General features: G+C 51.9%; 38 protein-coding genes, 1 pseudogene and 1 riboswitch (1 of these 40 only partly in view). Of the genes and pseudogenes, 21 read left to right on the top strand and 18 right to left on the bottom strand.

The annotated features are described in order from the left end of the window. Window positions 1–528: 528 nt before the first annotated feature. From AB7038_RS10900 to AB7038_RS10885, 4 genes are read right to left on the bottom strand one after another with little or no spacing between them, the layout of a single operon-like run. Window positions 529–726, bottom strand: a complete 198-nt coding sequence (locus tag AB7038_RS10900) for a hypothetical protein (RefSeq protein WP_369453303.1) — start codon at window positions 724–726, stop codon at window positions 529–531. A gap of 59 nt (window positions 727–785) precedes the next feature. Further along, window positions 786–1,910: an ABC transporter permease gene (locus tag AB7038_RS10895; RefSeq protein ID WP_369453302.1), complete on the bottom strand. Its 1,125-nt coding sequence runs from the start codon at window positions 1,908–1,910 to the stop codon at window positions 786–788. 1 nt (window position 1,911) lies between these two features. Next, window positions 1,912–4,671, bottom strand: a complete 2,760-nt coding sequence (rbbA, locus tag AB7038_RS10890) for a ribosome-associated ATPase/putative transporter RbbA (RefSeq protein WP_368889108.1) — start codon at window positions 4,669–4,671, stop codon at window positions 1,912–1,914. Continuing rightward, window positions 4,668–5,741, bottom strand: coding sequence for an HlyD family secretion protein (locus AB7038_RS10885; protein WP_369453301.1), 1,074 nt, complete (start codon window positions 5,739–5,741; stop codon window positions 4,668–4,670). Before AB7038_RS10885 ends, rbbA begins: the two co-directional genes overlap by 4 nt. A 377-nt stretch (window positions 5,742–6,118) precedes the next feature. Between AB7038_RS10885 and rimO the strand changes: the two genes are divergently transcribed. Both rimO and AB7038_RS10875 read left to right on the top strand, forming a co-directional pair. Then, entirely contained in the window at window positions 6,119–7,459 is a 1,341-nt protein-coding gene (gene rimO, locus AB7038_RS10880) for a 30S ribosomal protein S12 methylthiotransferase RimO (protein WP_004237733.1), read from the top strand. Further along, window positions 7,456–8,442, top strand: coding sequence for a sugar-binding transcriptional regulator (locus AB7038_RS10875; RefSeq protein WP_368898861.1), 987 nt, complete (start codon window positions 7,456–7,458; stop codon window positions 8,440–8,442). Before rimO ends, AB7038_RS10875 begins: the two co-directional genes overlap by 4 nt. Before the next feature lie 53 nt (window positions 8,443–8,495). On the opposite strand, the gene AB7038_RS10870 is transcribed toward AB7038_RS10875, so the two are convergent. From AB7038_RS10870 to mtnK, 4 genes are all read right to left on the bottom strand, one after another. Then, window positions 8,496–8,852, bottom strand: coding sequence for a hypothetical protein (locus tag AB7038_RS10870; RefSeq protein WP_368889105.1), 357 nt, complete (start codon window positions 8,850–8,852; stop codon window positions 8,496–8,498). A 125-nt stretch (window positions 8,853–8,977) separates the two neighbouring features. Next, window positions 8,978–9,625, bottom strand: a complete 648-nt coding sequence (locus AB7038_RS10865; protein ID WP_369453300.1) for an L-fuculose-phosphate aldolase — start codon at window positions 9,623–9,625, stop codon at window positions 8,978–8,980. A 2-nt stretch (window positions 9,626–9,627) separates the two neighbouring features. Then, window positions 9,628–10,737 carry an S-methyl-5-thioribose-1-phosphate isomerase gene (mtnA, locus tag AB7038_RS10860; RefSeq protein WP_368889103.1) on the bottom strand — a complete coding sequence of 370 codons (1,110 nt, stop codon included), beginning with the start codon at window positions 10,735–10,737 and terminating at the stop codon, window positions 9,628–9,630. 26 nt (window positions 10,738–10,763) lie between these two features. Beyond that, window positions 10,764–12,029, bottom strand: coding sequence for an S-methyl-5-thioribose kinase (gene mtnK, locus AB7038_RS10855; RefSeq protein ID WP_368889102.1), 1,266 nt, complete (start codon window positions 12,027–12,029; stop codon window positions 10,764–10,766). Between the two features lie 498 nt (window positions 12,030–12,527). Here mtnK and AB7038_RS10850 point away from each other — a divergent pair, with 498 nt between their 5' ends. From AB7038_RS10850 to tehB, 9 genes and pseudogenes are all read left to right on the top strand, one after another. After that, window positions 12,528–12,746, top strand: a complete 219-nt coding sequence (locus AB7038_RS10850; RefSeq protein WP_004240946.1) for a helix-turn-helix domain-containing protein — start codon at window positions 12,528–12,530, stop codon at window positions 12,744–12,746. A gap of 117 nt (window positions 12,747–12,863) precedes the next feature. Then, window positions 12,864–13,712 (top strand): glycosyltransferase family A protein, encoded by an 849-nt coding sequence (locus AB7038_RS10845; protein WP_369453299.1) that lies wholly within the window; start codon window positions 12,864–12,866, stop codon window positions 13,710–13,712. A 622-nt stretch (window positions 13,713–14,334) separates the two neighbouring features. Continuing rightward, a pseudogene (locus tag AB7038_RS10840) lies at window positions 14,335–14,421 on the top strand (cytochrome b); the annotation flags it as partial. A gap of 39 nt (window positions 14,422–14,460) precedes the next feature. Beyond that, window positions 14,461–15,036 carry a YceI family protein gene (locus AB7038_RS10835; RefSeq protein ID WP_369453329.1) on the top strand — a complete coding sequence of 192 codons (576 nt, stop codon included), beginning with the start codon at window positions 14,461–14,463 and terminating at the stop codon, window positions 15,034–15,036. Window positions 15,037–15,140: 104 nt separating this feature from the next. Further along, the gene (locus tag AB7038_RS10830; protein WP_368889100.1) at window positions 15,141–15,911 is read left to right on the top strand and encodes a hypothetical protein; all 771 of its coding nucleotides are present in this window, start codon (window positions 15,141–15,143) and stop codon (window positions 15,909–15,911) included. A 490-nt stretch (window positions 15,912–16,401) separates the two neighbouring features. Then, on the top strand, window positions 16,402–17,592 hold the full coding sequence (locus AB7038_RS10825) for an EmrA/EmrK family multidrug efflux transporter periplasmic adaptor subunit (protein WP_368889099.1): 1,191 nt from the start codon (window positions 16,402–16,404) through the stop codon (window positions 17,590–17,592). 42 nt (window positions 17,593–17,634) lie between these two features. Beyond that, entirely contained in the window at window positions 17,635–19,128 is a 1,494-nt protein-coding gene (locus tag AB7038_RS10820; protein WP_440590466.1) for a DHA2 family efflux MFS transporter permease subunit, read from the top strand. A 72-nt stretch (window positions 19,129–19,200) separates the two neighbouring features. Continuing rightward, window positions 19,201–20,280 carry a linear amide C-N hydrolase gene (locus AB7038_RS10815; RefSeq protein ID WP_004237752.1) on the top strand — a complete coding sequence of 360 codons (1,080 nt, stop codon included), beginning with the start codon at window positions 19,201–19,203 and terminating at the stop codon, window positions 20,278–20,280. A gap of 69 nt (window positions 20,281–20,349) precedes the next feature. Beyond that, window positions 20,350–21,213: an SAM-dependent methyltransferase TehB gene (tehB, locus tag AB7038_RS10810; RefSeq protein ID WP_108657598.1), complete on the top strand. Its 864-nt coding sequence runs from the start codon at window positions 20,350–20,352 to the stop codon at window positions 21,211–21,213. A gap of 6 nt (window positions 21,214–21,219) precedes the next feature. Here the strand turns inward: tehB and clcA are convergent, their stop codons facing one another. Further along, on the bottom strand, window positions 21,220–22,620 hold the full coding sequence (gene clcA, locus AB7038_RS10805; protein WP_072869862.1) for a H(+)/Cl(-) exchange transporter ClcA: 1,401 nt from the start codon (window positions 22,618–22,620) through the stop codon (window positions 21,220–21,222). Window positions 22,621–22,836: 216 nt separating this feature from the next. Here clcA and AB7038_RS10800 point away from each other — a divergent pair, with 216 nt between their 5' ends. Continuing rightward, window positions 22,837–24,216 carry an alanine/glycine:cation symporter family protein gene (locus AB7038_RS10800; protein ID WP_368889096.1) on the top strand — a complete coding sequence of 460 codons (1,380 nt, stop codon included), beginning with the start codon at window positions 22,837–22,839 and terminating at the stop codon, window positions 24,214–24,216. Between the two features lie 66 nt (window positions 24,217–24,282). Here the strand turns inward: AB7038_RS10800 and AB7038_RS10795 are convergent, their stop codons facing one another. The 4 genes from AB7038_RS10795 to AB7038_RS10780 form a co-directional block, all read right to left on the bottom strand. Continuing rightward, on the bottom strand, window positions 24,283–25,440 hold the full coding sequence (locus tag AB7038_RS10795) for an ABC transporter substrate-binding protein (RefSeq protein ID WP_072869867.1): 1,158 nt from the start codon (window positions 25,438–25,440) through the stop codon (window positions 24,283–24,285). A gap of 14 nt (window positions 25,441–25,454) precedes the next feature. Then, window positions 25,455–27,596, bottom strand: coding sequence for a TonB-dependent receptor family protein (locus tag AB7038_RS10790; protein WP_369453328.1), 2,142 nt, complete (start codon window positions 27,594–27,596; stop codon window positions 25,455–25,457). A gap of 235 nt (window positions 27,597–27,831) precedes the next feature. After that, window positions 27,832–28,242, bottom strand: coding sequence for a hypothetical protein (locus tag AB7038_RS10785; RefSeq protein ID WP_262882226.1), 411 nt, complete (start codon window positions 28,240–28,242; stop codon window positions 27,832–27,834). Continuing rightward, window positions 28,236–28,841, bottom strand: coding sequence for a peptidoglycan recognition protein family protein (locus AB7038_RS10780; RefSeq protein WP_214214016.1), 606 nt, complete (start codon window positions 28,839–28,841; stop codon window positions 28,236–28,238). The genes AB7038_RS10785 and AB7038_RS10780 overlap by 7 nt, the downstream gene beginning before the upstream one ends. Before the next feature lie 256 nt (window positions 28,842–29,097). Between AB7038_RS10780 and hcp the strand changes: the two genes are divergently transcribed. The 4 genes from hcp to AB7038_RS10760 all read left to right on the top strand — a co-directional run bounded on the left by hcp (window position 29,098) and on the right by AB7038_RS10760 (window position 33,738). Further along, complete coding sequence (hcp, locus tag AB7038_RS10775; protein ID WP_369453297.1) at window positions 29,098–30,750, top strand: hydroxylamine reductase; 1,653 nt, start codon at window positions 29,098–29,100, stop codon at window positions 30,748–30,750. Between the two features lie 66 nt (window positions 30,751–30,816). Then, entirely contained in the window at window positions 30,817–31,824 is a 1,008-nt protein-coding gene (hcr, locus tag AB7038_RS10770) for an NADH oxidoreductase (RefSeq protein WP_369453296.1), read from the top strand. 127 nt (window positions 31,825–31,951) lie between these two features. Further along, a complete protein-coding gene (locus AB7038_RS10765; protein WP_025152738.1) occupies window positions 31,952–32,341 on the top strand; it encodes a nuclear transport factor 2 family protein in 390 nt (129 codons plus the stop codon). A gap of 87 nt (window positions 32,342–32,428) precedes the next feature. Continuing rightward, window positions 32,429–32,601: riboswitch (M-box (ykoK) riboswitch) on the top strand. A 75-nt stretch (window positions 32,602–32,676) separates the two neighbouring features. Next, window positions 32,677–33,738: a magnesium transporter gene (locus AB7038_RS10760; RefSeq protein WP_369453295.1), complete on the top strand. Its 1,062-nt coding sequence runs from the start codon at window positions 32,677–32,679 to the stop codon at window positions 33,736–33,738. On the opposite strand, the gene AB7038_RS10755 is transcribed toward AB7038_RS10760, so the two are convergent. Beyond that, window positions 33,719–34,270, bottom strand: a complete 552-nt coding sequence (locus AB7038_RS10755; protein ID WP_369453294.1) for a SprT family zinc-dependent metalloprotease — start codon at window positions 34,268–34,270, stop codon at window positions 33,719–33,721. The two genes, AB7038_RS10760 and AB7038_RS10755, sit on opposite strands and share 20 nt — an antisense overlap. Window positions 34,271–34,379: 109 nt before the next feature. Between AB7038_RS10755 and AB7038_RS10750 the strand changes: the two genes are divergently transcribed. Genes AB7038_RS10750 through AB7038_RS10740 form a run of 3 tightly spaced genes read left to right on the top strand, consistent with a single transcriptional unit; the run spans window position 34,380 to window position 35,544 of the window. Beyond that, complete coding sequence (locus AB7038_RS10750) at window positions 34,380–34,697, top strand: ArsR/SmtB family transcription factor (RefSeq protein ID WP_368889089.1); 318 nt, start codon at window positions 34,380–34,382, stop codon at window positions 34,695–34,697. Window position 34,698: 1 nt separating this feature from the next. Further along, window positions 34,699–35,109 (top strand): YeeE/YedE family protein, encoded by a 411-nt coding sequence (locus AB7038_RS10745; protein ID WP_369453293.1) that lies wholly within the window; start codon window positions 34,699–34,701, stop codon window positions 35,107–35,109. A 9-nt stretch (window positions 35,110–35,118) separates the two neighbouring features. After that, complete coding sequence (locus AB7038_RS10740) at window positions 35,119–35,544, top strand: DUF6691 family protein (protein ID WP_368889087.1); 426 nt, start codon at window positions 35,119–35,121, stop codon at window positions 35,542–35,544. A gap of 72 nt (window positions 35,545–35,616) precedes the next feature. Here AB7038_RS10740 and metK read toward each other — a convergent pair whose 3' ends face one another. After that, on the bottom strand, window positions 35,617–36,771 hold the full coding sequence (metK, locus tag AB7038_RS10735) for a methionine adenosyltransferase (protein ID WP_369453292.1): 1,155 nt from the start codon (window positions 36,769–36,771) through the stop codon (window positions 35,617–35,619). Between the two features lie 667 nt (window positions 36,772–37,438). Between metK and speA the strand changes: the two genes are divergently transcribed. Then, window positions 37,439–39,343 (top strand): biosynthetic arginine decarboxylase, encoded by a 1,905-nt coding sequence (speA, locus tag AB7038_RS10730; protein ID WP_024474825.1) that lies wholly within the window; start codon window positions 37,439–37,441, stop codon window positions 39,341–39,343. 59 nt (window positions 39,344–39,402) lie between these two features. After that, window positions 39,403–40,326: an agmatinase gene (speB, locus tag AB7038_RS10725; RefSeq protein WP_004237772.1), complete on the top strand. Its 924-nt coding sequence runs from the start codon at window positions 39,403–39,405 to the stop codon at window positions 40,324–40,326. Window positions 40,327–40,390: 64 nt separating this feature from the next. On the opposite strand, the gene mglC is transcribed toward speB, so the two are convergent. The 3 genes from mglC to mglB all read right to left on the bottom strand — a co-directional run. After that, window positions 40,391–41,404 (bottom strand): galactose/methyl galactoside ABC transporter permease MglC, encoded by a 1,014-nt coding sequence (gene mglC / locus AB7038_RS10720; RefSeq protein ID WP_004237773.1) that lies wholly within the window; start codon window positions 41,402–41,404, stop codon window positions 40,391–40,393. Window positions 41,405–41,415: 11 nt separating this feature from the next. Beyond that, a complete protein-coding gene (mglA, locus tag AB7038_RS10715; protein ID WP_368889085.1) occupies window positions 41,416–42,924 on the bottom strand; it encodes a galactose/methyl galactoside ABC transporter ATP-binding protein MglA in 1,509 nt (502 codons plus the stop codon). A gap of 73 nt (window positions 42,925–42,997) precedes the next feature. Beyond that, window positions 42,998–43,725: the 3' portion of a galactose/glucose ABC transporter substrate-binding protein MglB gene (gene mglB, locus AB7038_RS10710; protein ID WP_108656428.1), read on the bottom strand. Its footprint extends 268 nt past the window's final position; only the last 728 of its 996 coding nucleotides appear in the window; its start codon lies beyond the right edge, outside the window; its stop codon occupies window positions 42,998–43,000.

The raw sequence follows: 43,725 nt of genomic DNA, 5'->3' as shown, positions 1-43,725 counted from the left end.
GTCCTCACTTCACCGCCTTGCCACAAACGAAATGATTTAGCGAATCTGCGTCATCCTTCCGCCTGTGGCTGTGTTGGTTTCGTTCGTCCACCCCGGTCACATACTGGTGTATGCTCCCGGGGATGTCCTCACTTCACCGCCTTGCCACAAACGAAATGATTTAGCGAATCTGCGTCATCCTTCCGCCTGTGGCTGTGTTGGCTGCACTCAGAAAATCTGTTTTTATTTACGCCAGACTTTATGTACACGGCAGATGCCGTACAGAAGAGCGAAAAGCGTAGAGCGCCAGGGATGGCGCGACCCGAGCGAACAGGGATGTGACAGCGCCTTTTCGTTCTGTGCGGTATCAGCCGAAGCACTGTGGCAAAATAGGTTTCCCGAAATCCTTCCCTTGCCGCCTTACCACAAACCGGATGATTCAGCAGATTCCGCGGACAGGGACGTGTCAGCGGCTTTCCGCTTTGCCGGTTATCCCGCTGCCCGGGTTTGAAAGAAGATGGTTTAGTTGCTTACAGCCTCACGGATTTTTCAGTAACGACAACGCCAAATCCAGTACCGCAGCACTTTGCAGATCCCAAAACATATCCGGGTCGATACAGGCCAGCGGTTTTCCGGCGGCGGCTGCACTTTGCTGACACTCGCGCAGGTGATGGCGGGACTGTGGGGCGAGCAGAGCAGCATCTGCGGGGAAACCCCCGTATCACTCATCAGCAGAATGTTAATCATATCCGTATCCCTGCATTATCCGTTATTAACTGAACTGACAGCCTGTAATGCTACTGCCTCTATGCCATCGCACTGATGGTTTTGCGGAAGCGCAGCAAAGCAGCACCGAAAAACGCCCCGCCGATAATGATCAGGTAAATAAACTGCGGCCAGACGATCAGAAAATCCGCTCCCCGGTAAAGAATCGCCTGTGCCAGACTGACAAAGTGTGTCGTCGGCATCGTCTGCATCACATCCTGCACAAACTGCGGCATACTTTCCCGCGAGGTCATCCCGCCCGACAACATATTCAGCGGCAGCAGTACCATAATCATCAGCAGCCCGAACTGCGGCATCGAACGGGCAAGTGTCCCCATAAAAATCCCGATGGAGGTGGTGGCAAACAGACTCAGCGCCACTCCGCACATAAACAGCGTGATTGAACCCTCTATCGGCACCTGTAACAGAAAGCGGACAATCAGCAGCAGCGAGCCGAGTGAGGCGAGCAGTACCACCAGTCCCATCGACCAGACCTTGGACATCATGATCTCAAACGGCGTCACCGGCATCACCAGCAGATGCTCAATCGTGCCGTGCTCCCGCTCACGGATCAGTGCCGCTCCGGTCAGGACAATCGACAGCATCGTGATATTGTTGATAATCGCCATCACCGACCCGAACCACATCTGATTCAGGTTCGGGTTAAAACGGGCGCGGATATCCAAATCGACCGGCAACACACTGTTTTGCCGGTTTTTAGCCAGAAAAGTATTCACCTCCCCGGTAACAATATTCTGAATATAACTGTTGCCGAGAAACGCCTGGCTCATGCGGGTGGCATCGACGTTCAGCTGAATGGCGGGGCGGCGGCCGGCCAGTACATCACGCTGAAAATTAGGCGGAATATCCATGGTAAAAGTATAGGTGCCGCTGTCCATCAGGCCGTCCATCTGACTGATATCAATATCCGCCGGGGCCAGAAAATAGGGCTCGTAAAAGCTGTTGATAATGCGCTCACTGAGCTGGGAGCGATCCTGATCCGCGATGGCAATCGGTGCCAGATGCAGCGAACCGGAGGTCACTGTTGCTGAGGAATAGATTGATATCGTGAATGCAAACACAATCAGCGCCAGCATCGCTTTATCCCGCATCAGGCTGCGCAACTCTTTCATGCCGAGATAGATAATATTCTTCAGTGTCCGCATGTTATCCCTCCTGCTTTTTCAGGAAAAAGATGCTGCAACCGAGAACAACCGGGATAGTAATCAGCAGCGGAATAAAGGCCTGATACAGATCGATAAGCCCCAGTCCCTTGGAGAAGGTTCCCCGGGTGATGGTCAGGAAATGGGCGGTCGGATAGATGTGTCCTATCCAGTAACCCATACCTTCCAGTGATGAGACCGGGTCAATCATGCCGGAAAATTGGGTGGCCGGGATCAGGGTGATAATTGCGGTCCCGAAAATTGCGGCAATCTGGCTTTTCATAAAGCAGGAGATCAGCAGCCCCATGCTGGTGGCAATGGTGATATAGCAGAATGCAGCAAGTGTCACCGTCAGCAGACTGCCCTTGAACGGCACCCCGAATACCCAGACGGAAAGGGCGCAGAGCAGGAAAAAGTTAAACATCCCCAGCACGATATAAGGCACCTGTTTGCCGATCAGAAACTCTGTTTTGGTCACCGGGGTGACATAGAGATTGATAATCGACCCCAGCTCTTTCTCCCTCACCACACTCAGGGCGCTGAGCATTGCCGGTATCATCATCAGCAGCAGCGGGATCACCGCCGGAACGATAGCAGGCAGGCTTTTCACATCCGGGTTATAACGGTAACGGGTTTCGATATCTATCGCAGAGCGCAGCGGGTTTGCCACCGGCTGTTTTGACGCCATACGGGTCAGCCAGTTGAGATGCATAGCCTGCACATAACCGCGCACTGTTTCTGCCCGGTTCGGCATCGCGCCGTCCACCCAGACCCCCAGTTTCACATCATGGCCTTTGGCGATATCACGGGCAAAATCCGGCGGAATTTCAATCGCCACCGCGATTTCCCCGGCGCGCATCCGGCGCTCCATATCGTCATAATTTTGCAGCGGCGGCTGTTCGATAAAGTAGCGCGAACCGGAGAGATCCTGCACATAGTTCTGGCTGGTGGTGGTCTGGTCGCGGTCGAGTACGGCAAAACGCAGATTTTCCACATCCATACTGATGCCGTACCCCATAATAAACATCAGGATCACGGTGCCGAGCAGGGCCAGTGTCAGCCGCACCGGGTCGCGGCGCAGCTCCAGCCCTTCACGCAGACTGTAACTGAACAGACGGCGCAGACTGAAACGGCGTTTCAGTGCGGTGGCGGCGGCTTCACCGCTGTCGGCAGGCAGCTCCGGTGCTTCCGGCGGAGGGGCATCATCCTCAATCCCCGAGGCTTTTTTCAGATAATCAATAAAGACGGCTTCGAGGGTATCAAATTTGCTGTTGGCGACCAGATGTTCCGGGGTATCCGTCACCAGTACTTTTCCGGCATGCATCAGCGACATGCGGTCACAGCGGGCGGCTTCATTCATAAAGTGAGTGGATATAAAAATCGTCACACCGTCTTTGCGTGATAAATCCACCATCAGATCCCAGAACATATCACGGGCAATCGGGTCAACGCCGGATGTCGGTTCATCGAGGATCAGCATTTCCGGGCGGTGAATAACCGCCACGGCAAGGGAGAGGCGCTGACGGATCCCGAGGGGCAGCCCTTCCGGCATGGCATCAGCGACATCCGTCAGTTTAAAGCGTGTCATCATTTCATCAACACGCTCATCAATTTCGTTTTCCGGTACATGGAACAGCTTGGCGTGCAATACCAGGTTCTGTAAAACCGTCAGTTCACTGTAGAGGGAGAACGCCTGCGACATATAACCGACCCGCATCCGCGTATTCAAATCTTTCGGATCGACCTCCTGACCAAACAGCCACGCTTTGCCTTCCGTGGCCTGCAACAGCCCGGTGAGCATTTTCATGGTGGTGGATTTACCACAGCCGTTGGAGCCGAGGAAACCAAAGATTTCCCCTTTCGGGATACGGAAACTGACGTGGTCAACAGCGGTAAAACTGCCGAAGCGCATGGTCAGATCCTGTGCCTCGATAGCAATCTCTTCATTGTCCTGTGCTTTACGCGGCGGGATCACCACCGCTTTGTGATCTTTGCGTTTTTCTTCCGGCAGCAGGGCGATAAAGGCGGCTTCCAGCTCGTCAGTCTGTGTCTGTGCTTTCAGTTCACGGGCGTGTCCTGTCGCCAGGACTTTGCCGTCGTCCATTGCGACCAGGTGATCAAACCGTTCCGCCTCTTCCATATAGGCCGTCGCCACCAGTACACTCATATTCTGCTGGCGTTCGCGGATGCGGTCGATAAGCTCCCAGAACTGGGCGCGGGAGAGGGGGTCAACGCCGGTGGTCGGTTCGTCGAGGATCAATAGTTCCGGGTCATGGATCAGGGCGCAGCATAATCCGAGTTTCTGCTTCATCCCGCCGGAGAGTTTTCCCGCCGGGCGGTCACGGAACGGGGCGAGTCCGGTGCTGGTAAGGAGATCGTCAATCCGCAGACGGCGCTCTTCCTCAGACTGGCCGAACAGGCGTCCGAAAAAATCCACGTTTTCAAACACCGACAGGGTGTGATAGAGGTTTTTTCCCAGTCCCTGCGGCATATAGGCAATACGAGGGCACACCGCGCGGCGGTGCTCTTCTTCGCGGATATCACCGCCCAGCACAATCACATTACCCTGCTGCACTTTGCGGGCCCCGGCTATCAGGGAAATCAGGGTGGATTTCCCGACACCGTCCGGCCCGATCAGCCCCACCATCTGACGGGCGGGGATGTTCAGCGTGATATCATCAAGGGCGCACACATCACCGTAATGATGCGTAACCTGTTCCAGGGTGACGATTGCGGTGTCAGAATGCTGTTTTGATGATGTCATTGAGGTAATTTCACCTCCAGGTCAGCCGGCCAGTCCTGCTTCGGATCCAGCCGGATATAAGCGCGTCCCGGCAGACCGGTTTTCACATATTCCGGGTATTTTTCCAGCAGTTCGGGGGAAATCCGCGCACGAACGCGGAACATCAGTTTCTGGCGTTCATTATCCGTTTCCACCGTTTTCGGGGTAAACTGCGCGACACTGGCGACATACGAGGTTTTCGCCGGGATCACCAGATCCGGAGCGGCATCAAGAATAATATGCACGTCACTGCCGATGCCCGCCTGTCCGGCCTGTTCGGTCGGCAGGAAGAAAGTCATATAGACATCACTGAGATCGACCATATTCACCACGCGGCCACCGGCACCGAGCACCTCACCCGGTTCGGCAACACGGTACTGAACACGGCCGTTACGCGGTGCTTTCAGCTGACTGTCATCCAGATCCGCTTCAATCCGGTGTTGTGTTGCCAGAGCGGCATCCACTTTAGTCTGTGCCTGGATAATACCGGACTGCGCGGCATCAATCGCCGCAGAAGCCGCGGCCACCTGAGCTTTCGCCGCTTCCACGGCAGCACGGGCACCCTGGACAACGGCCAGGTCATCATCCACCTGCTGAACAGACACGGCATTGGTTCTCACCAGTGCCTGTGAACGCGTCAGACGCTTCTGTGCGGCAGTCAGTTCTGCGGTACGCTGACGTACCATCGCCTCTGCGGCGGCTTTCTCACTTTTCCGCTGAGCCAGTGCCGAGCGTGAGGAAATCACATTACTGTCCGCCTGGCGGTGCTGTGCCTGAGCTTCACTCAGTTGTGCTTCCAGTGTCCGGGTATCCATCTGCGCCAGCACATCCCCGGCGCGGACAAAATCCCCCTCTCTGACATTGATGGTGCTGATGCGCCCGGCAGTTTTGGTTGAGATATCAATTTCCGTTGCCTCGATCCGTCCATTGCTCTGAGCGAAGCCCTCAGGCAGCCCGGGGCTTTGCAGCATGCGGAACAGATAGCCGCCGCCGGCAAGGACAATGACCAGGATGAGATAAAAAATCCACGTTTTACGTTTTGATTTTTGCATAGATACCGTGATTACCCTTCTTATGGAAAATAATGAGATAAGCACAACAGCAGCATTTCAATATCAGGTTCGCAAATAATGATGCTTTTTATTTTCAGAACGATGACATTAAATGCTGACAAAGAAAGCATAACCGGATCAGCAGGATAAAGCTGCCGTGTATATCACATTCACTGTAAACGCCGGGATACAGCGCCGGGGATTGCACGAATTGCACTGGTTTTTTATCTGACACAGGGATTTTTTACGCCGGAGGCTATCAGTCAGAGGAGTTTGTTTGCTAAAATTTGTCTCTTTCCTTTCCGATAATGACTAATATCTGCGGGATGCAGCCGGAAATATCCTGCTGCATCCCGCTCTTTTGAGTAAATGAGCTTATGTCGCAAAATACCAACACAGTGCCGAAAGTCGGTTTCGTTTCTTTAGGCTGCCCGAAAAACCTGGTGGATTCCGAGCGGATCCTGACTGAACTGCGCACGGACGGCTATCAGGTTGTGCCGAGCTATGATGATGCCGATGTGGTGATCGTCAATACCTGCGGTTTCATTGACAGTGCTGTGCAGGAGTCCCTGGAAGCTATCGGCGAGGCACTGGCGGAAAACGGTAAAGTGATCGTGACCGGGTGTCTGGGTGCGAAAGAAGACCAGATCCGCGAAGTGCACCCGAAAGTACTGGAAATCACCGGTCCGCACAGCTATGAGCAGGTGCTGGCGAATGTCCGCAAATATGTGCCGAAACCGGCGCATGATCCGTTCACCAGCCTGGTGCCGGAGCAGGGCGTGAAACTGACGCCGCGCCATTACGCGTATCTGAAAATTTCTGAAGGCTGTAATCACCGCTGCACATTCTGCATTATCCCGTCTATGCGCGGCGACCTGGACAGCCGTCCGGTCGGCGAGGTGCTGAGTGAAGCGCAGCGTTTGGTTGAGGCCGGTGTGAAAGAACTGCTGGTCATTTCCCAGGATACGTCTGCTTATGGTGCGGATATCAAACACCGTACCGGTTTCCGTGACGGCCTGCCGGTGAAAACCAGCATGATCGGTCTGTGTGAGCAGTTATCCCAGCTTGGCGTGTGGGTGCGTCTGCATTATGTTTATCCGTATCCGCATGTGGATGATGTGATCCCGCTGATGGCCGAAGGCAAAATCCTGCCGTATCTGGATATCCCGTTACAGCACGCCAGTCCGCGCATTCTGAAACTGATGAAGCGCCCGGGTGCCGTTGAGCGCACACTGGAGCGCATCAAACGCTGGCGCGAAATCTGTCCGGAACTGACACTGCGTTCCACCTTTATTGTCGGCTTCCCGGGTGAAACCGAAGAAGACTTTCAGATGCTGCTGGACTTCCTGACAGAAGCCCGTCTGGATCGCGTCGGCTGCTTTAAATACAGTCCGGTGGAAGGAGCGCATGCCAACGAATTACCGGATCAGGTGCCGGAAGAGATCAAAGAAGAGCGCTATCACCGCTTTATGCAGTTACAGCAGCAGATCTCCGCAGAGCGTCTGGCTGAAAAAATCGGCCGCACACTGCCGGTGATCATTGATGAAGTTGATGAAGAAGAGGGCGCTGTCGGCCGCAGTATGGCGGATGCGCCGGAAATCGACGGTATGGTGTATCTCAACGGCGAGTTTGATGTACAGCCGGGGGATATTGTCATGGTGAATATTGAACATGCCGATGAGTATGATCTCTGGGGCAGCGTGGTGCGCGAAGCATGACAAACAGTGACAACCGCCTGACCGGACGCCTGATGTTCGGTAATGACCCGGTTCTGCAGGCCGCGTGGCTCTATTATCAGTCCGGTCTCAGTCAGACGGAAGTGGCTGATGCGATGGGAATTTCCCGCGTGACCGTGGTGAAATACCTGCAAACAGCCCGGGAAAACGGAGTGGTGCATATCAGCCTGGATATGGCGCGTTACAGCCGCATTGATATGGCGTTGTCACTGAAAAAGAAGTTTAATCTGACCAATGTGCTGGTGGTGCCGGACAGCCCGGTTGCGGAGGCGGCGGCAGATTCCGCCCGCCGCCGGGAAAACATGGCACAGGCGGCCGGGGTGTATCTCAGTCAGGTGATTGAAGACGGGGATGTGCTCGGCGTGGCCTGGGGACGGACAATTCACCATATGGCGAAGTGTCTGACACCGAAAGTCATCCGCAATATGACGGTATTACAGATGCTCGGTTCCGTGCCGTCGCAGCCGGATTTCACCACCGTGGAATCGTCCTCGCTGATTGCCGGAAAGTTCGGCGGTGAGTGTGCGTATCTGCATGTTCCCGCGATTGTCAGCTCTGCGGAGCTGGCAGACGCACTGCGCCGTGAGCCTATCATTCAGGCAAATTTTGCACAGCTGGATCGCTGTACCAAAGCGCTGTTTGTCGCCGGAAATGTCACGGAAGAGAACCCGCTGATCCGCGCCGGGGTGATTACGGCGGAGGAAATGACCGATTTCCGCCGCAAAGGGGCGGTCGGGGTTATCTGCGGGCGTTTTTATGATCAGGCGGGTGAGCCGCTGGATACCCATACGGATGCCCGCATCCTTGGCATCCGGCTGCCGCAGCTGCGTAATATCGCACGGCGGATATTTATTGCCACCGGTGAACAAAATATCGCCGCCACCCGCGGGGCACTGCGTGGCGGATATGTTTCTGATTTAATTGTTGATCCGCTGATCGCAGTACATTTGCTGTCAGATAAATAAGGACAAAAACCGCCGGAAGGCGGTTTTTTACATCAGAGCATTAATCTCGCCGGTTACTGCTTTTCCGCTGCCGCTTTTTCTTCCGGTGTGCGGGTATCTCCCTTACCGTTATTCAGCAGCTGAATAGCACAGTTCATGTATTTATCCGCACCGGCCTGAATCAGCTCATGGTTAAATGCAACAGCGGGTGCGCTGTCCTGCAATGCGGTCACATTGATATCACCGTTAAACTGCTTATTCAAATCCACTTCGCCTTCAATCGTGACATAGTAAGCAATGCCATCCGGCAGATAGCGGCCGCACTCTTCAATGCTTTTTTCGCTGAATTGCGGGGATTTTTTTGTGGCGGCACATCCTGACAGGAGCAGAACGGCAGAAGCAAACGCAGCGTAACAAATGACTTTTTTCATAAAAACCTTAAATAACAAATACATTAAGGTTTTAATTATATTGCAAATGATTATCATTTAAAATAATTAATTACGTAAGGTGACAAAAAACGACGCATTGCGCCGTTTTCTGCCGCCGGTAATCACTATTTTCCGGTTTTCAGTCCGTAGGTTTTGAATTTCCCCAGAACCCGCTGCATCTCCTCAGTGCTCAGTACCGGTACATCCGGTGTGATGGCCCGGACTTTCAGATACAGCGCGGAGAGCACTTCGATCTCATGCGCCAGCCACAGGGCTTTTTCCAGGTTGATTTCCATCGCCAGCATGCCGTGATGCTGCATAATCAGCGCTTTACTGGTTTTAATGCCTTCCGCAACAATATCAGCCAGCTCGTGTGTGCCGAAGGTGGCATACGGCACACAGGGCACATGGTCGGTGCCGGTGACGGCGACCATATAGTGGATCGCCGGAATGGATTCATTGAGAATGGAGACCGCCGCCGTATTCAGGGCGTGATTGTGTACTACCGCATTCAGCTCTGGGCGTGCCTGGTAACAGCTCAGGTGAAAATGCCATTCGCTCGATGGGATCTTATCCGCCTCTGCCTGTCCGGTGTTATCCATGAAGACAATGCTGTCCGGGGTCAGCTTTTCATAGGGCACGCCGCTCGGGGTGATAAGCATCCCGTCCTGCCAGCGGGCGCTGACATTGCCGGAAGTGCCCTGATTGAGCCCGCTTGCATTCATCTTCAGGCAGGTATCGATAATCTGTTGTGCCAGTTCAGTGCGGGTCATGATCACACCTCATACTCAGACGGCCACATCTCCGGGAACATGGCTTTCAGCCCGGCCGGGGAGGCATCACAAATGCCGCGTTCGGTGATAAGCCCGGTGACATACTCCGCCGGAGTGACATCAAAGGCATAGTTGCCGCAACGGGTACCCGCCGGTGCAGTATTCACCCAGCTGCGGGTGCCTTCCGGTGTGATACCGAAAACGTGTGACTGTTCTTCACCGGCGCGCTGTTCAATCGGGATCTCTTTTACGCCGTCCCACACAGTGAAATCAAGGGTCGGTGACGGCAGCGCCACATAGAACGGCACATTGTTCGCTTTGGCCGCCAGCGCTTTCAGGTAGGTACCGATTTTATTGCAGACATCCCCGCGAGCGGTAGTGCGGTCAGTGCCGACAATACACATATCCACTTCGCCGTGCTGCATCAGGTGTCCCCCGGCGTTATCGGCAATCAGGGTATGCGGCACGCCGTGCGAGCCCAGTTCAAAGGCAGTCAGTCCGCCCTGGTTGCGCGGACGGGTTTCATCCACCCAGACGTGAATATTAATGCCTTCATCATAAGCCTGATAAATCGGTGACAGCGCTGTGCCCCAGTCAACGGTGGCCAGCCAGCCTGCATTACAATGGGTCAGGATATTTACCGGTTCGCCCGGTTTCTTACGGGCAGCGATGTCGCGGATAACCGTCAGGCCATGTTCGCCGATGCGGTGACAGATTTCCGCATCTTCATCCGCAATTCCGGCGGCAATACGGTAAGCAGCGTCACGACGCTCAGCCGCAGGGAGTGGTGTCAGGGCACCACAGATTCTGTCCAGCGCCCATTTCAGGTTGATCGCGGTCGGGCGGGTGGCCACCAGCACGTCATACGCTTTTTTCAGGGCCGTGTCACTGCTGTCGCGGTGCATCGCCAGCGCCACACCGTAAGCGGCCACTGCACCAATCAGCGGCGCACCGCGTACCCACATATCTTTGATGGAGGTTGCGGCTTCCTCCATCGTTGTCAGTGTGATGATACTGACTTCAAAAGGCAGTTTTGTCTGATCAAAAATACAGACATGAGTGCCATTATCTGCGGGCCAGATTGAACGGTAATGTTTTCCGTTAATTTTCATTATATAACCTCGTGTGCAGGTGACGCTTAACAATAAGAAAGAAAGGCTTCGACATCGGCAAAGCTGTGATAATGGCGGGCGTTGACAATCAGCTCCCGAGCCAGTTTCAGTGCTCTGCGTTCAAGTGCCGCGCGTTTGTCCGCATCAGTAATGGTTTTGAAATCAGCAACACCGGCAAACCCGAGCAGGCGGCGGTTGATCTCCAGCCCGGCATTGACCAGGGTGTCCTGAAACAGCTCTGCGAAGAAGCTGTCCTGGGCGGCTTTCAGGAATTTGTCATCAAACATACCATCCTGATACAGCTCACGCGGCCAGGCATCGCCCTGTGATTTTTCGGTCCACAGACGGCGGAATTCAGTCTCAAACGTATTCCAGGTCTGGCTTATCTGCGATAACAGCCATTGCTGATAGCGTGCGGTCTCTTCCTCTGTCTCCCTGTGTCCGGGCTGAGAAAACCAGGCCATGTATAAGTTACCGGCATAGTTGCCGGTATCAAACGCCATCGGCCCCATAAAACTGAACTCAGGATCAATGACCTGAACCGAATCAGTGCCGATCATCACGGATCCGGAGTGTAAATCCCCGTGCAGCAGCGCCTGTGACTGTGTCATAAATTTGTACTTATAGCGCATCGCGACCTGCACCATTTCCCTGTCCAGCATCACGGCTTTTGCATCGCGATCGAGCTGCGGAGAGGTGTGATTATTGCGCGGAGCCGGGAAGTAAGGCTCGGTAAAAATCAGATCTTCGGTGATTTTGCATAATTCATGGTTGGCGGAGAACTGAGCGGTCAGGGCTTTTTTCTCCTGTGCCGCCATACCGATATCCGAGGTATGGAACAGTGTTTGTGCCATAAACCGGCCGGTTTTCTCCGCCAGCTGAGGGACATATTCTCCTGCGATCAGCGCTTTACGCAGAATGATATGGTCAGCGAGATATTCCATGGCAAACAGCGCCATGGTTTCGTCATAGAAATAGACATCCGGCACACTGTCAGGTGCGAAACGTTTCTCCTGTGACAACGCATGGTATTCGAAATAATTACGTTGCAAAGAGAGTTTCCAGGATTCACCGGCGGCACGGACATACGGCAGTGATTGCTTGACCACCAGAGTCCGCTCACTGCCTCTGACAATAAACACCAGATTGAGATTACCGTCACCGACTTCCTCTATCTGCCAGGATTCCGGCGTGCCGCCGGGTAAAATGTCATCCGGCAAATGTGAGGACAGGTAAGCGGGAAGGGTGCCACAGGTTTGCGGGGTATATCCGGCAGGGGATTGTTGCGTCATAAGATAACCTCAGAAACAGAGATAAATGGCTACATATGTAAATTATAACTATACATATGTATTTTTTCTGTGATGCAACTAACACATAGCCGGAAATAGCATTTCTTAAGCAGGTGATAAGGAATAAATGTAAATACTTCTTAAGTATTTTCACGCAATTATTTTTATGAAATACCAGGGTATATTATTAACTGATATTCAGTGATCGGTTTTTTAAGAATTATTTTTAATCTTATTAAGACCCTTTTTTGATATTAATTGTGATCGGGTAGGTATTATTACATTAAACAGACGTATTGATATTGCAAAGAATACACCTATAAGGTTAAATCCCGATTACTAAGGCTGAAGATATCGGTTATTTATAGCGTGTTATTTTTTATTTTTAAATTTCATATCGTTATGAGCTTATTGGCCACTGTCAGGTAAGCGGGTGGCAGACTCTGAAAAACGGAATTTTTTGTTATCACGTTGTCAATATAAGTGAAGGAGAATCTTATGGAGACGGAATCTATATATTCCTGTGTCGGAACCCGGATTAAAGAAAAGCGAAAGTACTTAGGATTAAGTGTCGTCCGGTTAGCGGAGGATATGGGAATAACTCAGCAGCAATTTAATCGTTATGAGCGGGGAACAAGCCGGATTAGTATACATTATCTTATGTATCTGGCAGAAATGTTCCATGTTCCGGTGGATTACTTTTTCGATCAGGAATAGTTTATCCCCGCCAAGTAGTGACACTGCACCACCTGTATGTGAGAATAGCCGGTAATTAACATCGCACTGGTTGCTAATTGCCGGTCAGTCATTTGTGGTAACAGGGTCACAGGTATAATGTCACGCGAATTCTTCCGAAAAGTTGCGGATAAGCAACATATAAAACTTACTTACATCACTCATTTCTATTGTAATCAGCAAGATATTTCTGAAGTTGTCAATCTGCTTCGTGAATATGAAAGTATGCCGGCATCCGTGCTGGACTATGTTCAGTTTGTCATTGTTGATGACTGCTCCCCGCTTGAGTATGAAATTCCTGAATTTGATTTAAATCTGACATGGCTGCGGATCACAACCGATATTCCGTGGAACCAGGGCGGTTCCCGTAATCTGGGTGTGACCTATGCGGCGTCAGATAAAATTCTGATGACCGACCTGGATCATATCCTGCCGGTTTCGACGTTCACTTATCTGATTAATGCGGCAAATCCGGGCCGGTCATTCTATAAACTCTACCGCCGGGGTGAGCAGGGGAATCTCCGCAAAGGGCACTCCAATCTGTTCTTTATGTCCCGCGCCCGATTTTTACGTTTTTACGGTTATGATGAAGAGTTTTGCGGCCATTACGGTGCAGAAGATTACCGTTTTGTGAAACTGCAGAAATATCACGGCTCCCGCCAGCGCTATCTCCCGAAATCAGTGTATGCCAGGGAGCGGATTGTGGATCGTGATAAGTCTTATCATACGCTGGACAGAAGTCTGGAATACAACACGCCGGTTGATAAACGCAAACATGAAGAAGTCTGTACGTATGGCGCGGAATCCGGTCATTCCCGGTTGTTCCTGGATTTTGAATGGAAAATTATGCGCTCAGTCTGCCGTACATCACCGGTAGTCAGAGAGAAAAATCCGGGCTGGAAAGCCCGCTGGTGGTTGCGCTGGTTATTTGCGCCGCTGGCAAAATAAAGCTGCATAAAAAAAGCGCCCATTGGGCGCTTCTTTGTATCTGTCTGATTTATCAGAATGCTTTGCTGTTTTTAGCAATAATAGCAGCAGCACGGGTCAGATAAGAAAAGAAAGTTTTGATGCTTTTCATAATAAACTCCTGCTTTTGAGTAAGTGATTAAGCCTGTTTGGCTTTGATGGCGGTACTATACCATTTTTGTGATGGGTGTCAAATTTTATATAAACTTTATTTTAAGATATTAAAATTATTTTTAATTGCGTCCGGGCTTACGATAACCGGTGATCTGCAGGCATAAAAAAAGCGCCCATCGGGCGCTTTTTCTGTATCTGTCTGATTTTAATCAGAATGCTTTGCTGTATTTTGCAATGATAGCAGCAGCACGGGTCAGATTGGAAAAGAAAGTTTTGATGCTTTTCATAATGAACTCCTGCTTTTGAATTAGGTGAGTAAGCTGTTTTGCTTCGATGGATGTATCATAGCATTTATGTGACATTAGTCAACTTTTTCATCAAAAATATTTTTAAATATTAAAATTATTTTTTGACGATATCCGCCGGCTCGCGGATTTTCCTGCACTTCGGTTATAACTCAGTCCAATTCAGTCTTACAAAATTCTGATAATCGGCGCTGCACGCGCTGGCGGCACTGAAACATCATTTTTTTGATAAAGACGCCACATTAAAACGCATGCTGGGCATGAAACCCTGAACGGGCTGCCTGTAATTTTATTATGACGGAGTGAATATGATGCTGAAGAAAGTACTGGTTGGTTTAAGCGCAGGTATGATGCTGCTGGGTTCCGGTGCGGCAATGGCCGACACCTATAAGATAGATAAAGAAGGGCAGCATGCCTTTGTGCAGTTCCGTATTCAGCACCTGGGTTACAGCTGGCTGTACGGGACATTTAAGGATTTTGACGGCACATTTACCTTTGATAAGGCCGACCCGGCAAAGGACAACGTGGATGTCACCATCAAAACCGGCAGCCTGGATACCAACCACGCGGAGCGTGATAAACATCTGCGCGGCAGTGAGTTCCTGAATACCGAAAAAAATCCGGAAGCAAAATTTGTTTCAACCAAAGTAGAAAAGAAAGGTGATGACTTTATTATCACCGGAGACCTGACCCTGAACGGCGTGACCAACCCGGTGACACTGGATGCAAAACTGACCGGTGAAGGCAAAGATCCGTGGGGTGGTTACCGCGCCGGTTTTGAAGCAACGGGCAAAGTTTCACTGAAAAGCTTTAATATCAAAGCCGACCTGGGACCGAAGTCTCAGGATGCTGAACTGATTATTTCCGTTGAAGGCGTAAAAATCTGATTATTTTTACAATCTGAACAATTATCGGGGCCTGCAATAGCAGGCCTTATTAATTTGTGTCACTATCACTTTCAGTGATAACTCAGCGTATCAGAGGAAAGTGCGTGAATAAAAAACTCAGCTTATTATTGGTTCTTATTGTTGCCGTGGTTTTTGCCGGTGCCGGTTATTATATGGGCTCGCGGGATAACGTTTTTTCTGTCACTGCCGTCAGTCAGGACAGAATGACAACGCCAAAATCACTTGAAGCAGAGATGATGTCGGAATCGATGCAGTTTATCGAAGTGGTCGGCAAAATTTCCCCGGAAAAATATAAAGATCTGAAAAGTCAGATCGGGAATTACAGCACCATGACCCGTGAACAGAAAGTGGCATGGATGAATGATATTACCGGGATGACGGCGGTGTTATTAATTGACCGGATCCCGTATGCCTCTGATGATGCACTGAATGCCTTTGCCGCAGCGGTAAAAGATCAGGCGGAAGGTTATCTGGTGAAAGATCCGTCAGGACAGCAGTGCTTTAATAACTTTTTTCCGGCGCTGAATAAATTCCCGCAGAATAAAGCGCAGTTTACCTATAATGAAGCTGATATCCGGATGCTGAAAACGGTGAATCTGATCCTGACATCATCACTGGAAGACCGGAATACCGGTAATGTTCCGGCGCAGGAAGCTTATAAGGTATTAGGGGATGTTTATGCGAAACTGTCAGAAAAATACGGTGATAAAGTGATGTTGCTGAGTGACCTGAATAAAGGGGCGGAAGATCCGGTTACCACCTGTCTGATTGTCGGCGATTTTTATGATTTATTCACGAAAGAACCGAATAAAGCGGCTACCGCTGAGGCGCTGCGTCTGATTTTGTCTCAGTAAATATCGCAGTGCACCGGACAATAACCGCAGCGTTTATGACTCTGCGGTTTTTTTATATCCGGCAGACAGAAACAAAAATGTGCAAATCGTGCTGTTTTCTGTATCCGGATAAAAAACAAACACATTTAAGGAAAACACGATACTTTGTTTAAGAATCGGGAAAGGTAAACAGAAAATACTCTTATACCCGAAAATGAACCGGGCAGACGAATAATCAGGGGAGGGCTGTCACAGAGCGTACAGAAATAAGTATCAAAATATGCAGCGGATATTACTTAAATATCCGATTATTTCCTTATATTCATTTGTCATTCGTCATAAACAGATAAATAAGTTACATATTTTGTCGTGTTCAGCAGATGTTTTGTTTCTGTTTATATTGTTTTCGGTTTTCCGCTGTAATATTTCACTTACCGTTACTTTTATAGTGATTCAGGCTATTCTGTGCGCAATATTTTGGGCTTAACTTTATTACTACCGGGGTATTTTGATGGACAACACATCAGCGCAGTCTTCTGCTGCCCAGCCTTCTGACAAAAAAACATCGTCATCCAATCCCGCCAGACGAAAAATCTGGCTTGCGGGAACGTCACTGCTCTTTATCGTGCTGCTGGCCGGCTATCTTATTTACTGGTTTATGGTACTGCGTTATCAGGAATATACCGATGACGCCTACGTGGTGGGCCTGCAGGTACCGATCGTCGCACAAACTACCGGTAATGTGACACAGGTGAATTTTGAGAATACCGATCTGGTGCATGCCGGGGATGTGCTGGTGGTGCTGGATAAAACCAATGCTGAACTGGCTTATGCGCAGGCACGCCATGATCTTGCGGCCACAGTGCGGCAGACTCAGGAGCTCTATTTTAACCGTGACCAGCTCGGTGCGGTTATCGCTCAGAAACAAGTGATGCTGAACCAGGCACAGAATGACTATGCCCGGCGCAGTGTGCTGGGACAGCGGGGGACTATCTCCAAAGAAGATTTACAGCACTCCCGCGAAGCGGTTGAAGAGGCGCAGGCATCCCTGAATGCCTCTGTGCAGCAGTTAAATGCCACCAAAGCCCTGCTGAAAACCACGGCACTGGCGGATCAGCCTGCGGTGTTGCAGGCGGCGGATAAAGTCCGCGATGCCTGGATTAACTTACAGCGCACGGAAATCCGCAGTCCGTTTACCGGGTATGTTTCCCGCAGGAATGTGCAGGTCGGGGCTCAGGTCAGCCCGAATGCCTCACTGATGGCGATTGTCCCGGTCGAGCCGGTCTGGATTGATGCCAACTTTAAGGAAACGCAGCTCAGCAGTGTGCGGATCGGGCAGCCGGTCACCATTACCAGTGATTTTTACGGCGACAAAGTGACCTTTAACGGTACGGTAGCCGGGCTGGATATGGGCACCGGCAGTGCCTTCTCTCTGCTGCCGGCGCAAAACGCCACCGGGAACTGGATCAAAGTGGTGCAGCGTCTGCCGGTACGGGTCGAGCTGGATCCGCAGCAGATTGCCAGATATCCGCTGCGTATCGGGCTGTCGATGAACGTGACTATCGAAACCAAAAATACGGATGGCCCGGTACTGGCCAATGTCCAGCGCGATACCCCGGCCTTTAAGAGTGATGTGCTGATCCCGGATCTGGCACCGGTCAATGCGGTGATTGCACAAATCATTACCGATAACGCCAGTTAATCAGCGCGGGGCTTTATTGTGGCTAATCAACCGTTAACAGGCATGAAACTGGTCTGGGCGACCATCGCGCTGTCGATGGCCACCTTTATGCAGGTGCTGGACTCCACCATTGCCAACGTGGCGATCCCGACCATTTCCGGCGATCTCGGTGCCTCTGTCTCACAGGGCACCTGGGTTATTACCTCGTTCGGGGTATCCAACGCGATTTCCATCGCGATTACCGGGTTTCTGGCCAAGCGCTTCGGGGAAGTGCGGGTGTTTATCTGGTCCACCGGGCTGTTTACCCTGACGTCACTGCTGTGCGGGTTATCAGAAAGCCTGGAAATGCTGATTTTCTTCCGCGTGTTACAGGGCGGGGTGGCCGGGCCGATAATCCCGCTCTCACAAAGCCTGCTGCTGAAAAGTTACCCGCCTGCCAAACAGAATACCGCGCTGGCACTCTGGTCGATGACCATCATTCTGGCGCCGGTGTTCGGGCCGATTATGGGTGGTTATATCAGTGATAACTTCCACTGGGGCTGGATTTTCTTTATCAACGTGCCTATCGGCATTGCGGTGGTGCTTGTCAGTCTGATGCTGCTGCGTGGTATGGAATCGAAGGTGACAAAGGTTCCGCTCAATGTGATTGGCTTGTCGCTGCTGGTGATCGGGATCGGCTGTCTGCAAATCCTGCTGGATAAAGGGAAAGATCTCGGCTGGCTGGAGTCAGATGAAATTGTCGCACTGGCGATTATTGCAGCCGTTGCGCTGGTCTTCCTGGTGATCTGGGAACTGACGGATAAAAACCCGATTGTCGAGCTGTCGCTGTTTAAGTCGCGTAACTTTACCATCGGCACACTGTCGGTCAGTCTGGCGTATATGGTCTATTTCGGCGCGATTGTACTGCTGCCGCAGCTGCTGCAGGAGGTGTACGGTTATACGGCGGAATGGGCGGGGCTGGCGCTGGCACCTATCGGGCTGGTGCCGATACTGATTTCCGCGTTTGTCGGTAAGATCTCCAATGTGGTGGATTTACGCTGGATTGTAACCTTTAGTTTCGTGGTGTATTCCGTCTGTTTCTACTGGCGCGCCTATACTTTCGAGCCGCAAATGGGGTTCTACGCTTCGGTCTGGCCGCAGCTGGTGCAGGGTTTTGCAGTGGCCTGTTTCTTTATGCCGCTCACCACCATCACGCTTTCCGGTCTGCCGCCGGAGAAACTGGCCTCCGCCTCCGCACTGGCCAACTTCTTCCGGACACTGGCGGGCTCTATCGGGACATCGATCACCACCACGCTGTGGAGCCGTCGCGAATCGTTACATCATTCTCAGCTGACGGAATCCATCACCGCGTATAATCCGGAATCGGTACAGATGTATCAGGAGATGGCGCAGCACGGGTTATCAGAAGCGCAGACCTCCGCCTATCTGGCGAAGGAAATTACCGCCCAGGGGCTGATTATCAGTGCCAATGAGATTTTCTGGCTCTCCGGCGGCGTCTTTATCGGATTGATTGTTCTTATCTGGTTTGCCCGGCCGCCGTTTGCCACAAAATCCTGATAGGGACTACAGTAATAAGGAAGTGTAACCGGTAAGCTGCCGGTTGCCGGACGCAATGAAAAGGGGTTTTTCATGACATTTAAGCGAATTATACTTGCCGGTGCGGTCGCGTCGGCCACATTACTGGCTGCTCAGATTGCTTCCGCCTGCACCCGGCTGGTGTATCTCGGGGATGATGCTCAGGTGATCACCGCCCGGTCAATGGACTGGAAAAGTGATGTCGGTACCAATTTATGGATTTTCCCGCAGGGGATGGAGCGTGATGGTGCCGCCGGGCCGAATTCCGTGAAATGGGTGTCCAAATACGGCAGCGTAGTGGCATCCGGCTATGATGTTTCCACCACCGACGGCATTAATGAAAAGGGATTGTCCGCAAACCTGCTGTGGCTGGTCGAATCCGTGTATCCGACACCGGAAAGTAACAAACCCACCCTGAGTATCTCGGCCTGGGCGCAGTATGTGCTGGATAACTACGCGACCGTTGAAGAAGCGGTTACCGCACTGGAAAAAGAGCCGTTCGCGGTGATCACCGATAAAGTCCCGGGTGAAGAGCGCCTGGCGACACTGCACCTTTCATTATCCGATGCCTCCGGTGACAGCGCCATTATTGAATATATTGATGGTAAGCAGGTAATTCATCACAGCCGTAAATATCAGGTAATGACCAACTCTCCGGTATTCAGCGAGCAGCTGGCACTGGACAGCTACTGGCAGCAAATCAACGGCACCGTTATGCTGCCGGGCACCAACCGTTCCGCTGACCGTTTTGCGCGCGGATCTTTCTATATTAATGCGATTCCGAAAGCAACCACACCGAATAAAGCAGTGGCATCAGTGTTCAGCGTTATCCGCAATGTGTCTGTGCCGTTCGGGCTGAATACCGAAGAAGAGCCGAATATCTCCTCCACCCGCTGGCGTACGGTGGTGGATCACAAACGTCAGATTTATTTCTTTGAATCGGCGCTGACACCCAATATCTTCTGGGTTGACCTGAAGAAAGTGGATTTCAGCAAAGAAAACGGCAAAGTGAAGAAACTGGATCTGGGTCCTGAACAGCAAAACATTTATTCCGGTGATGTGGCAAAGGATTTCACCGATGCTAAACCGTTTGTCTTTCAGGGGATAAACGAAGTTATCGCCCGTCAGAAATAAAAGTCATTTACGCTTCACCGGAAAGGATATAAGATGTATTTAAAATGCATCTTCAAGGTGAGGCGTAAAATGGAAAACTTAGTCTGCTATAAAACCCTGCCGGTCTGGCAAAAAACCACTATCCCGATGGCCTTTACGGATCGCCATAATACGGCGGAAGGGACGTGGGCACAGTTGACGGTTCTGGCGGGGGAGATGGATTTTGTCGTTTTCGGTGAAAATGGCGAAGAGACCCGCTACCACTTTGATACCACGCATCAGCCACCGCGTCTTGACCCGCAGGTGTGGCACAAAATTGAATCTGTCAGTGATGATATTTCCTGTCAGCTTGCCTTCTGGTGCCAGCCTGAAGATGAGTTCTATAAAATCCACGGACTGACCCGTCCGCACTCCGAAGTCCGTGAACTGGTGACAATGGCAAAACCGGGTAAAACACTCGATTTGGGCTCCGGACGCGGGCGCAACAGCTTTTTCCTGGCGCAGCTCGGTTATGATGTGACAGCCATGGATATCAATCCGCAGCACATTCAGGCGATTGAAGATGTGAAAGCCGCTGCGGGGATCAGCAATATCCGCACGCAGGTGTATGACATCAACCAGCATGCGTTACAGGATGATTACGACATCATTATCTCCACCGTCGTGCTGATGTTCCTGAAAAGAGAGAATATTGCTGCGATCATCGCCGATATGCAGGCGCATACCCGCCCGGACGGGTATAACCTGATTGTCTGCCCGGTGGAAACAGAGAATATGCCGTATGATGAACTGCCGTTTGACTGCTTCCTGAAACCGGGGGAGTTATCCGGCTATTATGCGGACTGGGAGATCCTGAAATACAACGAAAACCCGGGACATCTGCACCGCACTGATGCGGCAGGCAACCGGATCCGGCTGAATTTCGCCACTCTGATTGCCCGCAAAAAAGCCTGATTACTATTACCCTCGCGGCGCGTCACCGGTTTTTTCCGGCGGCGTGCCGTTCTGCATCAGGATCCGCTCCAGCAGTACCGAATACAGCGGACGCCCGCCCAGATACTGCGCCAGCAGTGTTGCTCCCAGACACGTGATAATCATCGGCAGGATCAGCTGATAGTTATCGGTCATCTCCAGTACCAGCACAATACCGGTCAGCGGCGCACGGACGGTGGCGGCAAAGAGCGCTCCCATGCCTGCAATGGCAAAGGTCGCCGGTTCAATCTGATACTGCGGAAACAGCAGCATGGCGGCATAGCCGAAGAAGCTGCCGAATAGTGTGCCGAGTGCGAGTGTCGGCGCGAAGATCCCGCCCGGCGCACCGGAACTGAAGCAGATAACCGTGGTGAGCACGCGGAACAGGAAGATCATCAGAATACCGGTCAGGGAATAGTGCAGCGCGGCGACATCCGGGATCACCGCGAACCCGCCTCCGGTTACCTGCGGCCAGTACAGCCCGGCAATACCGCATAATCCGCCAATCAGCCCGCCGGTGGCAACAAAACGGGATGTTTTGTCCTGATAAAAACGGCGGAACTGTGTCTGCATAGTGAGCAGAAAGCGGTTAAACATCACACCAATCACACCGAAAACCATCCCGAGCACCAGATAGAGCCAGAGAGTATTGAGCGGGGCGGCATGGTATTTGCCGATATCCAGGATCGGCGCGCCGCTGTTAAAGGTCTGAAAAACAATGCTCGACATGATCACGCCGATAAAAACGGCTTTGATGGAAATCAGGCTGTAACGGAACTGCGGACGCATTTCCTCGATGATAAACAGGATCCCCGCGAGCGGTGCGTTAAAGGCGGCGGTCAGACCGGCGGCGGCACCGGTGGCCAGCAATGTGTGGCGGGATTCTTTGTTTTTCACCCCGGCCAGGGCACTGACCAGTCCGCTGATATTTGCCCCTAACTGTACGGTCGGGCCTTCGCGTCCCAGTACCATACCGGAGCCGAGAGTACCCAGTCCGCCGATAAATTTCACCGGCAGCACCCGCCACCAGCGCACCGGGCGGACATCCTGCAATGCCCCTTCAATTTCCGGGATCCCCGACCCGCCGGATTCCGGTGAAAAACGCCGCACCAGCCAGTAGCCTGACATGGCCAGCAGGGCGGAAACAATAAACATCAGCGGGATAAGTATTTCTTTATTCTCTGTCAGTGAAGACAGAGAGCTGACCCGGTATTCGCCTACCCAATTGACCCCGCGTTCAAACAGCACACCGGTAAAACCGGCGAGTGCGCCGACGGCAGCCGCCAGCAGCAGGACAGTAACAGGGGCGAGGTTGCGTTCTTTAAGGCGTTTAAGCACACGATAACGGCGTTTAAGCGTGGCTGTCGTATGCGGTAAAGCATCTGACATGGCTGAACATGATCCATTCCAAATAAAAATTAATCACTATTTTAATTCAATTTGTGACAAGTGACACCCTTCACAGATTCAAAAATCCAACGCAAATCCGGACGTTTTTTGTTCGCATTTCCGGCGTTTTTCCGCTTTATTAATAAATGATAAATAAATGTTATTTATATGTGACGCGTAAAATAAAAAAGTAACAGGGCTGGTCAGGAGGCGTGAATGGATTTGATAACAGAGTGGCTGGGCGCGCTGAACGGCGTGGTATGGGGTGTGCCGATGCTGGTGGGAATACTGGGTGTCGGGCTGTATATGCAGATTCGGCTGGGATTTTTGCCGATCCGTAAACTGGGAACCGGGTTCAGATTATTATTTCAGCGTAATGAATCCCGCGGAGAAGGGCAGATCTCCCCGTTTAATGCCCTGATGACTGCATTGTCCGCCACTATCGGCACCGGCAATATCGCCGGTGTGGCAACGGCGGTGGTGATGGGCGGGCCGGGTGCACTGTTCTGGATGTGGATGACGGCGCTGGTCGGCATGGCGACAAAATACTCAGAAGCTGTGCTGGCAGTTCGTTACCGTGAAGTGGATAAATACGGGCAGTATGTCGGTGGCCCGATGTATTACATCAAAAATGGCCTCGGCCCGAAATGGGTCTGGCTGGGGACACTGTTTGCGGTATTCGGTGCCTGCGCCGGGTTCGGTATCGGGAACACTGTTCAGGCCAACTCAGTGGCGGATGTGCTGGAGAGTAACTTCGGCATCAACAAGTGGGTAACCAGCGTGGCGCTGGTGCTGCTGGTCGGTGCGGTACTGATTGGCGGGATCCGCCGTATCTCCGACGTGGCCGGTAAACTGGTGCCGTTTATGACCGTTGGCTACTTTGGTGCCGGTCTTGTGGTGCTGGCGCTGAATATCAGTGAAATTCCGGCGGCGTTCTCCCTCATTATCACCTCTGCCTTTACACCGGTGGCGGCACAGGGCGGGTTTGCCGGGGCGACCGTCTGGGCAGCGATACGTTTCGGGGTGGCGCGCGGCGTGTTCTCCAACGAAGCTGGTCTGGGCAGTGCGCCGATAGCGCATGCTGCCGCGAAAACCCAGAACCCGATCCGTCAGGGGCTTATTGCTATGCTCGGCACCTTTATTGACACCATTATTGTCTGTTCGGTAACCGGGCTGACCATTGTCATTATGGGTGGCTGGCTGACAGCGGAAACCGGTGCCACACTGACCGCATCTTCTTTCAAAGCGGCGATTCCGGGCGGAAACTATATTGTGGCGATTGCGCTGACGATTTTTGCGTTTACCACGATCCTCGGCTGGAGCTTCTACGGCGAGAAGTGTGTTCAGTATCTGTTCGGCGTGAAGGCGATTAAGATTTTCCGTGTGCTGTGGCTGATTGCATTACCGGTTGGTGCCACACAGTCGCTGGAGTTTGTCTGGCTGCTGGCGGATACCCTGAATGCCATGATGGCGATCCCGAACCTGATCGCACTGATCTTATTAAGCCCGGTGGTGTACCGTCTGACGCGTGACCACATCCGGGATGTTAATGCAGACAGTATTGATATGGCGAATGAGTTATATCAGAAAAAATAGCGGCGGGACGTGCAGATAACGGGCAGAAAACTGCCCGTTATTCAGATGCAGCAACTGATGTGATGATCAGGGTTGCAGCCAGAACAGGCCGCTGCCGTCCAGTGCAGTAAAGGTTTTATGCAGCATCAGGCTGTCTGCCTGCGGATCGAGCTCAGGAAACAGTGCCGGATGCAGCATTTTGGCGATAGCTTCCACTGCAATAATATTGAACGGGGTGTCATAGTATTGCTGATACAGTGCCAATACCTGCTTTTGCTGATACGCCGTGAGATGCTGCAGTTTCGGCCGTGCCATCAGTTTTTCCAGTGCCGGTACTGCACGCTCCTCAGAGCCGGTATAGCCGAGCGGTACTGAGACGCTGCCTTTGCGGGTACTTTCCCAGTCGGCAACGGTCATCAGATAAAATTGCGGATCAGCGGCAATAATCTGTTCTTCATTCACTTCACCCCCCATACCGTTTTTAAACCAGTCTGCACCGAGGTTATGGCCTCCGGCAGCGGCAACAAACTCCCCGAAGTTACCATTACCAAAGGTTTTGCAGCAGCTGTTTTCCCCGGCAAGACCCGCTGCACGTTCAATAAAGACTGTGGGCTTTTTGTCTTCCGGGATGTTTGCAACCCGGGAGCGGATAAGATCCAGGCGTTGGCGGTAAAAAGCATTAAATGCCGCTGCCTGTTTTTCCTGCCCGAAGACCTGTCCCAGCAGTGTCATACTCGGCATGGTGTTTTGCAGCGGATACTGACGGAAATCGATAAATATCACCGGAATACCACTTTTCTCCAGCAAATCCAGGGTGCCGCTTTCGGTCAGTTTACTTTGCAGTCCGGTATCAAAAATCACCAGATCCGGCTGATAAGTCAGCGCTTTTTCGACACTGAAATCCGATGTGTAGGGATTAGGAAATACCGGAATATTTTTCAGCTGCGGAAACGGCTTTTCATACGCAATGCGCAGATCCGGTGCTTTTTTGGTCAGTGCGTCATCCCATGCCGCAATACCTTTCAGCGGTTCAGACGGATGCAGAATATTCAGCGCAACTAATACCCGGCTGTCTGCCAGCATAATCCGGGATACCGGGGCATTGACGGTGACTGTCCGTCCGGCGATATCCGTCACCGTGATCGGAGCCGCTGCTGTGCTGAACGGCAACAGTGCCGCGAGTGCGGCACAGAGAGTGATGAGAAGTGCCGGAAAACGTCCGGCAGCGTGGAACATGCGTTTCATTATATGAATGACCTTTAAAACTTCACGGAAGCCTGCGCAAAGAAGGTGCGCGGCTGTCCGGCGTAAATGCCGTAGTTATTATCTGTCGAGCGGGTAAAACTGGCCTGATCAAACAGGTTTTTTACCCCGGCGGCAAGCGTCAGATCTGACCATTGCGGGCCGAAGTGATACTCGGCACGGGCATCCCACATCATATAGCCCGGAATAATGCCGTAACGCCCGTCAGCACTACCTTCGGTAATGTAGTTTTCCCCGGTTCCCGGTGACTGCTGTTTTGACTGCGCATAGGTGCTGAGATTCCACACCCAGTTTCCGGTTTCATAGCGGGCACCGGCAGTAAAAAGCTGGCGGGAGTAGAACGGCAGATCTTTATCCGCAAAATTACCGCGTTTGCTCACTGCTTTGGTGTAGGTATAAGTGCTGTAGATACTGGCGCCATCGAGCCATTTCGTTGTTTCACTCAGGTCATAATTCAGCGCCAGCTCCACCCCCTGATGGGTGGTTGCACCAAGGTTTGTCCAGCCGGTCGAGTTTTCAATGTATTGCAGCTGATCATTGAAATCGATATAGAACAGGGTCATTTCCGCAGAGAGCAGCCCGTCATCAAACCGTGTTCCGGCTTCATAGTTATGCGCTTTTTCCGCACTCAGGCCGTTTGCCGGATCATTACCCGCCCCGGCTGTATTAAGCTGGAAATATTGCAGACTGCCGAATGAACTGCCCGCGTTGGCAAACAGTTTCCACTGATCATCAATATGATAAATCACCGACAGCGCCGGTAATGGCTCGCTGTAACTTTTGCTGCGGAACTGGTTACGGAAACCGTCATCGAGATGAATTTTGATGTTTTCATAACGCAGGCCGGGAATAACCGTCCAGTTACCAACATTAATGGTGTCATCGATATAGATGGCATGAGCTTCTGTGCCGCCGGAGGTATGCTGATAGTAGCTGTCTGTCTGAGGGCGTGAACTTTGAGAACCGGTCGGATACCAGCCGGAGCGGTAGGCTTTTTCATCTGCCGTTTCATTCAGATAGCGGTAACCCAGGGTGATTTCGTGGGACTGATTATCAAAGCGGAACAGCTGTGAATAGCTGGGTTCAATGGCGTAAGCCGTGTAGTGGCGCGGGTAGGAAACGAGACGGCTCTTGCCTGCATTATCTTTTGTTCCTTCGCTTTCAATATAACTGCCCCGGTAGCTTTTACTGAACCAGGTCAGTAACTCAAACTGTTTATCATCTTCCTGATGGCGGTATTTAAAGGACATATCCTGACGGTTGCCTTCAAAGCGGTCAAACGGGCGGACTGACTGGTAAGGATCGGCTTTGTATTGTGCTTCCGACAGGCCGCCCGGCATCCCGGATTGCGCATGATAATAGTGGAAGTTTGCCAGCAGTTCATCAGTATCACTGAAGGCGTAGCGGGTTTTCAGGATGATGTCATCGATATCGGTATTATCATTGTTTTTGCGGTAGCCCTGGCCGTGCAGGCCGGAGTAGAGCAGCAGTGCCCCCGCAGAGCCATCTTCTTTTGAGCCGCCGACAGAGGCATCCGTCAGGGTTTTCAGCCCGCCGGTGCGCGCGCCTTGTGTTTTGACGGACGCGGAACCGCTGAAGGTTTCCGGAATCGGTTTGGTGACAAAGTTAATCACGCCGCCGACGTTTTGCGGCCCGTAGCGGACGGAAGTGGCACCGCGCATCACATCAATGCTGCTGATTGAACCTAATGAGAGTGGTGACATCGATAACTGCGGCTGTCCGTAAGGGGCTGCGGCCAGCGGAATGCCGTCGAGCAGAATAGTGGAACGCGGGGACAACCGTGCCGGAAGCCCGCGGATACCGACATTGAGTGAAACGTCACTGCCGCCTGTGCCGTTGCTGTCCCGCACCTGAACGCCCGGAATACCGCGCAGGGCGTCCGCTATGTTTTCCGCCCCGGACTCATCGATTTGTTTTTTGGTTTTGATGGTCCGTGCGCCGCCGTGGTTCAGCAGAGTATCACTGTTATCAGTGTTATCCAGCCAGTTGCCGACAACGACGAGCGGGGTTTCAGTATCTGCGGTGGCGGCGATACTGCCGCTGCTGATAACAGCGAGCGCCAGTGCCAGCGGAGTGAGGCGGGCAGGGCGGTAGTGTGCGTTACAGGAATCAGTCATCACTCAGTTTTCCGTGAGAATTTAAGAAGGCAAATGATAATTACAATCATTACCTGTACGCAATAATTTTTTAACGGAAAGTTACTAAGATGCTGATTTTATGGTTCGGAATTTGAGGGTTGAATGGCTGTGGTGAAAATCATTTCTAGTGTGAATGCGATCTTGCTGTTTTAGCGGGGAACGGGCGGTTTTGATGGATTAGTCCGCCCGTTATCCCGGGAGAGGGCAGAATATGTCAGCAATCGGGTTCGTCACCGCATAAATAAGAGTCAACCCATTCATTCTTTTCGCGGAACAGGTAGATATAGTTACCATCAGGAAAGCGGATATCACCGGCACCGCTTGATGATATTCGCCATTCACCTGTCTGACCATTTTCAAGTTCAAGACTGCCGTATGAAATACAGGATGAATAATAATCATGATCCCATGACATGTCTGACGATATTTCTGCTGACCGGAAGTAATTGATCAGTTGTTCTTTATTTGGTGTGAATTTTTTACAGGCATTAACTTCGCCCGCAGGGGGATTTTTTGTGACGGTAATTCCTGAATTTTCTATTTCTATATTTTTTACAGACATAGCATTCATTGCTTCAGGAGTGAGAGCTATCGTAAGTAACAGGATAGAGAATTTATTTACCATGATGCAGTACTCGCTTCAGTTGTATTTTTTCTTGCTACATCAGGATGTTTATATACTTCAGATATTGAAATATCCAATGTTTCTAAAAGTTCTGATATCAGCCATTTAAGAGATGCATTTTGTTTGCTGTTCACTGCGTCATATATGTCATTATTATCACTGTCACGTTCATAGTAACCGACAATTTCAATGCCGATACTATCAGTATTACTTGGGTAGCGATCCGGAAATGACTTTGCCTTCTCTATATCTGAGATAGCTTTAGTTCTGAATTTATTTTCCAGGTCTGCCATTTTTTTGAGTTCAGATGGTTCACATTTTTTTGTAATAACACATCTCGATTTCATTTTTCCTAAATGCCACGTTGTTTTAAACAACGAAGCTGTCTGATAAATCACGCCTTCTTTATCAATTAAGAAGTGAGCGCCATTACTGCCTGCATGACTGTAACTATTAAAGACATGTGTTTCAGCAGGCGTACCAGTCTGGTGAACAATAATACCGTTCACTTTATCCATCGGGTCGCGCTCGATTTTACTGAATCGTTTAATGGTAATGCGGTTTGATTTTACTAATCCGTTGTCATCAATATATAACATTTTATCCATCCTCTGGTCAGTTACCTTACCGGTTTATATCACGCCGCCGTATTCCAAACTATCGGACAATCCCTTAGTCAGCATGATGTTTAACACGCTGTAAATGTTAATCATTCGCGATAGTGGTGTGGCTTGCCGGTTAATTTTTGCTTTAGATCAAGCAAAGGAATGATAGTCAGGAAAACCTCTTTTCACCGGTCTGAAATGGCGTATTCTTATGTTGCATATAAAATACAACTTATAAGGAAGCAAGAGCATGTACTGTGTGCAATGTGAACAAACGATGCGTACGCCGGTGGGTAATGGCTGTGCCTATGCCCAGGGCATGTGCGGTAAAACCGCAGAAACATCTGACTTACAGGATCTGCTGGTAGCAGTGCTGGAAAGTCTTTCAGCGTGGGCGGTTGCTGCGCGTGAATCAGGTATCATCGATCACGACACAGACAGCTTTGCGCCGCGTGCGTTTTTCTCCACATTAACCAACGTTAACTTCGATTCTGAGCGCATCATCGGTTATGCGCAGGAAGCGATTGTGATGCGTGACAGCCTGATGAAACGCTGTCTGGCAAAAAATCCGGCGCTGGTTGTGAATCACCCGTTAGCAAACCTGCAACTGAAGGGCACGGATATTGCGTCACTGGTGAAACAGGCGGATGAATTTGCCCTGAATAAAGATAAGCAGGCTATCGGTGATGATATCCACGGTCTGCGTATGCTCTGCCTGTACGGCCTGAAAGGGGCGGCGGCGTATATGGAGCACGCCCATGTGCTGGGCAAATACAGCGATGAAATTTACGGCCAGTACCATGAAATCATGGCGTGGCTGGGGACTGATCCGTCTGATATGGGTGAGCTGCTCAACCAGTCTATGGCGATCGGTATGATGAACTTTAAAATCATGGAAATGCTGGATGCCGGTGAAACCGAAGCTTACGGTCATCCGACGCCGTCTTCCGTGAACGTCCGTCCGGTGGCAGGTAAAGCGATTCTGATCTCCGGTCATGACCTCAAAGATCTGCATATGCTGCTGCAACAGACAGAAGGCACCGGTGTGAACATTTACACCCACGGTGAAATGCTGCCTGCACACGGCTATCCGGAACTGAAAAAATACAAACATCTGGTCGGTAACTACGGCAGCGGCTGGCAGAACCAGCAGACTGAGTTTGCCAAATTCCCGGGCCCGATCCTGATGACCTCCAACTGTATTCTGGACCCGAATCCGGGCAGTTACACCGACCGTATCTGGACCCGCAGTATCGTCGGCTGGCCGGGTGCGAAACACCTGAACGGTGATGATTTCAGCGATATTATCGCGCAGGCTCAGGCGATGGACGGCTTCCCGTACAGCGAAATCGAACACCTGATCACCGTCGGTTTCGGCCGGGAAACCCTGCTCAATGCCGCAGATACCGTGATTGACCTGGTCGCCACCGGCAAACTGCGTCATGTGTTCCTCGTCGGCGGGTGTGACGGCAGCCGTGGTGAGCGCAGCTACTACACTGACTTTGCCCGTCAGGTGCCTCAGGACTGCCTGATTATGACGCTGGCCTGCGGTAAATACCGTTTTAACAAGCTGGATTTCGGTACGCTGGAAGGGCTGCCGCGTCTGCTTGATGTCGGTCAGTGCAACGATGCCTATTCTGCGATTATGCTGGCGGTGAAACTGGCTGAGAAACTGGGCTGCGGCGTGAATGATCTGCCGCTGACACTGGTGCTCTCCTGGTTTGAACAGAAAGCGATTGTGATTCTGCTGACCCTGCTGGCGCTGGGTGTGAAGGATATCTTCACCGGCCCGACGGCGCCGGCATTCCTGACTGACAATCTGCTGAATGTACTGAATGAAAAATTCGGTATGCGTCCGATTACCACTGTAGAAAATGATTTACGCGCTGTGTTAGGCGCGTAATTGCTGTAATTGTTAGTACCGGGGAGGGCGGTTACGCCTTCTCCGGCACGGAGTCAGGAGAGCCCGATGACAATGCCGACGTCTTTATGTCCGAACCGCATGCAGGTCCATTCTGTCATGCAGGAAACCCCGGATGTGTGGACTATCAATCTGATTAACCACGATTTTTATCAGTATCACGCAGGGCAGTATGCGCTGGTGAGTATCCGCAACAGTGATGAGACACTGCGTGCTTATACCTTATCGTCCACACCGGGACTGAGTCCGTTCCTGAGCCTGACGGTGCGACGTCTGGATGACGGACAGGGTTCCGGCTGGCTGACCGGCGAGGTGAAACCGGGTGATTACCTGTGGCTGTCTGATGCACAGGGTGAATTTACCTGTGATACCCGTCCGGCAGAGCGCTATCTGATGCTGGCCGCCGGTTGCGGCGTGACACCGGTGATGTCGATGACCCGCTGGATCCTGCACCGTCAGCCGGAAAGTCAGGTGACGGTGATTTTCAACGTGCGTGATAAACAGCAGGTGATTTTTGCTCAGGAATGGCAGCAGTTGCTGACTGCGTTCCCGGCCCGTCTGCGTCTGATCCTGATGGTGGAAAACAGTGATGAAACGGATGAATTATTATCCGGCCGCCTGTCAGAAGAAAAACTGAAAGCCCTGATCCCGGATATCGCACAGCACACGGTGATGACCTGTGGTCCGGCACCGTATATGAAGAATGTGCAGACATTCTGTCAGGCACTGAATGTGAACCCGGACTGTTTCTTTATGGAGCGTTTCGGGCCGGAGCCGGAAGCGGAAGCCGGAGAGCAGACGGTTACCATGACGATTCAGTCCCCGCTGCGTCAGGTGAAAGTGCCTGTCGGTATGACGCTGCTGGCAGCCATGGAAGCGAACAGTGTACCGGTGATGGCGGCCTGCCGCGCCGGTGTCTGCGGTAGTTGTAAAACCCGCGTCCGCAGCGGTGAATACACCACCACCAGCACCATGACGCTGACCCCGGAAGAGATTGAGCAGGGTTATGTTCTGGCGTGCAGCTGTCAGATTCAGGGCAATGTTGAATTAGCCTGATTGAGAATCATTCGGTATAATGGCAAGAAAGCGCCGTTTTCAGCGGCGCTTTTTCTGTTTCCGGCGGATAAACGCCGGGTTTCCGCTATGCTGTAAATGTGATCATAATAAAAAAGGATTTTCAGCAATGAATAAGACAGAGTTTGTAACCCGTGCCCTGACTGATGTTCTCGGTGAACATATCGGTGATGAATCCCTGGTGGAACAGTATTTTTCCCGTGATTATGTTCAGGTGGTGAATGGTCAGACAATTGAGTTTCCCGCATTTCTTGCCCATCTTAATGCCCTGAAAATGGCAACCCGCAGTATTACCATTGAGATTAAATCCATCGCAGAAGGTGAGTCCTGTGTGCACACTCAGCATATCGCTAAGGCGGAAAAAGTCAGTGGCGAGCATGCAGCCTTTGAGGTTTTTGCCTGTTTCCGTCTGGCAGACGGCAAAATTGTCCGTTGTGAGGAAGTGACACGGCAGCTGACCGGTGATGAGAGCGATAATGATCTTGGCTCCCGGACCTGATCGGTAACCTCAATGCTTTCTAAACGAAATACGAATAGTCCTCGCCATATAATTTCTGAGAGTTATAATTCGCGCCGCATTTAAGGTGCAGTATCTCGTTAGGCGAGGCTCCTATACAAACAAAGGTTGCTGATCTGACGACGTCGAGAGACGCCCAAGATTAGGACAGGTTATATCGAACAGAAGGTATAACCCGAAGTAACTTCCCGCAGTCTGCGGGATACGTTGTATAGTGCTAAAACCGAGACGTGAGATAGCCTACGCATTCTCTCATCTGGTTTCGCCCCTATTGGAGTGCTGTTTGAAGTCCATAACAGACATTAGGGTCACACATCATGAAGTTAACCAACTACGAAAAAGCGGACGCGCTGGTCATTTCCGCGCCATCCGTTAATCCGCCACACCATACCGATCGTCCGCAGCGTAATGATGAAGACGCAGTCAGTGCTTACATGAGTCAGGCGTATATCCGCGTGACCGTGTCAGACACGATTGCTGCCGTCAAACTCACACTGCGTGAGGAGCTGGAAGGTGAGCAGATCCCCACTTATTTATATGTACTGGATGAGGATAATTACCTGAATGGTATCCTGCCGGTCAAAGCCCTGCTGACCGCAGCGGAAGATACGTTTGTCGCGGATGTGATGCGCCAGACCTATTTCTCTGTGTCACCGGAGCAGTCCCGGCACGACGTGTACGAGCTTATCAACAACAGCGGGATTGATACTGTACCGGTGGTGCAGTTCGGCAAGCTGGCAGGCATCCTGCGTCCGCAGGATATCGCGGAGCTGATTGAGGATGAAAACACCCAGGATGCGGCATTACAGGGCGGTTCCCAGCCGCTGGATGAGCCTTATCTGAGCACCAGTCCGTTTACGCTGTGGCGTAAGCGCGCAGTCTGGCTGCTGATGCTGTTTGTGGCGGAAGCCTATACCGGTACGGTGCTCAAGGCATTTGAGGAACAACTGGAAGCGGCTATCTCGCTGGCTTTCTTTATTCCGCTGCTGATCGGCACCGGGGGTAACAGCGGAACACAGATCACCTCAACGCTTGTCCGTGCGATGGCACTCGGAGAAGTGAGCCTGCGCAATATCGGTGCGGTGCTGCGAAAAGAGCTGTCCACGTCACTGCTGGTCGCCTTTACCATGGGATGCGCGGGGATGATCCGCGCCTGGTTCCTGGGGGTCGGGCCGGAAGTGATGATGGTGGTCAGTCTGACACTGGTGTGTATCACAGTCTGGAGTGCGGTGGTGTCTTCTGTCATCCCGATGGTGCTCAAGCGTCTGAAAGTCGATCCGGCGGTGGTTTCCGCGCCGTTTATTGCCACACTGATTGACGGCACCGGGCTGATTATCTACTTCGAAATGGCCAAACTGATTATGACTGATCTGGTGTAAGGTCGCAGGGGGATGATATTGCAACCGCACTGTTATCCCACACCAGCGTACTTTTACAGTGACGGCACAGGTACTGACTTTCCCCGCGCAACACTTTGTTATGGCGGCGGACGGTCAGTTCATGTGCCGTTTTGCATTGGCAGCGGTAGGTGAATGTCCGGGAGCGGACAGACGTCACATCAAAGCGGTGTGTACGGACGGCCGCAACACCCAGCACCTCTGTCATCATCCACTGCCATTCCCGCCCGTGGGGTGCCACGCGTCCGAAACGGCGGTAAACCAGCAGATGCGCCAGCTCGTGGGGAACCACATCCTGTATAAATCCGGAGCCGTTTTCCGTCAGTAACACCGGATTGAGGCGGATTTCCCATGTTTGCAGGCAGGCACTGCCGGCGGTGGTGCCGCGCTGACGATAGTTCAGTTCAGGCTCCGGATAATCAGTCTTCAGCACCCGGCAGGCGCGGGCCAGATAATCACGCAGGGTCTGCATGCAGGCCTGCTGTAATGCGGCGGGGACTCGGGTCGGTTTCATAGCCGGAAGCTTAGCGATACTGACGTAAAGCTGCAACCGTTATCAGCATGTTGTATATGTTGCAAAATAATATTATATTTAATTATATAATGTCGTAAGGAATAAATTCATGACACCAACACAGCTTACCGATATGCAGGAAGCCGCCAACGGCGTTGCTGCCCTGCTGAAAACACTGGGAAATCCGGATCGTCTGCTGCTGCTCTGTCAGCTGAGTCAGGGGGAATGCAATGTCAGCGAACTGGAGGAGCGGACCGGCATCAATCAGCCGACGTTATCACAGCAACTGACGGTGTTGCGTAATGAAGGACTGGTAAATACCCGGCGTGAAGGAAAACGTATCTATTATTCCGTGGCAGATGAAAAAGTCCTGATATTGCTGACGACGCTGTATCAGCTTTATTGTCCTGAAAAACAAGGAAAATAATATGATTATTGATAGCGCGGCCTTTACGCCGGTCAGTGCGGCACTGGGCGGGCTGATGATCGGCATCGCGGTTGCTGTGCTGCTGCTGTTTAACGGGCGGATTGCCGGGATCAGCGGGATTTTCGCCAATATGTTCACAAAGCAGAGCGGCTGGCGGATAGCGTTTATTGCCGGGCTGGCAGGGGCTCCGTGGATTTATACACTGTTTGCCGGTCAGCCGGATGTGGTGATCGCGGCGGATTATCCGCTGCTGATTGCGGCCGGTCTGCTGGTCGGTTTCGGCACCCGGCTGGGTAACGGCTGTACCAGCGGGCACGGTATCTGCGGTATGGCGCGGTTATCAAAACGATCATTTGCCGCTGTGGCGGTGTTTATAGCCAGTGCTTTTCTGACTGTCTGGCTGATGAAATAAGGACGCGCTATGCCTGTTATCACTGCATTAATCAGCGGGATTTTGTTCGGCCTTGGTTTGCTGGTGGCCGGGATGGGTAACCCGCAGAAGATTCTGGCGTTTCTGGATATCACCGGCAACTGGGATCCTTCTCTGCTGATCACCATGGCGGTTGCGATGGCGATCAGTATGGTTGCTTTTATCGTGGCCAAAAAACGGAAAAAGACCGTATGCGGCACGCCGCTTGAGTTACCGGCGAACAGTAAAATTGATAAACGGTTGCTGACCGGCGCACTGCTGTTTGGTATCGGCTGGGGGCTGGCGGGGATCTGCCCGGGACCGGGTATTGTGTTATCCGGGATGCTCAGTATCAAAGGACTGGTATTTACTGCGTCAATGATTGCCGGGATGGTGATTTTTGCGCTGTATTCATCACGGCAGTGCAGTAAATCATAATGTATTTACGGATTCAGAACATAAAAAAACCGGCTGAAAAGCCGGTTTTTTGTGCCTGCTGATAACAGGAAATTACTTCAGGCCAGCTGCTTCGCGCAGTTGTTCTGCTTTGTCGGTTTTTTCCCACGGGAACTGAGGACGCCCGAAGTGACCGTATGCTGCGGTTTCCTGATAAATCGGGTGCAGCAGATCCAGCATCTGAATCAGACCATACGGACGCAGGTCGAAGAACTCGCGCACCAGCAGAGTCAGTTGCTGGTTGGAGACTTTACCGGTACCGAAGGTTTCTACCATAATGGAAGTCGGCTCTGCCACGCCAATCGCGTAGGAAACCTGGATTTCACAGCGGTCAGCCAGACCGGCAGCGACAATATTTTTTGCCACATAACGGGCCGCGTAGGCTGCGGAACGGTCAACTTTTGACGGATCCTTACCGGAGAATGCACCGCCGCCGTGACGAGCCATACCGCCGTAAGTATCGACGATGATTTTACGGCCGGTCAGACCGCAGTCACCCATTGGTCCGCCGATAACAAAACGGCCGGTCGGGTTGATGAAATATTTGGTGGTCGGATCCAGCCACTCAACCGGCAGAACCGGTTTGATGATCTCTTCCATCACCGCTTCGTGCAGATCTTTCTGTGAGATGTCTTCAGAGTGCTGGGTTGACAGCACAACCGCATCAATCCCGGCGATTTTGTTGTCATCGTAACGGAAGGTGATCTGACTTTTCGCATCCGGGCGCAGCCATGGCAGCGTGCCGCTTTTACGCACCTGAGCCTGACGCCCGACCAGACGGTGAGCATAGGTGATCGGTGCCGGCATCAGCACGTCAGTTTCGTTTGAGGCATAACCAAACATCAGACCCTGGTCACCGGCACCCTGCTCAAGCGGGTCAGCGCGGTCAACGCCCTGGTTGATGTCGGCAGATTGTTTGCCGATAGCACTGATTACCGCACAGGAATCAGCATCGAAGCCCATGGATGAGCTGGTATAGCCAATCTCACGGACAGTACGGCGCGTGATTTCCTCAATATCAACCCAGGCCTTGGTGGTGATTTCACCGCCGACCAGAACCATACCGGTTTTGACATAGGTTTCGCAGGCAACACGCGCTTTGGGATCTTGTTCTAAAATCGCATCAAGGACTGCATCCGAAATTTGGTCGGCAATTTTATCCGGGTGTCCTTCAGATACGGACTCAGAAGTGAAAAGATGTGTAGTCATTATTTTTCTCTACCTTAAGTGAAGTGAACTTTCGGCACATTGATGGATGTATTAACTTCTAGACGGCTATTCTAGTGTATAATCGGCAGCGGTTCCAGAAATTTTATAGTGTGAACTGTTTTTCATGTGGTTTTTTTCACTTTTAATAATGTGTTACCGGACTGTTTTTATTTTTTACACTTATCCGTCATTTTGATTTTGCATTTTTGTGTCATAACCGGTATAAACTGCGGCCAGTAGCTGTGAATTTTTCTTCAGTTATAAACGGCAGAAACTCAGGTTTTCTGTATGATTCAGGCGGGGGTTACGGTGTGTAATCCTGTGTGGGGGTAAATGGGTTAATGAACCATTATCTGCTGCTTGTTGACGTTCAACAGCCACGTGCTTTACAGCATGTGTCCGCGTCTTTTTCTGTTCTCTCTTCCTCTCTGACTGACACGTGCTCTGCACGGTGTTTTCCGTATCCGTTACACTCAAACAGACCGGATAACGCAAGCAGGCGGGTCACTCTGCGGTAAGCCCGTAAATCTGTGTCCGGTTTTTGCCGGATGATGTAATCCATTTTGAATTTTTACTTGTCAACAGGACAGATTTATCCCACGGTGAAGGGGGATAGGCGTATGTCAGCCATACAGGTAAGTTTCACTCCAGAATCAGGAGATGACTAATGAATGATAATATCGCGCTGAAGATGCAGCAGACCTATAACATCGCATACTGGGGCGGCAGCTATTACGGTGTGAATGACCTCGGTCATGTCACCGTCTGCCCGAATCCGGAGATGCCGCAGGCCGCCGTTGATCTGGCTGAGCTGGTCAACCGTGTGCAGAAAGAGCGGGAACACATCCGTCTGCCTGCATTATTCTGCTTTCCGCAGATTTTGCAGCATCGTCTGCGCTCAATTAATGCCGCGTTCCGCCGTGCCCGCGAATCCTATGGTTACAAAGGTGATTATTTTCTGGTTTACCCGATTAAGGTCAATCAGCAGCGGCGCGTGATTGAAACCCTGGTCAATGCCGGGGAGCCGCTGGGACTGGAAGCCGGTTCCAAAGCAGAGCTGATGGCGGTACTGGCGCACGCCGGGATGACCCGCAGTGTAATCGTCTGCAACGGCTATAAAGACCGCGAGTATATCCGTCTTGCCCTGATGGGCGAGAAACTCGGTCACAAAGTGTATCTTGTGATTGAAAAAATGTCTGAAATCGCTGTGGTGCTTGAGGAAGCGAAAAATCTGGATGTGGTACCGCGCCTCGGCGTGCGGGCGCGTCTGGCCTCTCAGGGCTCCGGTAAATGGCAGGCCAGCGGCGGCGAGAAATCCAAGTTCGGTCTGGCGGCCACTCAGGTACTGCAGCTGATTGATATGCTGCGTCAGGCAGACAGCCTGGAGAGCCTGCAGCTGCTGCACTTCCATCTCGGTTCGCAGATGGCGAATATCCGCGATATCGCCACCGGTGTCCGTGAATCCGCCCGTTTCTATGTCGAGCTGCATCAGCTGGGTGTCAATATTCAGTGCTTTGATGTCGGCGGCGGCCTCGGGGTGGATTATGAAGGTACCCGTTCGCAGTCTGACTGCTCTGTGAACTACGGGCTTAATGAGTATGCCAATAATGTGATCTGGGCTATCGGCGATGCCTGTGAAGAGCACGGCCTGCCGCACCCGACAGTCATTACCGAATCCGGCCGTGCCCTGACGGCGCACCATACCGTACTGGTTTCCAATGTGATCGGTGTGGAGCGTAACGAGTTCTCCCCGGTGGAAGCGCCTGCTGAGGATGCACCACGTCCGGTTGCCAGCCTGTGGGAAACCTGGGAAGAGATGCAGACCAAAGGCAATGCCCGCTCTCTGCGCGAATGGCTGCACGACAGCCAGCTCGATCTGCATGATATCCACACCCAGTACGCGCAGGGCATGCTGTCCCTGACCGAACGCGCCTGGGCGGAAGGGCTGTATCTGAATATCTGCCGCCGTATCCAGCAGGATCTCGATCCGGGTAACCGCGCACACCGCCCGATTATCGATGAGCTCCAGGAGCGTATGGCGGATAAATTCTATGTGAATTTCTCGCTGTTCCAGTCTTTACCGGATGCGTGGGGGATCGATCAGCTGTTCCCGGTACTGCCGATTGAGGGGCTGGATAAGCCGCTGGATCGCCGCGCGGTGCTGCTGGATATCACCTGTGACTCCGACGGTATTATCGATCATTATGTGGACGGCGACGGGGTGGCAACCACTATGCCGATGCCGTCTTATGACCCGGAAAATCCGCCGATGATGGGCTTTTTCATGATTGGGGCCTATCAGGAAATCCTCGGCAATATGCATAACCTGTTCGGCGATACCGCAGCACTCGATGTGTATGTCGGTGAAAACGGTCAGGTGCGCTATCTGGAAAGCGAAGAGGGCGATTCCGTGGCGGATATGCTTCAGTATGTGAAGCTCGACCCGAAAATTTTGCTCGAACGCTTCCGTGATCAGGTGAAAATCTCTGATCTGGATGAAGAGGAGCAAAAGGCCTTTACCGAAGAGTTCGAGAGCGGCCTGTACGGCTATACTTATTTGGAAGATGAATAATACCCGGCGGGATATTACGTCCGGCTTTGTGTCAGTAAGACATTGATAAAGGAATCATTATGATTAACAGCACATTAGGCAATCAGACCGATAACTCACTGGTCTCTAATGCGTTTGGTTTTCTCCGCCTGCCGCTGAATTTCCAGCCGTACACCAGTGACGCTGACTGGGTGATCACCGGTGTTCCGTTTGATATGGCGACCTCCGGCCGCGCAGGCTCCCGTCACGGACCGGCAGCAATCCGCCAGATTTCAACCAATCTGGCCTGGGAAGGTAACCGCTGGCCGTGGACATTTGACATGCGCGAGCGCCTGAATGTGGTGGATTGCGGTGATCTGGTGTTCGCGTTTGGTGATGCACAGGACATGAGTGATAAGTTACAGGCGCACACAGAGAAAGTGCTGGCGTCCGGTAAAAAATGTCTCTCTTTCGGGGGCGATCACTTTGTGACGCTGCCGCTGCTGCGCGCACACGCCAAACATTTCGGTAAGATGGCGCTGGTGCATTTCGATGCCCATACCGACACTTACGGCAACGGCAGCAAGTTTGACCACGGCACCATGTTCTATCACGCCCCGAATGAGGGACTGATTGATCCGGCGCATTCCGTGCAGATTGGTATCCGTACCGAACATGAAACCGATAACGGTTTCACCGTGATTGATGCCGCGCAGGTCAATGACCGCACCGTGGATGATGTGATTGCTCAGGTGAAAGCGATTGTCGGTGATATGCCGGTTTATCTGACCTTCGATATCGACTGTCTGGACCCGGCATTTGCCCCGGGCACCGGTACACCGGTTATCGGCGGGCTGACAACTGACCGCGCCCTGAAACTGCTGCGCGGCCTTCAGCCGCTCAATATCGTCGGCATGGATCTGGTGGAAGTGGCACCGGCGTATGATCAGTCCGATATCACGGCACTGGCCGGCGCAACCATCGCACTGGAAATGCTCTATCTCCAGGCCGCGAAAAAAGGCTGAAACCGGTTTTACCACCGTTAAAACAAAAGACCCGCAGCGCGGGTCTTTTTGCATTTCAGCGAGATTATTTTTTCTTCGCGTATTTCAGTGAATCCAGCGCAACGGCAAAAATAATGATGCTGCCCTTGATAATGTACTGCCAGTACGGGTTGATGCCGATATAGGTCAGGCCGTAGTTTATCAGGGTAAAAATCAGCACCCCGGTCACCACGCCCAGCACAGTCCCGACCCCGCCGGAGAAGGACACACCGCCCACCACACAGGCCGCGATGGCATCCAGCTCATACATAAAGCCGAGGTTGTTGGTCGCACTGCCGATACGTCCGGCTTCCAGCAGGCCGCCGAAGGCATAGAACACACCGGATAAGGCGTAAATCATAATCAGGTTCAGGCCGACATTCACACCGGACACTTTAGCCGCTTCCGGGTTACCGCCGATGGCAAAAATGTTTTTGCCGAAGCGGGTTTTATTCCACAGGATCCAGACAAAGAAAACGGCTATCGCGGCATAAAACGTAATATATGACAGCTTGAAATCACCGAAACGGATAAATCCCTGGGCAAATTCAGAGAATTTCGGGTCAAACCCCGCCACCGGTGAGGCACCGACAGAGTCGTAATACAGGGAGTTGATACCGTAGACGATAATCATAGTACCGAGTGTGGTAATAAACGGCGTGACGTTGAGATAGGCAATAATCAGGCCGTTAACCAGACCGATCACCGCACCGACCGCGCACACCAGCAGGATCACCATCGGGATAGACCAGGTTTCCATCTGCGGGAAAACTTTATTCACGTTTTCCATGGATTGCAGCAATGTCGCCGCAATCACCGCTGCCAGCCCGACCTGGCGCCCGGCGGATAAATCCGTGCCCTGGGTGACAATCAGCCCCGCGACACCCAGCGCGATAATAATCCGCACCGAGGATTGGGTGAGAATATTACTCAGGTTCATCAGGCTGAGGAATGTCGGATCCTGAATGATAATGATCGCCAGTAAGACCAGCAGAACCACATAAATCCCTCCGTCCTTCAGATAGGACAGGAAGCTTTTTTTATTTAATGCTGCGCTCATTGTTAATATCCTTAAAGGTGAAGGGAGGCGAGACGTAGAATCTCACTCTGCGAGGTGTCACGGGTGTTGACGATACCGGCGACCTCACCGTTGCTCATCACCAGAATCCGGTCTGTGATCCCCAGCAGTTCCGGCATTTCGGAGGAAACGATAATGATCCCTTTTCCTTTTTTGGCCAGTTCAGTAATCAGTTGGTAAATCTCAAATTTTGCCCCGACATCAATCCCCCGCGTCGGTTCATCCAGCATTAACACTTCCGGTTGTGTCAGCAGCCAGCGGCCGATAATCACCTTCTGCTGATTCCCGCCGGACAGCGAGCCTATCTGGGTGTGATGACCGGGGGTTTTCACCCGCATGGCATCAATCACCCACTGGGTATCACTTTTCATTTTGCTGTTATCCAGCAGACCCAGTTTATTTTTATATTTGCCCATGTTTGAAATCAGCGAGTTAAAGCTGATATTCAGCCAGGCATAGATTCCCGTGGCGCGGCGCTCTTCGGTGACCAGCGCGAAGCCGTGATTAATGGCTTCATTGGCGCTGTTGTTCTTAATGGTTTTTCCTCTCAGCGTGATGGTGCCGGCGGATTTCTCGCGGATCCCGAACAGGGTTTCGAGAATATCTGTCCGTTTGGCACCGACCAGACCGGCGATACCGAGGATTTCCCCCTGATGCAGGTCGAAACTGATATCGCGGATAGACGGCTGGCGCAGAGACGTGAGGTTTCTGACTTCCAGCATGACCTCCCCCGGCGTGCTCTGTTTTTCCGGGAAACGCTGGCTGAGTGTGCGTCCGACCATGGCGGCAATAATGTTATCCATCGTCAGCCCTTCAAGGGGCTGTGTGGAGATCCACTGACCGTCACGCAGAATGGTGATCTCATCACAGAGGCGGAAAATTTCTTCCATTTTGTGGGAGATATAGACGATACCGCAGCCGCGATCTTTCAGCTTGCGGATAATAGTAAACAGATGATTGACTTCTTTTTCGGTCAGGGAAGAGGTCGGCTCATCCATGATCACAATTTTTGCGTTATAGGAAAACGCCTTGGCGATTTCGATCATCTGCATTTGCGAGACGGACAGATTGCGGACTTTTTCCCGCGGATCGATATCGATATCCAGCTCATCAAAGATGGCCTGCGTGTCTTTCAGCATCTTGTTCTGATCGACAAAAAAACCTTTGGCGGGATAGCGTCCCAGCCACATATTGTCCATCACTGAGCGCTGCAGCACCAGGTTCAGCTCCTGATGCACCATGGAAACGCCGTGTTCCAGCGCCTCTTTTGAGCCTTTAAAATCGATTTCCTGTCCCTGAAACAGGATACTGCCGCTGTCTTTTTTATAAATCCCGAAAAGGCATTTTAATAATGTGGATTTACCGGCACCGTTTTCGCCCATCAGGGCATGAACGGAGTGCGGTCGTACCCGTAAATTGACATTATCGAGTGCCTTAACGCCGGGAAATGACTTATTGATATGCATCATTTCCAGCAGATATTCGCCTGAGCTGTCGGCCATACATACACCTGGCTAATGTTATCGTTCCGGACACGCCCGCAGCACGGATGCTGCGGGCGGAAAGAATCACCGCTTATTTTATAAACTGTGACAGGTTCTCTTTATCCACGCCGACATACGGCACACGGATAACATTGTTTTCAATTTTGTAGTTTGTGCCTTCCGCTGCCGGTTTACCTTCCGCCAGGTTTTTGGTGATAGCCATGGTGGCTTTCGCCTGGTTTTCTGCGTCATTCAGCACCGTACCGGCCATTGCCCCGGATTTCACCATGGAGAGGGCTTCCGGCAGGGCATCCACACCAAAGACCGGGATATTGGTTTTGTTGTGTGCTTTCAGGGCTTCAACCGCACCCATTGCCATCGCGTCATTGTTGGCAATGACCACTTCGATTTTGTCTGCATTCGGGCCGGAGAGCCATGCATCCATTTTATCTTTGGCCTGTGCGGTATCCCACATCGCGGTATCGAGCTGAAGCTGCTCTGTCGGGATGCCTTTCTCATTCAGGGTTTTGACCGAATAGGTGGTGCGGGCTTCCGCATCCGGGTGACCCGGCTCACCTTTGATCAGCACATACTGAATTTTACCGTCTTTGTTCAGATCCCACGCCGGGTTGGCTGCCCAGTGTTTGGCAATCAGTTCACCCTGGATAACCCCGGATTCTTTGGAATCGGTACCGACAAACCAGGCTTTGTCGTAGCTGTCGAGGGCTTTGCGGGAAGGTTCTTTGTTGAAGAATACGACCGGAATATCATTGGATTTTGCTTTGTCGATGATTACCGGGGCGGCGGCAGGGTCAACCA

Origin of the sequence: Morganella morganii (assembly GCF_041099235.1) — a bacterium.
In the GTDB taxonomy this organism is placed as follows: domain Bacteria; phylum Pseudomonadota; class Gammaproteobacteria; order Enterobacterales; family Enterobacteriaceae; genus Morganella; species Morganella morganii_E.
Note: the sequence above shows the minus strand (reverse complement) of the source record. Positions and strands in the feature narration are given on the sequence as shown.

Bases quoted from the DNA above. Each gene is read 5' to 3' on its own strand.
- AB7038_RS10900 (WP_369453303.1), bottom strand. From the start codon at position 726: ATGATTAACATTCTGCTGATGAGTGATACGGGGGTTTCCCCGCAGATG.
- AB7038_RS10895 (WP_369453302.1), bottom strand. From the start codon at position 1,910: ATGCGGACACTGAAGAATATTATCTATCTCGGCATGAAAGAGTTGCGC.
- rbbA (WP_368889108.1), bottom strand. From the start codon at position 4,671: ATGACATCATCAAAACAGCATTCTGACACCGCAATCGTCACCCTGGAA.
- AB7038_RS10885 (WP_369453301.1), bottom strand. From the start codon at position 5,741: ATGCAAAAATCAAAACGTAAAACGTGGATTTTTTATCTCATCCTGGTC.
- rimO (WP_004237733.1), top strand. From the start codon at position 6,119: ATGTCGCAAAATACCAACACAGTGCCGAAAGTCGGTTTCGTTTCTTTA.
- AB7038_RS10875 (WP_368898861.1), top strand. From the start codon at position 7,456: ATGACAAACAGTGACAACCGCCTGACCGGACGCCTGATGTTCGGTAAT.
- AB7038_RS10870 (WP_368889105.1), bottom strand. From the start codon at position 8,852: ATGAAAAAAGTCATTTGTTACGCTGCGTTTGCTTCTGCCGTTCTGCTC.
- AB7038_RS10865 (WP_369453300.1), bottom strand. From the start codon at position 9,625: ATGACCCGCACTGAACTGGCACAACAGATTATCGATACCTGCCTGAAG.
- mtnA (WP_368889103.1), bottom strand. From the start codon at position 10,737: ATGAAAATTAACGGAAAACATTACCGTTCAATCTGGCCCGCAGATAAT.
- mtnK (WP_368889102.1), bottom strand. From the start codon at position 12,029: ATGACGCAACAATCCCCTGCCGGATATACCCCGCAAACCTGTGGCACC.
- AB7038_RS10850 (WP_004240946.1), top strand. From the start codon at position 12,528: ATGGAGACGGAATCTATATATTCCTGTGTCGGAACCCGGATTAAAGAA.
- AB7038_RS10845 (WP_369453299.1), top strand. From the start codon at position 12,864: ATGTCACGCGAATTCTTCCGAAAAGTTGCGGATAAGCAACATATAAAA.
- AB7038_RS10835 (WP_369453329.1), top strand. From the start codon at position 14,461: ATGCTGAAGAAAGTACTGGTTGGTTTAAGCGCAGGTATGATGCTGCTG.
- AB7038_RS10825 (WP_368889099.1), top strand. From the start codon at position 16,402: ATGGACAACACATCAGCGCAGTCTTCTGCTGCCCAGCCTTCTGACAAA.
- AB7038_RS10820 (WP_440590466.1), top strand. From the start codon at position 17,635: ATGAAACTGGTCTGGGCGACCATCGCGCTGTCGATGGCCACCTTTATG.
- AB7038_RS10815 (WP_004237752.1), top strand. From the start codon at position 19,201: ATGACATTTAAGCGAATTATACTTGCCGGTGCGGTCGCGTCGGCCACA.
- tehB (WP_108657598.1), top strand. From the start codon at position 20,350: ATGGAAAACTTAGTCTGCTATAAAACCCTGCCGGTCTGGCAAAAAACC.
- clcA (WP_072869862.1), bottom strand. From the start codon at position 22,620: ATGTCAGATGCTTTACCGCATACGACAGCCACGCTTAAACGCCGTTAT.
- AB7038_RS10800 (WP_368889096.1), top strand. From the start codon at position 22,837: ATGGATTTGATAACAGAGTGGCTGGGCGCGCTGAACGGCGTGGTATGG.
- AB7038_RS10795 (WP_072869867.1), bottom strand. From the start codon at position 25,440: ATGAAACGCATGTTCCACGCTGCCGGACGTTTTCCGGCACTTCTCATC.
- AB7038_RS10790 (WP_369453328.1), bottom strand. From the start codon at position 27,596: ATGACTGATTCCTGTAACGCACACTACCGCCCTGCCCGCCTCACTCCG.
- AB7038_RS10785 (WP_262882226.1), bottom strand. From the start codon at position 28,242: ATGGTAAATAAATTCTCTATCCTGTTACTTACGATAGCTCTCACTCCT.
- AB7038_RS10780 (WP_214214016.1), bottom strand. From the start codon at position 28,841: ATGTTATATATTGATGACAACGGATTAGTAAAATCAAACCGCATTACC.
- hcp (WP_369453297.1), top strand. From the start codon at position 29,098: ATGTACTGTGTGCAATGTGAACAAACGATGCGTACGCCGGTGGGTAAT.
- hcr (WP_369453296.1), top strand. From the start codon at position 30,817: ATGACAATGCCGACGTCTTTATGTCCGAACCGCATGCAGGTCCATTCT.
- AB7038_RS10765 (WP_025152738.1), top strand. From the start codon at position 31,952: ATGAATAAGACAGAGTTTGTAACCCGTGCCCTGACTGATGTTCTCGGT.
- AB7038_RS10760 (WP_369453295.1), top strand. From the start codon at position 32,677: ATGAAGTTAACCAACTACGAAAAAGCGGACGCGCTGGTCATTTCCGCG.
- AB7038_RS10755 (WP_369453294.1), bottom strand. From the start codon at position 34,270: ATGAAACCGACCCGAGTCCCCGCCGCATTACAGCAGGCCTGCATGCAG.
- AB7038_RS10750 (WP_368889089.1), top strand. From the start codon at position 34,380: ATGACACCAACACAGCTTACCGATATGCAGGAAGCCGCCAACGGCGTT.
- AB7038_RS10745 (WP_369453293.1), top strand. From the start codon at position 34,699: ATGATTATTGATAGCGCGGCCTTTACGCCGGTCAGTGCGGCACTGGGC.
- AB7038_RS10740 (WP_368889087.1), top strand. From the start codon at position 35,119: ATGCCTGTTATCACTGCATTAATCAGCGGGATTTTGTTCGGCCTTGGT.
- metK (WP_369453292.1), bottom strand. From the start codon at position 36,771: ATGACTACACATCTTTTCACTTCTGAGTCCGTATCTGAAGGACACCCG.
- speA (WP_024474825.1), top strand. From the start codon at position 37,439: ATGAATGATAATATCGCGCTGAAGATGCAGCAGACCTATAACATCGCA.
- speB (WP_004237772.1), top strand. From the start codon at position 39,403: ATGATTAACAGCACATTAGGCAATCAGACCGATAACTCACTGGTCTCT.
- mglC (WP_004237773.1), bottom strand. From the start codon at position 41,404: ATGAGCGCAGCATTAAATAAAAAAAGCTTCCTGTCCTATCTGAAGGAC.
- mglA (WP_368889085.1), bottom strand. From the start codon at position 42,924: ATGGCCGACAGCTCAGGCGAATATCTGCTGGAAATGATGCATATCAAT.